Annotated in this window: 57 protein-coding genes (2 of these 57 cut by a window edge); 38 read left to right on the forward strand and 19 right to left on the reverse strand. The window is 69.4% G+C overall.

What is annotated here, in order from left to right; all coding sequences use genetic code 11:
• Window positions 1–51, reverse strand: partial view of a hypothetical protein gene (locus ACFU5V_RS26040; protein ID WP_378433966.1) — the 5' portion only. 699 nt of this gene lie to the left of the window's left edge; the window shows 51 of its 750 coding nt (coding positions 1–51); it begins with the start codon at window positions 49–51; its stop codon lies off the left edge, out of view.
• Between the two features lie 114 nt (window positions 52–165).
• On the opposite strand from ACFU5V_RS26040, the gene holA reads away from it, so the two are divergent.
• Window positions 166–1,143: a DNA polymerase III subunit delta gene (holA, locus tag ACFU5V_RS26045; protein WP_012688239.1), complete on the forward strand. Its 978-nt coding sequence runs from the start codon at window positions 166–168 to the stop codon at window positions 1,141–1,143.
• An 84-nt stretch (window positions 1,144–1,227) separates the two neighbouring features.
• On the opposite strand, the gene rpsT is transcribed toward holA, so the two are convergent.
• Window positions 1,228–1,488, reverse strand: coding sequence for a 30S ribosomal protein S20 (rpsT, locus tag ACFU5V_RS26050; RefSeq protein WP_012688238.1), 261 nt, complete (start codon window positions 1,486–1,488; stop codon window positions 1,228–1,230).
• Window positions 1,489–1,793: 305 nt separating this feature from the next.
• Here rpsT and ACFU5V_RS26055 point away from each other — a divergent pair, with 305 nt between their 5' ends.
• From ACFU5V_RS26055 to ACFU5V_RS26075, 5 genes are all read left to right on the forward strand, one after another.
• A complete protein-coding gene (locus ACFU5V_RS26055) occupies window positions 1,794–3,434 on the forward strand; it encodes a circularly permuted type 2 ATP-grasp protein (protein WP_378433965.1) in 1,641 nt (546 codons plus the stop codon).
• Window positions 3,434–4,405, forward strand: a complete 972-nt coding sequence (locus tag ACFU5V_RS26060; RefSeq protein ID WP_072946595.1) for an alpha-E domain-containing protein — start codon at window positions 3,434–3,436, stop codon at window positions 4,403–4,405. Before ACFU5V_RS26055 ends, ACFU5V_RS26060 begins: the two co-directional genes overlap by 1 nt.
• Window positions 4,406–4,413: 8 nt before the next feature.
• Window positions 4,414–5,244: a transglutaminase family protein gene (locus tag ACFU5V_RS26065; protein ID WP_072946596.1), complete on the forward strand. Its 831-nt coding sequence runs from the start codon at window positions 4,414–4,416 to the stop codon at window positions 5,242–5,244.
• Window positions 5,245–5,308: 64 nt separating this feature from the next.
• Window positions 5,309–6,082 (forward strand): aquaporin, encoded by a 774-nt coding sequence (locus ACFU5V_RS26070; RefSeq protein WP_378433964.1) that lies wholly within the window; start codon window positions 5,309–5,311, stop codon window positions 6,080–6,082.
• A 50-nt stretch (window positions 6,083–6,132) separates the two neighbouring features.
• Entirely contained in the window at window positions 6,133–6,975 is an 843-nt protein-coding gene (locus ACFU5V_RS26075) for an SGNH/GDSL hydrolase family protein (RefSeq protein ID WP_378702926.1), read from the forward strand.
• A gap of 5 nt (window positions 6,976–6,980) precedes the next feature.
• Here ACFU5V_RS26075 and ACFU5V_RS26080 read toward each other — a convergent pair whose 3' ends face one another.
• Window positions 6,981–7,544 carry a type II toxin-antitoxin system PemK/MazF family toxin gene (locus ACFU5V_RS26080; protein ID WP_378433963.1) on the reverse strand — a complete coding sequence of 188 codons (564 nt, stop codon included), beginning with the start codon at window positions 7,542–7,544 and terminating at the stop codon, window positions 6,981–6,983.
• A 65-nt stretch (window positions 7,545–7,609) separates the two neighbouring features.
• On the opposite strand from ACFU5V_RS26080, the gene lepA reads away from it, so the two are divergent.
• Window positions 7,610–9,502, forward strand: coding sequence for a translation elongation factor 4 (gene lepA / locus ACFU5V_RS26085; RefSeq protein WP_378433962.1), 1,893 nt, complete (start codon window positions 7,610–7,612; stop codon window positions 9,500–9,502).
• A gap of 50 nt (window positions 9,503–9,552) precedes the next feature.
• On the forward strand, window positions 9,553–10,491 hold the full coding sequence (locus tag ACFU5V_RS26090; RefSeq protein WP_378702927.1) for an NAD(P)H-dependent flavin oxidoreductase: 939 nt from the start codon (window positions 9,553–9,555) through the stop codon (window positions 10,489–10,491).
• 56 nt (window positions 10,492–10,547) lie between these two features.
• Here ACFU5V_RS26090 and ACFU5V_RS26095 read toward each other — a convergent pair whose 3' ends face one another.
• The gene (locus ACFU5V_RS26095; protein ID WP_124391294.1) at window positions 10,548–12,503 is read right to left on the reverse strand and encodes a glycoside hydrolase family 15 protein; all 1,956 of its coding nucleotides are present in this window, start codon (window positions 12,501–12,503) and stop codon (window positions 10,548–10,550) included.
• Window positions 12,504–12,595: 92 nt separating this feature from the next.
• Between ACFU5V_RS26095 and ACFU5V_RS26100 the strand changes: the two genes are divergently transcribed.
• The 8 genes from ACFU5V_RS26100 (at window position 12,596) to ACFU5V_RS26135 (ending at window position 19,893) form a co-directional block, all read left to right on the forward strand.
• Window positions 12,596–12,787, forward strand: a complete 192-nt coding sequence (locus ACFU5V_RS26100; RefSeq protein WP_005261263.1) for a hypothetical protein — start codon at window positions 12,596–12,598, stop codon at window positions 12,785–12,787.
• A gap of 86 nt (window positions 12,788–12,873) precedes the next feature.
• Window positions 12,874–13,002 (forward strand): Ms4533A family Cys-rich leader peptide, encoded by a 129-nt coding sequence (locus tag ACFU5V_RS26105; protein WP_369426194.1) that lies wholly within the window; start codon window positions 12,874–12,876, stop codon window positions 13,000–13,002.
• Between the two features lie 181 nt (window positions 13,003–13,183).
• On the forward strand, window positions 13,184–14,215 hold the full coding sequence (locus ACFU5V_RS26110; protein ID WP_378433960.1) for a sulfate ABC transporter substrate-binding protein: 1,032 nt from the start codon (window positions 13,184–13,186) through the stop codon (window positions 14,213–14,215).
• A 7-nt stretch (window positions 14,216–14,222) separates the two neighbouring features.
• The gene (cysT, locus tag ACFU5V_RS26115) at window positions 14,223–15,104 is read left to right on the forward strand and encodes a sulfate ABC transporter permease subunit CysT (protein ID WP_378702928.1); all 882 of its coding nucleotides are present in this window, start codon (window positions 14,223–14,225) and stop codon (window positions 15,102–15,104) included.
• A complete protein-coding gene (gene cysW, locus ACFU5V_RS26120; protein ID WP_206012716.1) occupies window positions 15,101–15,907 on the forward strand; it encodes a sulfate ABC transporter permease subunit CysW in 807 nt (268 codons plus the stop codon). The genes cysT and cysW overlap by 4 nt, the downstream gene beginning before the upstream one ends.
• Complete coding sequence (locus tag ACFU5V_RS26125) at window positions 15,904–16,917, forward strand: sulfate/molybdate ABC transporter ATP-binding protein (RefSeq protein ID WP_276138488.1); 1,014 nt, start codon at window positions 15,904–15,906, stop codon at window positions 16,915–16,917. Before cysW ends, ACFU5V_RS26125 begins: the two co-directional genes overlap by 4 nt.
• A gap of 25 nt (window positions 16,918–16,942) precedes the next feature.
• Complete coding sequence (locus ACFU5V_RS26130; protein WP_378702929.1) at window positions 16,943–18,322, forward strand: sulfatase; 1,380 nt, start codon at window positions 16,943–16,945, stop codon at window positions 18,320–18,322.
• An 80-nt stretch (window positions 18,323–18,402) separates the two neighbouring features.
• Window positions 18,403–19,893, forward strand: coding sequence for a UDP-N-acetylmuramoyl-L-alanyl-D-glutamate--2,6-diaminopimelate ligase (locus ACFU5V_RS26135; protein WP_378702930.1), 1,491 nt, complete (start codon window positions 18,403–18,405; stop codon window positions 19,891–19,893).
• Here the strand turns inward: ACFU5V_RS26135 and cysC are convergent.
• The 4 genes from cysC to ACFU5V_RS26155 form a co-directional block, all read right to left on the reverse strand.
• Window positions 19,890–21,773: an adenylyl-sulfate kinase gene (gene cysC, locus ACFU5V_RS26140; protein WP_378702931.1), complete on the reverse strand. Its 1,884-nt coding sequence runs from the start codon at window positions 21,771–21,773 to the stop codon at window positions 19,890–19,892. The genes ACFU5V_RS26135 and cysC overlap by 4 nt on opposite strands.
• Entirely contained in the window at window positions 21,773–22,750 is a 978-nt protein-coding gene (cysD, locus tag ACFU5V_RS26145; protein WP_378432793.1) for a sulfate adenylyltransferase subunit CysD, read from the reverse strand. The genes cysC and cysD (ACFU5V_RS26145) overlap by 1 nt, the downstream gene beginning before the upstream one ends.
• A complete protein-coding gene (locus tag ACFU5V_RS26150; RefSeq protein ID WP_378432792.1) occupies window positions 22,699–23,502 on the reverse strand; it encodes a Stf0 family sulfotransferase in 804 nt (267 codons plus the stop codon). The genes cysD (ACFU5V_RS26145) and ACFU5V_RS26150 overlap by 52 nt, the downstream gene beginning before the upstream one ends.
• Window positions 23,503–23,732: 230 nt before the next feature.
• The gene (locus ACFU5V_RS26155; RefSeq protein ID WP_378702932.1) at window positions 23,733–24,593 is read right to left on the reverse strand and encodes a universal stress protein; all 861 of its coding nucleotides are present in this window, start codon (window positions 24,591–24,593) and stop codon (window positions 23,733–23,735) included.
• Between the two features lie 156 nt (window positions 24,594–24,749).
• Here ACFU5V_RS26155 and ACFU5V_RS26160 point away from each other — a divergent pair, with 156 nt between their 5' ends.
• From ACFU5V_RS26160 to ACFU5V_RS26190, 7 genes are all read left to right on the forward strand, one after another.
• Window positions 24,750–25,157: a DUF1801 domain-containing protein gene (locus ACFU5V_RS26160; RefSeq protein ID WP_378702933.1), complete on the forward strand. Its 408-nt coding sequence runs from the start codon at window positions 24,750–24,752 to the stop codon at window positions 25,155–25,157.
• 72 nt (window positions 25,158–25,229) lie between these two features.
• Window positions 25,230–25,736: a sigma-70 family RNA polymerase sigma factor gene (locus tag ACFU5V_RS26165; protein ID WP_378432787.1), complete on the forward strand. Its 507-nt coding sequence runs from the start codon at window positions 25,230–25,232 to the stop codon at window positions 25,734–25,736.
• Window positions 25,733–26,491: an anti-sigma factor family protein gene (locus ACFU5V_RS26170; RefSeq protein ID WP_378702934.1), complete on the forward strand. Its 759-nt coding sequence runs from the start codon at window positions 25,733–25,735 to the stop codon at window positions 26,489–26,491. The genes ACFU5V_RS26165 and ACFU5V_RS26170 overlap by 4 nt, the downstream gene beginning before the upstream one ends.
• Window positions 26,492–26,677: 186 nt before the next feature.
• A complete protein-coding gene (locus ACFU5V_RS26175) occupies window positions 26,678–28,390 on the forward strand; it encodes a thiamine pyrophosphate-binding protein (RefSeq protein WP_378702935.1) in 1,713 nt (570 codons plus the stop codon).
• On the forward strand, window positions 28,387–29,046 hold the full coding sequence (locus ACFU5V_RS26180) for an SRPBCC family protein (protein ID WP_378702936.1): 660 nt from the start codon (window positions 28,387–28,389) through the stop codon (window positions 29,044–29,046). The genes ACFU5V_RS26175 and ACFU5V_RS26180 overlap by 4 nt, the downstream gene beginning before the upstream one ends.
• A gap of 3 nt (window positions 29,047–29,049) precedes the next feature.
• Complete coding sequence (locus ACFU5V_RS26185; RefSeq protein ID WP_378702937.1) at window positions 29,050–30,072, forward strand: 3-oxoacyl-ACP synthase III family protein; 1,023 nt, start codon at window positions 29,050–29,052, stop codon at window positions 30,070–30,072.
• Window position 30,073: 1 nt separating this feature from the next.
• Window positions 30,074–31,123: an aminotransferase class I/II-fold pyridoxal phosphate-dependent enzyme gene (locus ACFU5V_RS26190; protein WP_378432780.1), complete on the forward strand. Its 1,050-nt coding sequence runs from the start codon at window positions 30,074–30,076 to the stop codon at window positions 31,121–31,123.
• Here ACFU5V_RS26190 and ACFU5V_RS26195 read toward each other — a convergent pair.
• From ACFU5V_RS26195 to ACFU5V_RS26220, 6 genes are all read right to left on the reverse strand, one after another.
• Complete coding sequence (locus ACFU5V_RS26195) at window positions 31,059–31,814, reverse strand: sirohydrochlorin chelatase (protein ID WP_378432779.1); 756 nt, start codon at window positions 31,812–31,814, stop codon at window positions 31,059–31,061. The two genes, ACFU5V_RS26190 and ACFU5V_RS26195, sit on opposite strands and share 65 nt — an antisense overlap.
• A gap of 4 nt (window positions 31,815–31,818) precedes the next feature.
• Complete coding sequence (locus ACFU5V_RS26200) at window positions 31,819–33,105, reverse strand: sulfate adenylyltransferase subunit 1 (protein ID WP_378432777.1); 1,287 nt, start codon at window positions 33,103–33,105, stop codon at window positions 31,819–31,821.
• 2 nt (window positions 33,106–33,107) lie between these two features.
• Window positions 33,108–34,061 (reverse strand): sulfate adenylyltransferase subunit CysD, encoded by a 954-nt coding sequence (cysD, locus tag ACFU5V_RS26205; RefSeq protein WP_378432776.1) that lies wholly within the window; start codon window positions 34,059–34,061, stop codon window positions 33,108–33,110.
• Entirely contained in the window at window positions 34,058–34,798 is a 741-nt protein-coding gene (locus ACFU5V_RS26210; protein ID WP_378432773.1) for a phosphoadenylyl-sulfate reductase, read from the reverse strand. Before ACFU5V_RS26210 ends, cysD (ACFU5V_RS26205) begins: the two co-directional genes overlap by 4 nt.
• Entirely contained in the window at window positions 34,762–36,483 is a 1,722-nt protein-coding gene (locus tag ACFU5V_RS26215) for a nitrite/sulfite reductase (protein ID WP_276138473.1), read from the reverse strand. The genes ACFU5V_RS26210 and ACFU5V_RS26215 overlap by 37 nt, the downstream gene beginning before the upstream one ends.
• A gap of 119 nt (window positions 36,484–36,602) precedes the next feature.
• Entirely contained in the window at window positions 36,603–36,704 is a 102-nt protein-coding gene (locus ACFU5V_RS26220) for an Ms4527A family Cys-rich leader peptide (RefSeq protein WP_371851578.1), read from the reverse strand.
• 129 nt (window positions 36,705–36,833) lie between these two features.
• Between ACFU5V_RS26220 and hemW the strand changes: the two genes are divergently transcribed.
• Complete coding sequence (hemW, locus tag ACFU5V_RS26225; RefSeq protein WP_378432771.1) at window positions 36,834–38,042, forward strand: radical SAM family heme chaperone HemW; 1,209 nt, start codon at window positions 36,834–36,836, stop codon at window positions 38,040–38,042.
• Between the two features lie 15 nt (window positions 38,043–38,057).
• Here the strand turns inward: hemW and ACFU5V_RS26230 are convergent, their stop codons facing one another.
• On the reverse strand, window positions 38,058–38,375 hold the full coding sequence (locus ACFU5V_RS26230) for a type II toxin-antitoxin system VapB family antitoxin (RefSeq protein WP_005261240.1): 318 nt from the start codon (window positions 38,373–38,375) through the stop codon (window positions 38,058–38,060).
• Between the two features lie 209 nt (window positions 38,376–38,584).
• Between ACFU5V_RS26230 and hrcA the strand changes: the two genes are divergently transcribed.
• The 4 genes from hrcA to ACFU5V_RS26250 all read left to right on the forward strand — a co-directional run bounded on the left by hrcA (window position 38,585) and on the right by ACFU5V_RS26250 (window position 42,399).
• Entirely contained in the window at window positions 38,585–39,628 is a 1,044-nt protein-coding gene (gene hrcA, locus ACFU5V_RS26235) for a heat-inducible transcriptional repressor HrcA (RefSeq protein WP_012688203.1), read from the forward strand.
• 87 nt (window positions 39,629–39,715) lie between these two features.
• Window positions 39,716–40,867 (forward strand): molecular chaperone DnaJ, encoded by a 1,152-nt coding sequence (gene dnaJ, locus ACFU5V_RS26240; RefSeq protein ID WP_378432770.1) that lies wholly within the window; start codon window positions 39,716–39,718, stop codon window positions 40,865–40,867.
• A 2-nt stretch (window positions 40,868–40,869) separates the two neighbouring features.
• Window positions 40,870–41,631 (forward strand): 16S rRNA (uracil(1498)-N(3))-methyltransferase, encoded by a 762-nt coding sequence (locus ACFU5V_RS26245; protein ID WP_378432768.1) that lies wholly within the window; start codon window positions 40,870–40,872, stop codon window positions 41,629–41,631.
• A 6-nt stretch (window positions 41,632–41,637) separates the two neighbouring features.
• Window positions 41,638–42,399 (forward strand): alpha/beta hydrolase family protein, encoded by a 762-nt coding sequence (locus ACFU5V_RS26250; protein ID WP_378432767.1) that lies wholly within the window; start codon window positions 41,638–41,640, stop codon window positions 42,397–42,399.
• Here ACFU5V_RS26250 and ACFU5V_RS26255 read toward each other — a convergent pair.
• Entirely contained in the window at window positions 42,373–43,998 is a 1,626-nt protein-coding gene (locus ACFU5V_RS26255; RefSeq protein WP_378702938.1) for an MFS transporter, read from the reverse strand. The two genes, ACFU5V_RS26250 and ACFU5V_RS26255, sit on opposite strands and share 27 nt — an antisense overlap.
• A 135-nt stretch (window positions 43,999–44,133) precedes the next feature.
• Between ACFU5V_RS26255 and ACFU5V_RS26260 the strand changes: the two genes are divergently transcribed.
• From ACFU5V_RS26260 to era, 6 genes are all read left to right on the forward strand, one after another.
• A complete protein-coding gene (locus ACFU5V_RS26260) occupies window positions 44,134–44,799 on the forward strand; it encodes a TetR/AcrR family transcriptional regulator (RefSeq protein ID WP_378702939.1) in 666 nt (221 codons plus the stop codon).
• A gap of 108 nt (window positions 44,800–44,907) precedes the next feature.
• Window positions 44,908–45,981 carry a PhoH family protein gene (locus ACFU5V_RS26265; protein WP_012688199.1) on the forward strand — a complete coding sequence of 358 codons (1,074 nt, stop codon included), beginning with the start codon at window positions 44,908–44,910 and terminating at the stop codon, window positions 45,979–45,981.
• A gap of 36 nt (window positions 45,982–46,017) precedes the next feature.
• The gene (ybeY, locus tag ACFU5V_RS26270) at window positions 46,018–46,560 is read left to right on the forward strand and encodes an rRNA maturation RNase YbeY (protein ID WP_072946632.1); all 543 of its coding nucleotides are present in this window, start codon (window positions 46,018–46,020) and stop codon (window positions 46,558–46,560) included.
• A gap of 21 nt (window positions 46,561–46,581) precedes the next feature.
• A complete protein-coding gene (locus tag ACFU5V_RS26275) occupies window positions 46,582–47,901 on the forward strand; it encodes a hemolysin family protein (RefSeq protein WP_378432759.1) in 1,320 nt (439 codons plus the stop codon).
• Window positions 47,894–48,226 carry a cytidine deaminase gene (locus tag ACFU5V_RS26280; protein WP_378432757.1) on the forward strand — a complete coding sequence of 111 codons (333 nt, stop codon included), beginning with the start codon at window positions 47,894–47,896 and terminating at the stop codon, window positions 48,224–48,226. Before ACFU5V_RS26275 ends, ACFU5V_RS26280 begins: the two co-directional genes overlap by 8 nt.
• Entirely contained in the window at window positions 48,219–49,136 is a 918-nt protein-coding gene (era, locus tag ACFU5V_RS26285) for a GTPase Era (RefSeq protein ID WP_378432756.1), read from the forward strand. The genes ACFU5V_RS26280 and era overlap by 8 nt, the downstream gene beginning before the upstream one ends.
• Window positions 49,137–49,179: 43 nt before the next feature.
• Here era and ACFU5V_RS26290 read toward each other — a convergent pair whose 3' ends face one another.
• Genes ACFU5V_RS26290 through ACFU5V_RS26300 form a run of 3 tightly spaced genes read right to left on the reverse strand, consistent with a single transcriptional unit; the run spans window position 49,180 to window position 52,748 of the window.
• The gene (locus ACFU5V_RS26290) at window positions 49,180–49,752 is read right to left on the reverse strand and encodes a TetR/AcrR family transcriptional regulator (RefSeq protein ID WP_378702940.1); all 573 of its coding nucleotides are present in this window, start codon (window positions 49,750–49,752) and stop codon (window positions 49,180–49,182) included.
• A gap of 2 nt (window positions 49,753–49,754) precedes the next feature.
• Entirely contained in the window at window positions 49,755–51,200 is a 1,446-nt protein-coding gene (locus ACFU5V_RS26295) for an amidase (protein WP_378702941.1), read from the reverse strand.
• A gap of 39 nt (window positions 51,201–51,239) precedes the next feature.
• Window positions 51,240–52,748: a PLP-dependent aminotransferase family protein gene (locus ACFU5V_RS26300; protein ID WP_378702942.1), complete on the reverse strand. Its 1,509-nt coding sequence runs from the start codon at window positions 52,746–52,748 to the stop codon at window positions 51,240–51,242.
• A gap of 18 nt (window positions 52,749–52,766) precedes the next feature.
• Between ACFU5V_RS26300 and ACFU5V_RS26305 the strand changes: the two genes are divergently transcribed.
• The 4 genes from ACFU5V_RS26305 to kdpB all read left to right on the forward strand — a co-directional run.
• A complete protein-coding gene (locus tag ACFU5V_RS26305; RefSeq protein WP_378702943.1) occupies window positions 52,767–53,396 on the forward strand; it encodes a pyridoxamine 5'-phosphate oxidase family protein in 630 nt (209 codons plus the stop codon).
• Between the two features lie 241 nt (window positions 53,397–53,637).
• Window positions 53,638–53,736 carry a K(+)-transporting ATPase subunit F gene (kdpF, locus tag ACFU5V_RS26310; protein ID WP_095865194.1) on the forward strand — a complete coding sequence of 33 codons (99 nt, stop codon included), beginning with the start codon at window positions 53,638–53,640 and terminating at the stop codon, window positions 53,734–53,736.
• Window positions 53,736–55,451, forward strand: coding sequence for a potassium-transporting ATPase subunit KdpA (kdpA, locus tag ACFU5V_RS26315; protein WP_378702944.1), 1,716 nt, complete (start codon window positions 53,736–53,738; stop codon window positions 55,449–55,451). Before kdpF ends, kdpA begins: the two co-directional genes overlap by 1 nt.
• A protein-coding gene (gene kdpB / locus ACFU5V_RS26320) for a potassium-transporting ATPase subunit KdpB (protein ID WP_378702945.1) crosses the window boundary here: on the forward strand, window positions 55,448–56,242 show its 5' portion. It continues 1,365 nt past the right edge of the window; the window shows 795 of its 2,160 coding nt (coding positions 1–795); the start codon lies at window positions 55,448–55,450; its stop codon lies off the right edge, out of view. The genes kdpA and kdpB overlap by 4 nt, the downstream gene beginning before the upstream one ends.

Genomic DNA, 56,242 nt, shown 5'->3' on the forward strand with positions numbered 1-56,242 from the left:
GTGCGCGAAGCCGTCGCGGGTGACGCCGTCCACCTCGGATTCCGCGGTCATATCACGAGTGTCCACCGCCGACGCGGTCGTTGCGTGCTGATCGCCGGTGTTCGCCTGCCCGTCCCGCCTCGGGGTGTCCGTGAACGTGTCCGCCCCACGTGGCACGATCTTCGCGTGAGCACTCCAACTCAGCTCGAACAGCTCCATCTCGTCCTCGGTGACGAGGAATTCCTCGTCGAACGCGCGGTGGCGCAGGTCGTCGGTCAGGTCCGCGCGAGCGCGAACGTGGCCGCCGGCGCCGAACTCCCCGTCAACCGGCTGCGGGCGGGCGACGCCGGGGCGGCCGAACTCGCCGAACTGCTCAGCCCGTCCCTGTTCGCCGAAGACCGCGTGGTGGTGCTCGAGGCCGCGGCGGAGGCGGGCAAGGACGCGGTGGCACTGGTCCTCGACGCCGCAGGCGACCCGCCTCCGGGCGTCGTCCTGGTGGTCCTGCACTCGGGCGGTGGGCGTGCGAAGGCGATGACCGGCGCGCTGGAGAAGCTCGGGGCCGTGGTGCACCCGTGCGCCAAACTGAAGTCCGGCGAGCTCATCGGGTTCATCCGCGGCGAGTTCCGCACCCTCGGGGTCCGGGTGTCGCCGGATGTCGTGCAGAGCGTGTTCGAGGGGGTCGGCTCGAATCTGCGGGAACTGGCCGCCGCGTGCTCGCAGCTCACGGCGGACACCGGCGGCAAGATCGACGTCGCCGCCGTGCAGCGGTACTACTCGGGTAAGGCCGAGGTGAGCGGATTCGACGTCGCAGACAAGGCCGTCGCCGGCGACACCGCGGGCGCGATCGAGGCGCTGCGCTGGGCGATGCTGCGGGGCGTGCCCCATGTGCTGCTCGCGGACGCACTGGCCGACGCGGTGCACTCGATCGCCCGGGTCGCTCCGGCCGGGCGGGGCGACCCGTTCCGGATGGCGTCGGAACTAGGCATGCCGCCCTGGAAGATCAAGAAGGCGCAGGCCCTCGCGAAGGGATGGACCCCGACGTCGGTCGGGGAGGCGCTGCGGATCGTCGCCGCCCTGAACGCCGACGTCAAGGGCGCGGCGGCCGACGCGGACTACGCCGTCGAGAGCGCCGTGGGACGCGTCTCCCGGCTACGCCAGATCTGACGGCGACACGACGACGGAGACACGACAACAGCCGCTCGGTCTGAGGACCGAGCGGCTGTTGGAGAGCCTACGACGGAAGAACCGTCAGATCTTGTTGACAGCCTGCGCGAGAGCAGACTTCTTGTTGGCAGCCTGGTTGGCGTGGATGACGCCCTTGCTGGCTGCCTTGTCGAGCTTGCGGCTGGTGGCGACGAGGAGCTCGTTGGCCTTGTCCTTGTCACCGGCCGCCGCAGCCTCGCGGAACGAGCGGATCGCCGTGCGCAGCGAGGACTTCACCGACTGGTTACGGAGTCGGGCCGCCTCGTTGGTACGGATCCGCTTCACCTGGGACTTGATGTTGGCCACGCGTAAAATCCTGTCGTCTTAAGCTGGTTACGGTCGAGAAAGCTCTGGGCGCACACATATGCACCGACAGGCGAGATTACCAGTGATCGGTGTCCGATCTCAAACCGGTGCCGGACGCGCCGACGAATCCTGCGGCTGTGCTGCTGAACGGGTGTGCATGTAGCAGCATGTCTGGGATGACGCCCCCAGCATCGAAGTCGTCAACAATAACGAAGTCGTCGGCAACCTCGAAAGCCCCCGGCCGAAAATCGGGGGGCAGCACGCAGGCGGGTGGGAAGGCTGCGGGAACCACGCCGCGGACACGGGTGACCGCCCGGCCGCGCAAGCCCGCGGAACCCGCGCACGTCTTCGACGGATACACCGACATCGGGCGCTACGGACTGGCGTTCGACGAGATGTTCGACCGCGACGGCACCGTCCGCCCGCCCTACAAGGGCGTCTTCAAGGCGCTCGAGCCCGCGGACAGGGCCGACCTCGCCGCCCGATCCGACGCCCTGGGCAGGGCGTTCATCGACCAGGGCGTGACGTTCTCGCTGTCCGGTCAGGAACGGCCCTTCCCGCTCGACCTGGTGCCCCGGGTCATCGCGGCGGCGGAGTGGACGCGTCTCGAGAAGGGCATCAAGCAGCGGGTGCAGGCGCTCGAGATGTTCCTCGACGACGTGTACGGGGAGCAGCGCATCCTGCGAGACCACGTGCTGCCGAAAAGGTTGGTCACCTCGTGCGAGCACTTCCACCGGGAAGCGTCGGGGATCGTCCCGCCGAACGGGGTGCGGATCCACGTCGCCGGCATCGACCTCGTCCGCGACGAGAACGGGGTGTTCCGCGTGCTCGAGGACAACCTGCGTTCGCCGTCGGGAGTGTCCTACGTCATGGAGAACCGCCGCACGATGGCGCGGGTGTTCCCCGACCTGTTCATGTCGCACCGCGTGCGGTCCGTCGGGGACTACGCCTCGCACCTGCTGCGGGCGCTGCGAGCGTCCGCCGCCCTCAACGAGGCCGACCCGACCGTCGTCGTCCTGACCCCGGGTGTCGCGAACTCGGCGTACTTCGAGCATTCGCTGCTCGCGCGCCAGATGGGCGTCGAACTCGTCGAGGGTCGCGACCTGTTCTGCCGCGACAACATGGTCTACATGCGCACGACCGAGGGCGAACGGCAGGTCGACGTCATCTACCGCCGCATCGACGACGACTACCTCGACCCGATGCACTTCCGGCCGGACTCGGTGCTCGGGGTGGCCGGTGTGCTGAACGCGGCCCGCGCGGGCAACGTCGTCATCTCGAGTGCCGTCGGGAACGGCGTCGGCGACGACAAACTCGTCTACACGTACGTGCCGCAGATCATCGACTACTACCTCGGGGAGAAGCCGCTGCTCGCGAACGTCGACACGTTCCGCTGCTGGCTCGACGAGGAACGCGAGGAGGTGCTGGACCGGGTCGGCGAACTGGTGATCAAACCGGTGGAGGGTTCCGGTGGCTACGGCATCGTCTTCGGCCCCGACGCGTCACCGAAGGAGCTGAACACGATCACGAGGAAGATCAAGGCCGACCCCCGCGGCTGGATCGCGCAGCCCGTCGTCCAGCTGTCCACGGTGCCGACGAAGGTCGGGGACGAACTGGTTCCGCGGCACGTCGATCTGCGCCCCTTCGCCGTGAACGACGGCGACGACGTCTGGGTGCTGCCGGGCGGTCTGACCCGGGTGGCCCTGCCGGAGGGATCGCTCGTCGTGAACTCCAGCCAGGGCGGCGGCAGCAAGGACACCTGGGTGCTCGCGAGCAGGAGCTCCGACGAGGAACGCGAACTCGCGGGCGAGGAGCTGGTGGCCGCACCGGCGCAGTCCGCCGAGGCGGAGCAGGGACCCGAACTCAGCACGACCCAACTCCAGCAGCAACAACAGCAACAGCAACAACAGGGCCGCCAACGACAGGGCCGGGGAGGTGATCGCTGATGCTGGCCAGGAACGCCGAATCGTTGTACTGGATCGGCCGGTACGTCGAGCGGGCCGACGACATGGCCCGCATTCTCGACGTCGCCGTGCATCAACTCCTCGACGACGCGTCGGTGGACCCGGACCGCACGTCCCGGTTGCTGCTGCGGGTGCTCGGCATCGAGGCACCCGACACCGAACTCGACGTCCGGTCGGTGACCGAACTGGTGGCGTTCAGCCGCAACCAGGTGGGCTCGATCATCGACTCCCTCGCGAGCGCCCGGGAGAACGCGCGCGGTGCCCGCGAGGTCACGTCCAGCGAGATGTGGGAGTGCCTCAACACCACGTACAACGGCCTCGCCGAACGGGAGCGGGCGTCCAAGCGTCTCGGCCCGCACGAGTTCTTCCGGTACGTGGAGGAACGAGCGGCGATGTTCGCGGGCCTGGCCGACTCGACCATGAGCCGCGACGACGGGTACCGCTTCCTGCTGCTCGGCCGCTCGATCGAACGTGTCGACATGCTCGCGCGGATGCTGCTGTCCCGCGCCGGCGACCGCCCGTCCTCGCCCGCGTGGGTGACGGTGCTGCGCTCCGCCGGTGCCCACGACACCTACCTGCGCACGTACCGCGGCGCGCTGGACGCCAACCGGGTGGTCGAGTTCATCCTGCTGGACCGGCTGTTCCCGCGGTCGGTGTTCCACGCCATCCGGCAGGCGGAGCTGTGCCTCGCCGAACTCGACCACCAGCCCGACAGCCGCGTCGGGCCCCGGGCCGAGGCGCAGCGCCTGCTCGGCCGGGCCCGGAGCGAACTCGAGTTCCTGCCGCCCGGAGTGCTCCTCGAGGATCTCCAGGATCGGCTCGCGGGATTGCAGGAGACCTGCCGCGAGCTCGGAGAAGCGATCGCACTGCAGTATTTTCACGCCGCGCCGTGGGTGGCGTGGACCGATGCACGGGCCGTCGGCGGCGAATCCGTCGTGGAGGGAGAGCTGTGAGCTGGCGAATGAGAGTGGTGCACACCACCGGATATGCCTACGACGCACCGGTGACGTCCTCGTACAACGAGGCGCGGCTCACCCCTCGCGGTGACAGCAGGCAGACGGTGATCCTGAATCGGGTGGAGACGACGCCGGCGACCCGGTCGTACCGCTACACCGACTACTGGGGCACCGCCGTCACCGCGTTCGATCTCCATGCGCCGCACAAGGAACTGGAGGTCACCGGACTGTCCGTCGTCGAGACCGAGCCGTTCTGGGAGCCGGAGGAGAAGGCGGACTGGGACGAACTGGCGAGCCCGCCGCTCACCGACCGGTTCAACGAGCAGCTGAGCAACACCACGTTCGTGCCGCGCAGTCGCAAGCTCGACACCATCGCGCGGGATCTGCGCAAGGGGCGCACCCCCGACGAAGCCGTTGTGGCGGCGGCGGACTGGGTGCACCGGGAGATGGATTACGTCCCGGGCACGACGGGCGTCCACACCTCCGCGGTCGACGCGTGGGCCGAACGGCAGGGCGTGTGCCAGGACTACGCGCACCTGACTCTGGTTCTGTTGCGCAGCATGGGAATTCCGAGCCGCTACGTGTCCGGCTATCTGCACCCGAAACCCGACGCGGCGGTGGACGAGACGGTGGCGGGGGAGAGCCACGCGTGGGTGGAGGCGTGGACCGGCGCGTGGTGGGGATACGACCCGACCAACGCCGTGGCGGTGAACGAACAGCATGTGTCCGTGGGTATCGGACGGGACTACGCGGACGTTCCGCCGCTCAAGGGCATCTTCTCCGGTGGCCGGGCAACCGACCTCGAAGTCGTCGTGGAGATCACCCGCCTGGCGTAAAGTGCCACCCAGATCTATCTGTGGAAAGCAGGACTAACGATCCATTTCGACGAAGGTGGGTTCAATGTCTCCAACCGCACAGGAATACGTAGAAGTCGAACCGATCTCGGATCTCAAGAAATACGTAGCAGAGGCGGTCGGTACGTTCGTCCTGGTCTTCGCGGCGGTGGGGACGGCGGTCTTCGCCGGCGCCAAGGTCGGGAACCTCGGTGTGGCACTGGCATTCGGACTGACCCTGCTCTTCCTCGTCTACGCCATCGGGCCGATCTCGGGCTGCCACGTCAACCCTGCCGTCACGGTGGGGCACCTCGCCCTCGGCCGGTTGTCCGTCGCGAAGGCGGGTCTGTACGTCGTCGCGCAGGTCATCGGTGGTCTCGTCGCCGGTGTGGTGGTCTACGCGATCGCGCAGAGCCTGCCGTCGTACAACCGCGCCGACGACGGTCTCGGCGCCAACGGCTGGGGCGCCCACAGTCCGTCCGCCATCAAGGGACCGCTCGGCGGAGTCATCGAGAACGGGTACGGCATCGGCGCCGCGATGATCGTCGAGGTCCTCCTCACCGCGCTGCTCGTGTTCGTCGTCCTCGCGTCCACCGACCAGATCTCCGACGTCCCCCTCGCCGGCGTGTCGATCGGCTTCACGCTCGCCGTGATCCACCTCGTGTCGATCCCGATCGACAACACGTCCGTCAACCCGGCCCGCAGCCTCGCCGTGGCGCCCTACCAGAACGGTGCGCTCGCGCAGGTGTGGTTGTTCATCGTGTTCCCGTTGATCGGTGGCGCGGTGGGTGCGCTGGTCTACCGTTCGCTGTTCGGCCGGTACGACCGACTGCAGAGCTGAGCACCGACCGGTCCGGGCCGGGTGCCCGGGGCCTGCGGGCCGGAATTCTCGTGTGCGCGGTCGTCGCGCTCACCGGAACGGTCCCCGCGACCGCGACCGCCGAGGACGCGCTCCGGCCGGGACCGTCGTATGTCGCCCTCGGCGACTCCCGCGGGTCCGGACCGCTCATCGAATTCTCGGAGCACCGCGACCTGTGCCTGCGATCGCCGGACCTGAACTACCCGGCGAAGCTGGCGCGGCTGATCGGCGCCGCCACTCTCACCAACGTCACGTGCTCCGCCGCCACACCTGCCCACGTGATCAGCACCGCGCAATTCGTGGGGACGCGCTTCGTCCCGCCACAGATCGATGCGCTGCGGGCGGACACCGACGTCGTGACGCTCAGCATCGGGGGCGGCGGTTCCAACCACCTGCCCGTGTCGGTGCGCTGCGGCGCCCTCGTTCCCGGCGCCGACGCCGACTGCCGCGACGACCCGCGGGCGGAGCAGCTCACGGTCGAGGGGATCGCGAGGATGGCGCCGCAGGTCGATGCCGTGGTGGCCGCGATCGTGGCGAAGGCACCGCACGCCGAGGTCTACCTGATCGGGCACGGCGGGTCCGTCGGCCGACGCGGCTGCTGGCCGAACCTGCCTGTGTCCGACGCGGACGCGGTCTGGCTCGAGCGGTACTTCGAACGGTTCAATCAGATCTACGTCGACGCCGCCGCCCGGTACGAAGTGCACTACATCGACATCGCGAAGGCCGCCGTGGACGGCGGACACGACGCGTGCGCGCCGACGGGGCAGCGGTGGTTCGAGGGCCTCGCGCCGCAGTCACCCGCCGAACCGGCGCATCCCAACGCACTCGCGATGACCGCGATCGCCCAGATGATCTCCGAAGACCTGGGTCGGTGACGGCGTCACTGCCAGCTGAAGTCCCTGCGCAGACGCTGCGCGACGATCTCGAACTTGTCCCGGTCCATGACGGCGCCCTCGCGGCGGATCCCCGCCTCCGGAACGTCCAGCACCCGGTCCAGCCGGATCCAGCTCGGGCGGCCCTCCGCGTCCCACGATCCCGAGCCGACCGCGATCCAGTCCCGGTCGCCGTCGTGCTTGCTCTGCGAGGACAGCATCAATCCCAGCAGGGTGTCGCCGTCGCGCCCGACGACGAGCACCGGCCGGTCCTTGCCCTGACTCGCGTCCTCCTCGTACGCCACCCACGTCCAGACGATCTCGCCCGGATCCGCGCGACCGTCCAGGTCGGGGGAGTACTCCACCTTCCGTGCCCGATGGGCGGTGGGGGCGGAGCCGGCGGTGACGGGACGGCCCGGCGCCGGCTTCGGTGCGGCGGCCGTCGACCCGGTCAGGACACCGGCCGCGCGGTCCAGCGCGCCGGACTTCTGCAGCTGCGCCAGCAGCTGCGGTCCCTTGTCCCGTGCAAGTCGGCCCAACGTCTTCCCGATGCTGCTCCACGTGCTCGCCATGGCCGCCGAGCTTAGTGCGTGTATGCCGCAGCAGCCGCAACGCGGTGGCTTGGATATCCTGACAGGTGACAGTGGCCCGGAACCGGGCCGGTGCCGGTCCAGGTAAGGGGTCCCCCATCAGCAGCTTCGCCGACAAGACGTTCACGGATCCTGCCCGGATCCGGAATTTCTGCATCATCGCGCACATCGATCACGGCAAGTCGACGCTGGCCGACCGCATGCTCCAGCTCACCGGTGTGGTCGAGGAGCGGCAGATGCGTGCCCAGTACCTCGACCGCATGGACATCGAGCGTGAGCGCGGCATCACGATCAAGGCGCAGAACGTCCGGCTCCCGTGGAAGGTGGGCGACGAGGAGTTCGTCATCCACCTCATCGACACCCCCGGGCACGTCGACTTCACGTACGAGGTCTCCCGCGCGCTCGAGGCGTGCGAGGGCGCGATCCTGCTGGTGGATGCCGCGCAGGGCATCGAGGCGCAGACCCTCGCCAACCTGTACCTGGCGATGGAGAAGGACCTCACCATCATCCCGGTGCTCAACAAGATCGACCTGCCCGCCGCCGATCCCGACCGGTACGCCGAGGAGATCGCGCACATCACCGGGTGTGAACCGGGTGATGTGCTGCGCGTGTCCGGCAAGACCGGCATGGGCGTGAAGGAACTGCTCGACGAGGTGGTGCGGCAGGTCCCCGCGCCCGTCGGCGACCCCGACGGTCCGGCGCGCGCCATGATCTTCGACTCGGTGTACGACGCGTACCGCGGTGTCGTCACGTACGTCCGCGTCGTCGACGGCCGGATCTCGCCGCGCGAGAAGATCACCATGATGTCGACGGGCGCCACGCACGATCTCATCGAGGTCGGCATCATCTCGCCCGAACCGAAGGCCAGCATCGGTCTCGGTGTCGGCGAGGTGGGTTACCTCATCACCGGTGTGAAGGACGTCCGGCAGTCGCGTGTCGGCGACACGGTCACCGCCGCCCGCGGCGGTGCGACGGAACCCCTCGTCGGGTACCGCGACCCCAAGCCGATGGTCTACTCCGGCCTCTACCCGCTCGACGGTTCGGACTACCCGGTGCTGCGCGACGCCCTCGACAAGTTGCGTCTCAACGACGCCGCCCTGGCCTACGAGCCCGAGACGTCGGTGGCGCTCGGGTTCGGGTTCCGGTGCGGCTTCCTCGGACTGCTGCACATGGAGATCACCCGCGACCGCCTCGAGCGCGAGTTCGGGCTCGAACTGATCTCGACGTCGCCGAACGTGGTGTACCGGGTGGTGATGGAGGACGGTGCCGAGCACGTCGTCACCAACCCGTCGTACTGGCCGGAGGGCAAGATCCGCGAGGTGTACGAGCCGATGGTGAAGTGCACGGTCATCGCGCCGAGCGAATTCATCGGCGCGATCATGGAGCTGTGCCAGAACCGGCGCGGGGAACTCGGCGGCATGGACTACCTGTCCGAGACCCGGGTCGAGCTGCGCTACGAGATGCCCATGGGCGAGATCATGTTCGACTTCTTCGACGCCCTGAAGTCGCGCACCAAGGGTTACGCCAGCCTCGATTACGAGGAGGCCGGCGAGCAGCAGGCGGATCTGGTGAAGGTGGACATCCTGCTGCAGGGTGAGGCCGTCGACGCGTTCTCGTCGATCGTGCACCGTTCCGCGGCCGGCGCGTACGGCGGGCGGATGACGTCGAAGCTGCGGGAGCTGATTCCCCGCCAGCAGTTCGAGGTGCCGATCCAGGCGGCCATCGGCTCGAAGATCATCTCGCGTGAGAACATCCGCGCCATCCGCAAGGACGTGCTGGCCAAGTGCTACGGCGGCGACATCAGCCGGAAGCGCAAGCTGCTCGAGAAGCAGAAGGAAGGCAAGAAGCGGATGAAGACCATCGGCCGGGTCGAGGTTCCGCAGGAGGCCTTCGTGGCGGCGTTGTCGTCCGAGTCCGTCGGGGACAAGCCGAAGAAGTAGGCGCCCGATCCTGTTGTCCGTCGACGTCTGATCGAAAGTAGGTGCGGCACGTGGCCCTCGGAACCTGGCTGACCCGGACACTGGGAATCGAGGTGCCGATCTTCGGCGCCCCGATGGGCGGACGGGCCGGTGGGACCCTCGTCGGCGAGGTGTCGAAGGCGGGCGGGCTCGGACTGCTCGGCGCGGCCCGCTACGCCACCCCGGAGTGGGTGGCGAAGGAGACGGCGGTCGCGCGGGGCATCGGCGGCGACGCGTTCGGAATCGGATTGATGACCTGGGCGCTCGACGACGACGACGCTCTCCTCGGCGCCGCTCTGGCGGAGAATCCGCGGGTCGTGTCGCTGTCGTTCGGGGACCCCGCCCCGTACGTGGAGCGGATCCACGCCACGGGGGCGCTGGTGGTGTCCCAGGTGAACACGATCGACGACCTGCGGGTCGTGGAGGCGGCGGGCGTCGACTTCGTGATCGCCCAGGGCGGCGAGGCGGGCGGCCACACCGGCAGGATCGGAACGCTGCCGCTGTTGCAGGAGGTCCTGGAGGCCACGACGCTGCCGGTGCTCGCCGCGGGCGGTATCGCGACCGGTCGGGGTCTCGCGGCGGTGCTCGCCGCGGGCGCGGAGGGCGCGATGATCGGGACCGCGTTGCTGGCCAGCCCGGAGACCATCGGGCCGGAGTACGCCCGCGGCAAGCTGATCGCGGCGGGCAGCGCCGACACGGTGTACACGTCGGTGTTCGACCAGGCGCGCAGCCAGCCGTGGCCGGCCCGGTGGGGTGGGCGGGCGCTGAGCAACGCCTTCACGTCGCGCTGGCACGGCGCGGAGGCGCCAGGCGCCGACCTCGCCGCCGCCTACGATCCGGCGGACCCGGACCTCGGCGTCGTGTACGCCGGGGAAGCGGCGGGTCTCGTCACGGCGGAGCGGCCGGCGGGGGCCGTGGTGCGGCAGATCGCGGCCGACGCGGAGCGGTTGCTGCATCGCTTCGCGGAGTAACCCGCAGCGCCCGAACCACCGAGGGTGCGAAGGCCAGCCTTCGCTGTCGCGCCTGATCAGACCGTGTTGTGGGCGGGCTGGAATCCGCCCGCCGCGGCCTCTTCGGCGCGAATGACGTGGACCACCGCGTTGATCAGCGCCAGATGGGTGAACGCCTGCGGGAAGTTGCCGAGGTGCCGCCCCGAGTCGGGATCGATCTCCTCCGCGTACAGCTTGAGGGGGCTGGCGAATCCGAGGAGCCGGTCGCACAGGCGTTTCGCGCGGTCGAGTTCACCGATCTCGACGAGCGCGGACACGAGCCAGAACGAGCAGATCGTGAACGTGCCCTCCTTGCCGCTCAGCCCGTCGTCCGTGGTCTCCACCCGGTAACGCAGCACCAATCCGCCCTCGGTCAACTCGTCCGCGATGGCGAGCACGGTCGCGCGGATCCGCGGATCGTCGGCCGGCAGGAACCGGAGCAGCGGTGCGAGCAGCAGCGACGCGTCGAGGCTGTCGCTGCCGTACCGCTGCGTCAGGACGCCGCGTGCGTCGACGCCGTGTTCGAGGATGTCGTCCTTGATCTCGTCGGCCAATTCGGACCACTGCTGCGCGTAACTCGTCTCGCCCTGCTGGTCGGCGAGTTTCGCGCCGCGGTCGAGGGCCACCCAGCACATGATCTTCGACGACGTGAAGTGCTGGGGCTCGCCGCGGACCTCCCAGATCCCGCGGTCGGGGAGGCGCCAATGCTTGACCGCCTCCTCGACCTGGCGTTTGAGCATCGGCCACAGGGTTTCCGGTACCCGCTCACGGGATTTCACGTGCAGGTACACCGAATCGAGGATCGTTCCCCAGATGTCGTGCTGGACCTGGTCGTAGGCGCCGTTTCCGATCCGCACCGGTCGCGCGCCGTCGTAACCGGAAAGGTGGTGCAACTCCGACTCCTCCAGCGTCTGCTCCCCGCCGACGCCGTACATCACCTGCAGCGGATGGTGGTTGCCGTCCTCGGCGCTCGACACGTCGTAGATGAACGAGAAGAAGTCGTTGGCCTCGCGGTCGAGTCCGAGGCTGTACAGGCCCCACAGCGCGAACGTCGAATCCCGCACCCATGCGTAGCGGTAATCCCAATTTCGTTCGCCGCCCGGGGTTTCCGGGAGCGATGTGGTCGACGCCGCGAGCAGGGCGCCGGTGGGGGCGTACGTCAACCCCTTCAGTGCGAGAGCGCTGCGCTGCAGGTAGCCCCGCCACTTGTGGTCGGGAAAGCGGCCGATGGTGATCCACTCGCGCCAGCACTTCGCCGTCTGCCACATCTTGTCGGCCGCCTCGTCGAACGTCTGCGGCGCCGGCATGTGCGCCCACGACAGGGCGACGAACACATTGTCGCCTTCGACCATCCGGGTCCGGGCCCTGGCCTCCCGTCCCTCGAGTCCGATCTTCATGTTCGTCGTCAGCCGCAGTGTCGGGTGGTCGCCCGGGCGGCTCGACTTACACGTGGCGGTGGCCTCCTCGTAGACCTTGCCCGTGTACTCCCAATGCGCCGCGCCGCGGTGGTAGTCGAACGCGGGCTCGCAGCTCATCTCCAGTTCGACGGTCCCGTTGACGCACTTCACCGTCCGCAGCAGGATGTGTTCGGCGTCCCAGTCGGTGGGGGTGCGGCGGTGCGAGCGCGAGCGCTGCTCGACGTTGTGCCACGGGCCGAGCACGAGGGCGTCGCGCACGATCAGCCAGCCCGTCTCGGTCTGCCACGTCGTCTCGACGATCAGTCCGCCCGGCAGGTAGCGGCGGGCGGCGGGCACGTTCTGCCCGTACGGCCCGATGCGGAAGTGGCCGGCGCTGCGGTCGAGGACGGCGCCGAAGATGCTGGGGGAGTCGGGCCGGGGAATGCACATCCACTCGACCGAGCCGTTGCGGGCGATCAGGCAGGTGGACTCGCAGTCCGACAGGAACGCGTAGTCGTCGATCGGCGGGAACGAATGGTGGTGATGATGCGGGGCCGCATGCAGCCGCCCGTGGGAGTGCGCGTCGCTGGACACCATGTGATCATCATCGACCGCCGCCGCCCGGCCGTCCACCTGTCTGCCGTCCACCTGTCTGCCGGTCACGAGACGGTCGACGATAGGCTGGCCCGGTGGACCGGATGGCGAGTTGGTGGGACGGCTTCGAGCTGTGGATCGCCGGACTCCCGTTCGTTCCGCAGGTCGCCCTCGTGCTGCTGGTGATGGTGCCGGTGTGCCGGGGACTGGCGTGGCTGCTCGATCGTGGGCTGGCCGCAGTCTTCGTCCTGCTCAGGCGGGACGTCTCGAAGGTGGAGGAACCCTGATGCCGCGCTCACGCGTCACACTCGCGCTGCTCGCGCTGATCGTCCTCGTCGTCGTCGCCTGGCTGCTCACCCGGTAAACCTGTTCGATGTGGGACGTCGGTTCAGGCTCTGCTACATTTCACGGCGTGTCTGAAGCCGCTGTACACCAGGTCCGCCATGAATTGGCGTTGATCGCTGTCGGCATGCTCGCAGTCGCCGACATCGACTGTTGTTGATTTCTCCTCGCACACAGACCTGCGCCCGGGTGGCACCGCGCACGCCCGACCCCCCTCGCGGTGCCGATCGTCGTTCGCATTCCCGATCCACTCGGTCGATCCCTGCGTTCTCCCCTCTCGCGCACCACCTCCCTTGTTTCGCACCACCACTCTGTGACAGATCCCCAGGAAGGTTTCTCCCATGAAACGCCGTTCTCGTAGTCTTCTCACGGCCCTCGTGACGCTCGGAGCTGTTGCGCTGACCGCGTGCAGCGGCGGCGCCAGCGACACCGCCGGCGGCGACTCCGCCGGTGCCGACGGCAGCGCGGGCACCATCAACCTGTACGCATACGCCGTGCCGAAGCCGGGCTTCGACAAGCTGATCCCCGCGTTCAACGCCACCGACGAGGGCAAGGGCGTGGCGTTCCAGCCGTCCTACGGCGCCTCCGGTGACCAGTCCCGCAAGGTGAAGGACGGCGCCGAGGCCGACTTCGTCAACTTCTCCGTCGAACCCGACATCACCCGCCTCGTCGACGCCGGCCTGGTGGACAAGAGCTGGAACCAGGACGCCTACAACGGGATTCCGTTCGGTTCCGTCGTGACCATCGTGGTGCGTGAGGGCAACCCGAAGAACATCCGCGACTGGGACGACCTGCTGCGCCCCGACGTCGAGGTCGTGACCCCCAACCCGTTCAGCTCCGGATCCGCGAAGTGGAACCTGCTCGCGCCGTACGCGGCGAAGAGCAACGGCGGCCAGGACCCGGCGGCCGGACTCGACTACATCACCGCGCTGGTGAACGACCACGTGAAGATTCAGCCGAAGTCGGGCCGCGAGGCGTCGGAGGCGTTCCTGCAGGGCACCGGCGACGTGCTGCTCAGCTACGAGAACGAGGCCCTGTTCATCGAGGGCAACGGTGACCCCGTCGAGCACGTGACCCCGCCGACCACGTTCAAGATCGAGAACCCGGTCGCGGTGCTGTCGAACAGCAAGAACCTGGAGAAGGCCAACGCGTTCAAGGACTTCCTGTACACCACCGAGGGTCAGAAGCTGTGGGCCGAGGCCGGATTCCGTCCGGTCGATCCGGCGGTCGCGACGGAGTTCGCCGACAAGTTCCCGGCGCCGGCCAAGCTGTGGACCATCGCCGATCTCGGCGGCTGGGCCAAGGTCGACTCCGAGGTGTTCGCCAAGGACACCGGGTCCATCGCAGTGATCTACGACAACGCAACCAAGTAAGACCGACGTGAGCGACACAACGACGACGGCGGGCGGACGCGGCATCACGGTGCCGCCTCCGCCCGTTCCGCCTACGCGCAAGAAGGTCGCCCGGGTCACCGGTGCCGTGGGACCGCTCGGCATCGGCATCGCAACCCTGTGGCTCAGTGTCATCGTGGTCCTGCCGCTCGCCGCACTCACCGTCGCGTCGTTCGGCGACGGGATCGGCGGCTTCGTGGACGCGATCACCTCGCCCGTGGCGGTGGCGTCCCTGCGCGTCACCGTGATGGTGTCGGTGGTGGTGGCCGTGATCAACGTGATCATGGGCACGCTCATCGCATGGGTTCTCGTGCGCGACGAATTCCCCGGCAAGCGCGCCGTCAACGCGCTGATCGACCTGCCGTTCGCGCTGCCGACCATCGTGGCCAGCATCGTCCTGTTGTCGTTGTACGGCCCGGAGAGCCCGATCGGCGTGCACCTCAACGCCACGCAGCCCGGCCTGATCGTGGCGCTGGCGTTCGTGACGCTGCCGTTCGTCGTCCGCTCGGTGCAGCCGGTGCTGATCGAGGTGGACAAGGAAGTCGAGGAGGCCGCGGCCTCCCTCGGCGCCGACAACGTGACGATCTTCCGCAAGGTGGTGCTGCCGACCCTGACTCCGGCGATCATCAGCGGCGCGGGGCTCGCGTTCGCCCGCGCGATCGGCGAGTACGGCTCCGTCGTCCTGATCGGCGGAAACATTCCCCGGGAGACTCAGGTCGCTTCCCAGTACATTCAACAGCAGATCGAAATCGACAGGCCGGCCGCCGCGGCGGCCGTGTCGGTGGCCCTCCTGGCCATCGCGTTCGTGACGCTGTTCGCCCTCCGGGTCTTCGCCAGCCGGGGGCAGCGTCGTGAGGAGCAGGCGGAATGAAGCTCTCTGGGTCCACCCGGATCACCCTGCGCACGGTCGCGCTGCTCTACCTGTTCGGCCTGCTGGTGGTGCCCATCGTCATCATCCTGTTCCGCACGTTCGAGAACGGGATCGGCGCCTTCGTCGATTCGATCAGCACACCCGCCGCGATCTCCGCGCTGAATCTGTCCCTGCTGATCGTGGCCATCGTCGTCCCGGTGAACGTGGTGTTCGGGATCGTCACGGCCCTCGCGCTGGTGCGGGGCCGGTTTCCGGGCCGCGGTCTGGTGCAGGCGGTGGTCGACCTCCCGTTCGCCGTCTCACCCATCGTGGTCGGGGTGTCGCTGATTCTGCTGTGGGGCGCCAACGGCTGGTTCGGCGGGCTCGAATCGCTGGGGTTCAAGGTGATCTTCGGGCTACCCGGGATGGTCATCGCCACCCTGTTCGTGACGTTGCCGTTCGTCGTGCGGGAAGTGGAGCCCGTCCTGCACGAGATCGGCGAGGAACAGGAACAGGCCGCCGCGACGCTCGGCGCGAGCCGCTGGCAGACGTTCTGGCTGATCACCCTGCCCGCCATCCGCTGGGGTCTGACCTACGGCGTCGTCCTGACCGTCGCCCGTTCGCTGGGCGAATTCGGTGCCGTGATCATGGTGTCCTCCGGTTTCCCCGGGGTGTCCCAGACCCTGACCCTGCTCGTGCACTCGCGCTACATCGACGACCACAACACGTTCGGTGCGTACTCCGCAGCCACCCTGCTGATGGGCATCGCGCTGATCACCCTGCTTCTGATGACTCTGCTCGACCGCAAGAGGAGCACCACATGATTACCGTGACCGGCGCCCGGAAGAACTACGGGTCCTTTGCTGCTCTCGACGACGTCTCCATCGACATCCCCTCGGGTTCGCTGACCGCGCTCCTCGGGCCCAGCGGGTCGGGCAAGTCGACGCTGCTCCGCTCCATCGCCGGACTCGAAGCCCTCGACTCCGGCACCGTCGTGATCGGCGGGAACGACGTCACCGACATCTCCCCGCAGAAGCGGGACATCGGTTTCGTGTTCCAGCACTACGCGGCGTTCAAGCACATGACGGTGCGCGACAACGTCGCGTTCGGTCTGAAGATCCGCAAGCGGCCGAAGCCGGAGATCGACAAGAAGGTCAACGAGCTGCTCGAGATCGTCGGCCTCGACGGCTTCCAGCACCGCTACCCGGCGCAGCTGTCCGGCGGTCAGCGCCAGCGGATGGCGCTCGCGCGGGCACTGGCGGTGGACCCGAAGGTGCTGCTCCTCGACGAGCCGTTCGGTGCGCTCGACGCGAAGGTCCGCACGGACCTGCGCACCTGGCTGCGCCGGCTGCACGACGAGGTGCACGTGACGACGGTGCTGGTCACCCACGACCAGGAGGAGGCGCTCGACGTCGCCGACCGGATCGCGGTCCTCAACAAGGGCCGGATCGAGCAGATCGGGGAGCCGGAGGACCTCTACGACCGTCCCCGCAACGACTTCGTGATGTCGTTCCTCGGGTCCGTGGCCAAACTCAACGGGCAGTTGGTCCGGCCGCACGACATCCGCCTCGGCCGCGACCCCGACCTGGCCCTCGCGCAGCAGGCGGGGACGGCCGAATCGCTCGGGGTCACACGGGCCACGGTGGAGCGCGTGGTGCACCTCGGGTTCGAGGTGCGGGTGGATCTGCGCAACGAGGCCACCGGCGAACCTTTCTCCGCCCAGGTGACCCGCGGCGACAGTGCAGCACTCGGCCTGCGGGAGGGCGAGACCGTCTACGCGCGGGCGACGCGGGTACCCGAACTCCCGGAGGCCGAAGTTCCGGTCTCCCTGTAACTCCCCGCCGATGTAGGAGGCGACTGTGGCGACCCCGGTGAATCCCGTCCGTGACAACGTTCTGATCGTGCACTGGCACGATCTGGGCCGTCACCTCGGGTGTTACGGCGCGTCCGGGGTGCGCAGCCCGAACCTCGACCGGCTCGCCGCGGAGGGTGTGCTGCTGACCGACGCGCATGCGGCGGCGCCCCTGTGCTCGCCCTCGCGCGGCGCCCTGTTCTCGGGCCGGTACCCGCACAGCAACGGACTGATCGGGCTCGCGCACCACGGCTGGCAGTACCACGACGACGTCCGCACGCTGCCGTCCCTGCTGGCGGAGGCGGGGTGGTACACGGCCCTGTTCGGGATGCAGCACGAGACCGCGTATCCCAAGCGGCTCGGCTTCCACGAGTACGACGTGTCGAACTCGTTCTGCGAGTACGTCACCGATCGGGCGTCGCGATGGCTGGCGCGGTTCCCTCCGCACCCGTTCCTGCTGACCGCAGGCTTCTTCGAGACGCACCGCCCGTACCCGGTCGACAGGTATGCACCCGCCGATCCCGAGGGTTTCGACGTGCCCCCGTATCTGCCCGACCGTCCGGAGGTCCGTGAGGACCTGGCCGGATTCCACGGGTCGATCGAGGTGGCCGACGCCGCGGTCGGGAGGCTGCTGCAGACCCTCGCGGACGAGGGGCTGGACGACAGCACGTGGGTCGTGTTCCTCACCGACCACGGCGAGGCGTTCCCCGGTGCGAAATCGACGCTGTATGCGCCGGGCACCGGTATCGCGACGATCATCCGCCCACCGCGGAGGCTGCGGGCGGCCCCACACGTCTACGACGACCTGTTCAGCGGGGTGGATCTGGTTCCCACCCTCCTCGACCTGCTGGGTGTCCCGGTCCCCGCGGCCGTGGAGGGCGTCTCCCACGCCGCGCAGTTGCTGGGCCGGTCGGAGTCGCCCGCGCGCGACGTCCTGTTCACCGAGAAGACGTTCCACGACAGCTTCGACCCGATCCGCGCGGTACGCAGCAAGCGGTTCAGTTACATCGAGAACTACGCGCCACGGCCCAGGCTCGACCTGCCCCTCGACATCGAGAACAGCCTGTCCGGTGCGGCGCTGGGCACCGAGCATCTCCTGCCGCGTCCGAGCCGGGAACTCTACGACCTGGCCGCCGACCCCGATGAGCGCGACAATCTCGCCGACACCGAGGACTTCGCCGAGACGCAGGCCGAGTTGGCACTCGAACTCGCGACGTGGCGACGGACCACGGGCGACTCGATTCCGAGCGAGGAGGAGGGAACGGCGTACGCGCGGAAGGCGATGGAGGAGTATCTCGCCACGCTCGGCCGGGTGCCGGACGTGCGTTCGGCCTACAGCGAGGAACGCGGAATCCTGGACGAGCCCCGGAGTGGCGTGGAGACGTAGCGGCGTCGAGAGGCAGGCGCCGCGGGTCGATGATCGCGGTTCCGTCGCCGCGACCTGCACACCGGTGGTGCACTGGGAGGGTGAGCGTCGACTGCCCGCGGTTCACACGGCCGAGGCCGCTGCACGAGGTGCTGGGCCGCCTCGGCCGGCCGGCGACCCTGTGCGGCACGGGCGGCACCGCGGTGACGGGGATCAACCAGGATTCGCGTCTCGTCCGGGCCGGGGACGTGTACGCGGCGCTGCCGGGCCGGCACCGTCACGGGATCGAGTTCGTGGCCGAAGCCGCGGCGCGCGGCGCGGTCGCGATGCTCAGCGACCGGAAGTCGGACGTCCTGCCGACGATCGTGGTGGATGATCCGCGCCGGGTCCTCGGTCCGCTGGCGTCGTGGGTGTACGGCGATCCGTCCCGTGCGCTCGACGTCTACGGGGTGACCGGGACGAACGGGAAGACGAGCACCGTGTACCTCCTGGACGCGGGACTGCGCGCGGCCGGGGCCGCCGCCGGAATGATGACGGGGATCACGGTCCGCGGGCCCGGAGGATCCCGGGCCGCGACCCGGACGACACCCGAGGCGTGCGAACTCCAGCAGACGCTCGCCGCATTCGCCGAACAGCGGATCGGGGCGGTCGCGATGGAGGTGTCGAGCCACGGTCTCGCCCTGCACCGGATCGACGGGACCTCCTTCCGGGTGGGGGTGTTCACCAATCTCGCCCGCGACCATCTGGACTTCCACCCCGACATGGACGCGTACTTCGCGGCGAAGGCCAGACTGTTCGACTCCCGGCACTGCGCGGCGGCCGCCATCGGCATCGACGACGAATTCGGGAGCCGCCTCGCCGCCACCGTCACCGTGCCCCGGCTGACGTTCTCGTCGAGGACGACGGCGGCCGACATCCACGCGTCGGGTGTGCGCGCGGACGAGGGCGGCACGTCGTTCACGCTGCACGGCGCCGGCGACCGGAGGTCGGTGCGGCTGCGGTTGCTCGGCGTGCACCAGGTGGACAACGCGCTCGCCGCGATCTCCGCCCTCCTCGCACGGGGCGTCGACCCGGACGCGGCGATCACCGGGATCGAGAACCTCGACACCGTCCCGGGACGACTGGAGTCGGTGGACGCGGGGCAGCCCTTCCTCGCCTTCGTCGACTACATGCACAACACTGCCGGGCAGCGCCGGCTGTTTCCCTACCTCCGTTCGCTGACCGGCGGCCGGGTCATCGCCGTCGTCGGGGCGACGGGTGAGCGCGACCCCGGCAAGCGCGCCCCGCTCGGCGCGACGGCGGCCCGTTTCGCCGACACCGTCGTCGTCACCGACGAGAGCCCGTACTCCGAGGACGCGCAGCGCCTGCGGGAGGACGTGGCGCGCGGAGCGCGCAGCGGCGGCACTGCGCACGTGCTGGTCGTCCCCGACCGCGCGGAGGCGATCGCGGCGGCGGTCAAGATCGCCGCGCCGGGCGACGTCGTGGTGGTCGCCGGCCGCGGGCACGACCGGGTCCAGGCGTACGGTTCCCGCCTGCGCGTGTTCGACGACCGGACAGCGCTGCACGAGGCACTGGTCCGCTCGCTGAGCTAGGTCTGCAGCCCCTCGTGCCGGGCGAGTTCGGTGAGAATCCGGGCGACGAGGTCGTCGAGGTCGGCGCCGGTGGTGTCGAAGGCGAGGTCCGGGTTCTCGGGCGCCTCGTACGGTGCGTCGATCCCGGTGAGGCCGCGGAGTTCGCCCGCCCGCGCCCGGGCGTAGAGGCCCTTGGGGTCGCGTCGCTCGCACTCGGCGACCGGGGTGCTGACGTGGATTTCGAGGAACGGCAGGTCCGCGGCCTCGTTCAGGGCGCGGGCGATCGCGCGGTCCGATCGGAGCGGCGACACCATCGAGGCGATGGCGACCACTCCGGCGTCGGCGAACAACCGGGTGAGATGACCGACGCGGCGGATGTTCTCGGCCCGGTCACCGGGGGAGAATCCCAGATCGTCCGAAATGCCGTGCCGGACGTTGTCGCCGTCGAGCAGGTAGGCGGTCCGGCCGGCGTCGACGAGCGTCCGTTCGAGCGCGACCGCGACGGTCGACTTTCCGGACGCCGGCAGCCCGGTGAGCCAGACGGTGGCGCCCCGCTGCCCGGTCGCGGACCAGCGTCGATCCCGTTTCAGCGACGACGGGTGCCACTTGATGTCGTGCCGGGTCTGCTCCCCAGGAACCACTTCCCTTGTGTCGCTGACGGTTCCGGCGCCGACGGTGTCGTTGCTCTGTTCGTCGATGAGGATGAACGCGCCCGCGTCGCGGTTGGTGGCGTAGGGGTCGGCGAGCACCACGGTGCTCGTCCGGAGCGTGATCCTGCCGATGTCGTTGAGGGCGAGTTCGCTGGGGGAGTCGTGTTCTTCGAGGGTTTCCGGGTCGAGCCGGGTGTGCAACTCCTGCACCGTGGCGCGCACGGTGCGGCTGGTGTGCTTGAGGGCCACCCGGTCGCCCGCCCGCAGCGGGGTTTCGCTCAGCCAGCAGACGGTCGCGTCGATCTCGCGGGCCGGGACCGGTGCGGTGGCCTCGGTGGCCGCGCTCACGACGAGGTCGCCGCGGGCGACGTCGACGTCGTCGGCGAGTTCGAACGACACCGACAGCGGCGCGACCGCGACGGCCCGCTGCGGATCGAGGGTGTCGAGGGCGGTGACCGTGCTGCGGGAACCAGCCGGCAGCACCAGCACCTCGTCCCCGACGGACAGGGTGCCCGCCGACAGCCGGCCGGTGTAGCGGCGCCGCTGGTGGTCCGTGGGACGTGCGACCCACTGGATGGGCAGTCGCAGTTCGGACGCGACGGCCGACGGCGCGGCGAGTTCCACCCCTTCGAGGTACTCGAGGAGCGTGGGTCCGTCGTACCAGGGTGTCGAATCCGACCGCGTGACCACGTTGTCACCCCGGGTGGCGGACACCGGGACCACCGTGAGGTCGCGGCCGCCGAGGCGCTGCGCGAGCAGACCGAGTTCGGATTCGACTTCCTTGAACCGGGTCTCGTCGAAGTCGACGAGATCGATCTTGTTGACCACGGCGACCAGGTGCGGGACACCGAGGAGGTCGGCGATCCGGGCGTGGCGCCGGGTCTGCCGGAGCACCCCGGTGCGGGCGTCCACCAGCAGCACGGCCACGTGGGTGTTCGACGCCCCGGTGAACATGTTGCGCGTGTACCGTTCGTGCCCCGGTGTGTCGGCGAGGACGAAACTCCGGGTAGGCGTGGAGAAGAAGCGGTAGGCGACGTCGATGGTGATGCCCTGCTCGCGTTCGGCACGCAGCCCGTCGGAGAGGGCGGCCAGATCCGCCTCACCGTCGGCGTTCGTCACCGCCTCGAGATGGTCGGTGGGCAGACTTCCGGTGTCGTGGAGGAGGCGGCCGATGAGGGTGCTCTTCCCGTCGTCGACGCTGCCCGCGGTGGCGAGTCGCAGCAGTTGGCGAGGCCGGCCGGTGGTGGTCATCAGAAGTACCCCTCGCGCTTGCGGTCTTCCATCGCGGCGACGGAAGTCCTGTCGTCGGCCCGGGTTTCCCCGCGTTCGGAGACCGTGGCCGCGGCGATCTCCTCGATCACGCCGGCGACGTCGCCGGCCTCCGAACGCACCGCCCCGGTGATGGTCAGGTCTCCGACGGTGCGGTACCGCACCCGGAGTCGTTGTACCAGTTCGCTTTCGGTGGGCAGCGTGTACTCGGACAGCCCGAGCAGGATGCCGTCGCGTTCGAACACCTGCCGCTCGTGGGCGAAGTAGATCGACGGCAGCGCCAGCTTCTCGAGTTCGATGTAGCGCCAGATGTCGAGTTCGGTCCAGTTGCTGAGCGGGAACACCCGGACCTGCTCGCCGCGGCGGATCCGCCCGTTGTACAGCGACCACGGCTCGGGTCGCTGCGAACGCGGATCCCACTGCCCGAACTCGTCGCGGAAGCTGAGCACCCGCTCCTTCGCCCGGGCCCGTTCCTCGTCGCGGCGCGCGCCGCCGAACGCGGCGTCGAAGCGGTGCTCCTCCAGGGCGTCGAGCAGGGTCCGGGTCTGCAGCCGGTTCCGCGACGTCCCGGGACCGCCCGTCTCGGTGACGCGGCCCTTGTCGATCGACTCCTGCACCGACGCGACGATCAGCCGGTGACCGTCCTCCGCGAGCCGGCGGTCGCGGAACTCGATCACCTCGGGGAAGTTGTGCCCGGTGTCGACGTGCAGGACGGGAAACGGCAACGGGGACGGCCGGAACGCCTTCTCCGCCAGCCGCAGCAGCACGATCGAATCCTTGCCCGCCGAGAACAGCAGCACCGGTCGCTCGAGTTCCGCGACCACCTCGCGGATGATGTGCACGGCCTCCGCCTCCAGCGCACGGAGTTCGTCGACGTGTGCGTCCGTGTCGGTGGACGGTGCGGCGGTCACAGCGGAAGTCCGTTCGCGGCGGCCTCGGACCGGTACCGCTCGACCCATTCCTTGGAGCGGCCGTCGCTCTGCCGTTTCAGCGGCGGCGGGGGCGCGAGGTCGGCGTCGAGACCGAGTTCGACGAGCACCTTCGCCGCCGTCGCCTGCGGGGCCGCGACGAGATCGTCGAAGCTGACGTCGATGTGGTCGAGCCCCTCGGTCTCGAACCAGGTGCGCCACTGCACATCCTGACCGCGGAGGATGCGGACGAGGTGGGCGATGCCGTCCGCGTGGTACTCGGCGCCGTCGTGTGGGGCGGGCGGGGTGGCGTCGTCGCGCCACACCTGGGTCTGCACCGCCCGCCACATCGACACCGCCTGTGCGACGACGTCGCGCCGGAAGACGTGGATGAAGACCAGGTCGCGGCCCAGGATGTCGCCGAGGGCGGACCTCAGGTCGTCGCCCGACCGGTCCGGAAGTCCGGCGGCGCGGTCGAGGACGAGCGGCACCTGGTTCCACATCAGCTTGCCGCCCCACACGCCGTTGGGGGTGCGCCCGACGCTGAGCAGTTGATCGCGCCACTGCTCCGCGGTGCGAGTGTCGGCGGTTCCAGGTTCCAGCGGGGCGAGCAGGGAGAGCACCGTCTCGTCGGTAACCGACTCGAACCACTGCCGTGGCTGCGGTGACCGGCTGGTGGACGGCAGGTACTGGAAGAACTCCTCCGGGTTGCCTGCCACGGTCGTGGCGCGAAGAGATTCGACGAGCAAGGTGCTGCCGCTGCGCTGCGACGCGCAGACGAGATATGAGCGTGGCTCCGACATGCCGGAAACTATAAAGGCGAAATTCGGTGCCGCAATCGGGGCGAAATCGAATTTGCGTGATGGAAACACTTGCATTTCCGCTGCCGATGATCAGGTGAAGATCAGGGCGCGCGGCCGTGTGGAAAGTGCCAGTTCAGGGCCGTTTCCGGGCAGTCGCACGTGGCGCGCTCGTTGTCGGCGACATTGTGGCGCGACGGGCGAATATGAATCACGCTGATCGAAACCGATGGTCAGCCTTTTCGGCAGATGAGGACCGGGCACCGGGCGTGGTGGATGAGGCTCTGGCTCGTCGAACCCACGATCGACGCGGTGAACGGATTTCGCCCGTGGCTGCCGACGGCGATCAATTGCGCGCCGAAGGTGTACTCGAGGAGCACCTTCATCGGCCCACCGCGTTCGAGGCAGCGGGTTACCTCGACATCGGGATACTTCTCGCGCCACCCGGCGAGGCTCTCGGCGAGCCACGCCTCCTCGTGCTGCACCAGATCGGACCAGTCGGTGAAGCGACGCTCCTCCGAATACCACGCCCCGAGGGTCGAGTGCTCGGCCCACGTGTGGACCGCGACGAGGGGAGCGCCGAAGAACGCCGCGAACTCGAACGCATGGGCCACCGCCATGTCGCTCAGTTCGCTGCCGTCCACACCGACCACGACGGGACGCGTCTCGCTGACCTCGTGGCCCTGGATGCCGCGCCAGACGACGACGGGGCACTCGGCTCGATTCGACACCCGGACCACGTCGGAACCGGCGACCACGGATTTCATCTCACTCGTGGCCGCGGGCCCGAGAACCAGCATCCGGGCCGTCTTGGACAGTTCCACCAGCGCGTGCGCGGGCGGGCCGGGGTGGGTACTGCGCTCCACTTCCAGGTCGTGCTGCCCGTCCAGGACGATGCGTTCGGCGGCGTCGAGGAACTCGTCGCCTTCTGGGTGACCGTCCGCGGAATTCGGATGCTTGGGTAACACGTGGACGAGGCGCAGCGGCTCCTCGAAGCGCCGAGCGGCGGACGCAGCCCACGCCGCCGCCTCCAGTGCGCCGTCCGATCCGTCGATGCCTGCCACGATGCCGCGTCGAATCCGTGCTGTGCTCATGGGGGTGCTCCTCACCTCCTTTCCAGTTTGATCCAGGACGGCGGCGACGCGCCAGAGGTAAATCGGCGGGCGGCCGATCCCGGTGCGATCGATGTGGTCCGCGGGGATACTCGGGTGACCGGCGAGCGAAGACGAACCGAAGGGGCGACGGACCACATGGCGAAGCGGACGAGCGGCTCGGACGGGGGACGAGGAGACTCTCCCTCGCAGCTGATAGATGCGCGCATCGAGGAGCTGGGGGACTGGCGGGGTGAGTTGCTCGCCCGGATCCGGGCGCTTGTCACGCAGGCCGACCCCGACGTGGTCGAGGAGTGGAAGTGGCGAGGGGTCCCGGTGTGGTCGCACGCCGGAATGATCTGCACGGGTGAGACGTACAAGAACGCCGTGAAGGTGACGTTCGCGAAGGGCGCGTCGCTGGACGACCCCGCAGGTTTGTTCAACTCCAGCCTGGAGGGCAACACCCGGCGCGCCATCGACTTCCACGAGGGCGACACGGTCGACGAGAAGGCGTTCCAGGCGTTCGTGCACGCTGCCGTGGCACTGAACACCTCCCGACGCGCGTAATCGCTCCGTTTCCGTGGTGCGGTGAACCGGAGGCGCGGGTGAACCGTGTGTACTGCTGGGAGGTGGTGACCGATGCCGGATGCCCAGACGGAGCTCATGCACGCCCTGTACGAGGAACATGCCCCCGCCGTGTGGCGGTATGCGCTCCGGCTGACCGGCGACCGCGCCCGCGCCGAGGACATCGTGCAGGAGGTATTGCTGCGCGCCTGGAAGCACCCGAGCGTGCTCGACCAGTCGGAGTCCTCGGCGCGGGCGTGGTTGTTCACGGTTGCCAGGAACCTCGTATTCGACGAGCACCGCAGCGCCCGTTCCCAGCGTGAGATCGGGATGAGTTCGACACCGGAACGGGCGGCCCCGGACGGTTCGGACGGCGCACTCGACGCCTGGATGATGGGGGATGCGCTGGCCCGGCTCAGCGCCGATCATCGTGCGGTCCTCGTGCTCGGCTACTACCGGGGGATGTCGACCCACCAGATCGCCGGCGAACTCGGAATACCGGAGGGAACGGTGAAATCCCGCATGCACTACGGATTGCGGGCCCTTCGATTGGCTCTGCAGGAAATGGGGGTGACCCGATGACGCTCGACGACTTCGAGTCGCACGACGATCCCTACGTCCGCTGGGACGCCTCCTACGTGCTCGGTGCCATGTCGGCCGCCGATCGGCGGGAGTACGAGGCCCACCTCGCTCACTGCGCACAGTGCTCGCGGGCCGTGTCCGAATTGGCGGGCATGCCCGGTCTGCTCGCACTGATCACGCCGGAAGAAGCGTTCGGCACACTGTCCGGGAACGGTGCGCCCGAAGACGAGGAGCTGCCCGCACCGCGGGTGCTGACCGGGCTGGCAGAGACGGTGCAGCGGCGCAGACGCCACCGGCGGGCGGCGACGGCCCTCGCCGCAGCGGCCGCCGTGATCGCCGTCGTCGTTCCCGTCGGGGTGCTGGCGACCCAGGACCGGACACCGGCCGCCCCGGCGACGGCCCTGCCCGTCCCGGACCGGGCGAACACCACCGAGGCGGTGTTCGCCCCGGTGGTTCCGACGACGATCACCGCGAGCGCGTCCGTCGTGTCGACGTCCTGGGGCACGGTGATCTTCGTCGAGTGCTCCTACGAGGACACATGGCCCGGCGACGGACGCTACGGCGCCGGCGCCGAAGGGTACGCGCTGACCGTGACCGATCGCTCCGGAGTGGTCACCACCGTGGCCACCTGGACCGGGGACGCCGGGCAGACGGTGCGGCCCACGGCCACCACCAGCCTGCCCGTCGACGCGATCGCGAGCATCGACGTGCGATCCGACGACGACCATCAGGTATTGCTGACCACGACGTTGTGAACGGGCCGCAGGGAGCCGGCCCGGTTTCCGTACTCCCTGCAGGCAGGGCCGCCGTGTCTCGCTCGTCACGACCGTTTCCGCAAAAATGTTCTGCCACCGGTGAACCCGGCCGGCACGTGGTTCGTGTGTATATCCAGTGGGTGATCACAGTTCGCCTCATCCGATCCACGACACGGGGGTCTGCCGATGAATCTCACGCATCACGAGCCACGGAAAACCGGTCGGAGCATGCGCGTCGCCGACCACATCGTCGCGGTACTGGCCGCGGAGGGGGTCGAGCACGTCTTCGGTGTCGGAGGCGCGAACATCGAGGACCTGTACGACGCGCTGCACCGCTCCCCGGACGTCGAGGGTGTCGTCGCCAAACACGAGTTCTCGGCGACGACCATGGCCGACGGATACGCCAGGACCTCGAACCGGACAGGTGTGGTCGCCGCGACGTCGGGCGGTGGCGCGCTCAACGTGATCGCCGGACTCGGTGAGGCGTTCGCGTCCCGGGTGCCCCTGCTGGCGTTGATCGGGCAACCGCCGACGTCGCTCGAAGGGTCGGGCGCGTTCCAGGACACGAGCGGGCTGGCGGGGTCGATCGATGCGTCCCGGTTGTTCGGCGAGGTGTCGCTGTACTGTGCGCGCGTCGAATCACCGCTCGACCTCGACCGCCAGCTCTCCGAGGCGCTCGCCGCGGCGCGTCGCGGCGGACCGGCAGTGCTGCTGCTGCCGAAGGACATTCAGCATGCGACCGGCGAGTTCCCGGAACCGCACCGAACGGTCCCGGCCGCACCGCGTACTGCCACCACGGACGTCACGCGACTCGCCGAGGCACTGCGCGACGACTACGGCCGCATCACCGTCATCGCAGGCGACGAGGTCGCGCGGGCAGGCGCGCGAGCGGAACTCGCGGAACTCGCGCACGTGCTCGGGGCGAGGGTGGCCGTCACACCCGACGCGAAGGACGTGCTCGACCCCGCGGCGCCGGGACGACTCGGGATCACCGGTGCGATGGGGAACCCGGATGTGATCGACGCACTGCAGGAGTGCGACCTCTGCCTGCTCGTCGGCACCCGGCTGCCGGTGATGGCACGGGGAGGGCTCGACACCGCGCTGGAGAAGACACTGGTGTACAGCGTCGGGTCGGCGACGCCGTATGTGCAGGCGCGGCACGTGCCGACCCGGGATCTGCGGGCGACGCTGCGCGCACTCGTCGCCGACATCGGACCGGCAGCCTCACCGGTACCCGTCGCGCACTGCGCTCCGACTCCGATCGACGTACCTCGATCGGGCACGTCGGGCCTGCACTACACGGACGCCGTGACGGCGCTCGCCGCGGCGCTGCCCGGCGGCTCCGACGTGTTCGCCGACGCCGGGAACACGGGCGCCGCTGTGGTGCATCACCTTCCGGTCGCGAGTGGAGGCCGGTTCGTGGTGGCCCTGGGCATGGGCGGGATGGGCTACACCTTCGGCGCCGCGATCGGTTCCGCGTTCTCGCGGGGCCGCCGCACGTTCGTGATCGCCGGCGACGGCGCGTTCTACGCGCACGGACTCGAGATTCACACGGCCGTCGAGTACGACGTGCCGGTCACGTTCGTCGTGTTCAACAACAACGCGCACGCGATGTGCCTCACCCGCGAACAGGTGTATTACGAGGGCACCTACACCTACAGCCGGTTCCGTCCCGCCCGCATCGCGGCCGGAGTCGGCGCACTGCTCCCCGGACTGCCGTGCCACACGGCCGACACCGACGCCGCCCTTGCCGACACGCTGCGGTCCACGACGGAGTCGACGGGACCCGCTGTCATCGAGGTCGTCTGCGACGCCGACGAACTACCGCCGTTCCTGCCGTTCCTGACCGCACGCGGCACCGCCGAGAGAATCGAACCCCGAGAAGGAGCACGCCGATGACCGCCCACGAGATCGCACCGCTGCCCGACCTTCCCGCCGACCTGCCCGGCCTCGTCCGTATCGAGACCTCCGACCGTCACGCGACGACGCCGGTCATCATGGACATGTTGAGGTCGGTGTACCCGCACGATCAGGTGTTCGGAAAGTACTGCACCGTCCAGGAATACATCGACTGCCCGCCGGACGAGGTGTTCGGCTACCTCTCGCACACCCGGAGCCTCGAGGAGTGGACGTACAGTCTGCGCGGGTTCACCCCGGCGGGAGAACCCGGGCTGTGGCTCGCGTACGACCGGCTGGGTGACACGACCGAGATCTACACGCGCACCGTGGCACACCCCGCCGCGATGACCGTCGACTATCACTGCGCCTGGGACCAGGGGAAACACCTGTGGATGGTGTACCTCATGCGGGTGGTGGACGCGCGCACGGTCCTCGACGTCGACGGATCCGTCGTGCTGTGGACCAACTGCCACCACCCGTTCTACGACGAGAATCCCTACCCCGAGACGGCTCCCGCGGACCGGGTTCCGTGGGTGGGCGACTTCTGGGAGATGTTTTCTGCCGGACACCAGCTCGAGATGAGCAATCTCAAGGCGATCTGCGAATACCGGTGGGCGAACGACCTGCCCGTGACCCCGACCTGGATGAGTGAGTGAGACATGGACACCGTCAGCCTGATCGACATCGCCGGCTACCTGCCCGAGAACCGGGTGGGAGCAGACTATTTCGCCCAATTCGCCGACTCCGACCGGCTCGCCGAGAACATCATGTTCCGGGCGCCGAAATTCCGCCACCACATCGCGAGCGACGAGAACGCCGTCGACATGGCCGAACGCGCGGTCGCCCCGCTGATCGAACGGAACGGCTCCGAACTCGTCTCCAACGTGGATATCCTCATCACCCACACCCAGCTGCCGGATGTCCCGGTCCTGGGCACCGGCGGAGAACTCGCGCGCCGGCTGGGGATCACCCCGGACTGGGTGGTGGACCTCCACAACGGGGGCTGTGCATCATTCGTGTACATGATCACGCTGGCGCGGCAGATCATGCAGACCGGTGACGCCTCGACCGCCCTGATCGTGTCGGTGCAGAACAGTGCCGGTCAGATCTTCACGCAGTCGGACGTGCGCGTGCTGGCGCAGTCGGCGGTGCCGGGTGACGGCGCGGGCGCGTGCCTGCTGGTCAAATCGGAGGCCGCGCCGGTGCTCGGACTCGAATGCCGGACCTACCCCGAGTTCGCCGGGGACATGACGGCCGCCGTCGATCCGCCGCGCAAATACTGGGAGGCGGGAACCGGCCAATTGCACATCGGGTTCACCGAAACGAAGATCGCGAAGGTCTTCGCCCGCGGGAACCGCCTCGTTCCCGAGGTGGCGCTCGCGGTGTGCAATCAGATCGGCATCACCCCGGACGAGATCGACACCCTGGTCACCAACCAGCCCAACCGGCTGTTCCTCCGCAACTGGCGGGACGCACTCGAGCTTCCGGCGGAACGGCACCCCGACACGTTCGACGAATGTGGGAACCTGTTCGGCGCCGCGATTCCCGTCACCCTCGACCGCGAGAACCGGGCGGGCCGGATCCCCAACGGTTCCCTGGTGATGATGTCCGCCTTCGCGCACGCGGGTGACTTCGCCGGCGCCGGGGCCATCCGGTGGGGTGCCGCCCCGGCGGGGGTATGAGATGACGGCGCCGACCCTCGCCGGGCCCGACGTGAGATTCGATCTGGCGCTGAGCGAGAACCCCTTCGCCCCGTTGCCCTCCGTGCTCGCCGCGCTCGACGGTGTGATGCGGCAGGCGCATCGGTATCCGGAGTTCCTGCCCGACCGGCTGGTCGGCGTCATCGCGGAACACGAGGGGCTCGAACCCGATCAGGTGGTGGTGGGCGAGGGTGCCACCGGCGTCGCCCTGCAGATCATGCGCTCCGTCGCCGGGCCGGGGGAGCGGATCGTGTTCACCGCCCCGACATTCGACGGGTACCCGATCCTCGCGCGGATCGCGGCACTGGGCGCGGTCCCGGTACCCATACTCCCGGACGGCGGGCAGGATCTGGCGGCGATGGCCGCCGCGCTCGACGACCGCACCCGGCTCGTCGTCGTGTGCCGCCCGCACAATCCCACCGGAACCCTCGTCGATGGCGCCGAACTGGCAGATTTCCTCCGCCGGGTGCCGCAGCGGGTGGTCGTCGTTCTCGACGAGGCGTATGTGGAGTTCGTCGACCGCCGACTGCTCCTGGACGCGCACCGCATCGTCGCCGAACACCCGAATGTCGTGTTTCTGCGCACGTTCTCCAAGGCGTACGGTCTGGCCGGGTTGCGGATCGGATTCGGCTTCGCGAATGCGGCTCTCGCACGGAGGATTCGAACGCTGCAACTGCCGTTCGGGATGGGCAGCGGCGCCGTTCCCGCGGTCACGGCGTCGTACGCCGCCGAGCACGAACTTCGGACCCGGGTGTCCGCCATCGTCGCCGAGCGCGAGGAACTGTGGCGCACGTTGCGGGCGGCGGGAATGCCGGTCCCGCGCAGTCACGCCAACTTCCTGTACGTCCCCGGATCGGGCGTCGGTGACGCACTCGCCCGCGCCGGGATCCACGCGCGCACGTATCCCAACGGTGACGTGCGGATCTCGGTCGGGAACCCGGAGGCCGGGCGTGCGGTGGTCGACGCGCTCAGGCCGACAGGGCGCGGTACCGCTGCAGTTCCGCGTGCGTCTGCGAGTAGCGGTCGAGCATGACGTCAAGCAGCCGGGTGTGTGGTCCGATGGTGGCCGCGTAGGTGATGCCGGGCCCGCAGGATTCCGCGGCGCGGCTCAACCGGTCCGTGAGCAGTCCCGGCGCGAGGAACCACGGTGCGATCACGATGCGTTCGGCGCCGTTTCGCCGCAGCTTCGAAATCGCTTGCTGCACCGTGGGTTCCGCCGCGGTGGCGAAGCACGCGACCGCGCCCGACCATCGGGTGCCCGCGACGACCGCCCCGGCCAGTGCGCGCGTGCGGTCGTTGGCAGCCGGGTCGGAGGAGCCGACCGCGGCGAGGACTATCCCGAGTCCGGGTTCGCCGGTCGCACCGACGGCCTCACCGATCCGGTCCCGGACGGCCTCGACGAGCCGGGCGTCGTGCCCGAGAACGTCGGCCTGGCGGACGTGCAGGTGGGGATGGCGGAGGCGGGCGGCGTCCAGCAGAGCGGGAAGGTCGACGCGGGCGTGGAACGCGCTGCCCAGCAGCATCGGCACCACGACGGCGGAGGAATGCCCCTCGGCGGCGACCGCGTCGATCACCTGGTCCACGGACGGCGCGTTGAGGTCGAGGAAGCACAACCGGACGTCGAGGTCCGGGCGCCGCTCCCGTAGCGCCGACACGGCAGCCGCCACCACCCGCGCACTGCGGGGATCGCGACTGCCGTGGGCGACAGCGATCAGCGGAGTCATCGCACTAGACGCGCTCGCCGAGCTCCACCGCTGCGATGGCGTCCCCGACGAGGCCGGCCGCGAGCGTGTTACCGCCGGCCGGATCGATCAGCAGGAAGCTGCCGGTGTGGCGGTTCACGGTGTAGTCGTCCGCGACGATCGGCTCGGCGACCCGCACCGAGATCTTGCCGATCTCGTTGAGCTCCAAAGACTCCGGGGCGGCCTCCGACGTGAGCTCCTGCTCGTTGAAACGCTCGACGAGCGTGCCCACGATGGCCTGCGTGGTGCGGGTGCCGTGCTTGAGCAGCAGGCGGGCGCCGGGACGCAGCGGCTTCTCGGCCAGCCAGCAGACGGTCGCGTCGAACTCGCCGAGCGGCTCCGGTGCGTCGGCGGGGGAGGCGATGACGTCGCCGCGGGAGACGTCCACGTCGTCGGCGAGCACGAGAGTGACGCTGCGGCCGGCATGGGCGCTGTCGAGTTCGCCGTCTGCCGTGTCGATGCGGGTGACCGTGGTGCGGACACCCGACGGCAGGATCACGACCTCGTCGCCCGGGGTCACCTCGCCCGCGGCGACCTGTCCGGCGTACCCGCGGTAGTCGGGGAACTCGGCGGTCCGCGGACGGATCACGTACTGGACGGGGAACCGGAGACCGACCCGGTGGGGTTCGGCGTCGACCGGCACCGACTCGAGGTGCTCGATGAGGGTGGGGCCGTCGTAGTACGGGGTGTTCTCCGACCGCACCGCGACGTTGTCGCCGTGCAGGGCCGACACCGGGATCTCGACGACGTCCTCGGATGCCCAGCCGAGCGAACTGGTCAGCGAGTTGAACTCCGCCGAGATGGTCGCGAACACGCTGGCCGGGTCCTCGACGAGGTCGATCTTGTTGACGGCCAGCACCAGCTTGGGGACGCCGAGCAGCGCCAGAACCGCGGCGTGCTTCCGCGTCTGCGAGATGACACCCTTGCGCGCGTCGACCAGCAGGATCACCAGCTGCGCGGTGGATGCACCCGACACCGTGTTCCGGGTGTACTGCACGTGCCCGGGAGTGTCGGCGAGCACGAACGAGCGTCGGGGCGTCGCGAAGTACCGGTACGCCACGTCGATCGTGATGCCCTGCTCACGCTCCGCGCGCAGGCCGTCGACCAGCAGCGACAGGTCGGGGGTGGACAGTCCCTTGTCCACCGACGCCCGGGTGACTGCGTCGATCTGGTCGGCGAGAACCGATTTCGTGTCGTACAGCAGACGGCCGACGAGGGTCGACTTGCCGTCGTCCACACTGCCGGCGGTGGCAAGCCTCAGAAGATCACTCATGATCAGAAATAGCCCTCTCGCTTGCGGTCTTCCATGGCCGCTTCGGAAACTCGGTCGTCGCCACGGGTTGCGCCGCGCTCGGTCAGCCGGGACGCCGCGACCTCGGCGAGGATCGCCTCGTTGTCGCCCGCCTCGGAAAGAACTGCGCCCGTGGTGGACCCGTCGCCGACGGTGCGGTACCGCACCGACAGCGTCTGCAGGTCCTCACCCTCGGACGGCCCGCCCCACACGCCGGGCGTCATCCACATGCCGTCGCGCTGGTACACCTCGCGCTGGTGCGCGTAGTAGATGCTGGCCAGCTCGACGTTGTCGCGGGCGATGTACCGCCAGATGTCGAGTTCGGTGAAGTTGCTGAGCGGGAAGACACGGACCTGCTCGCCGGGGGAGTGCTTGCCGTTGTACAGGTTCCACAGTTCGGGGCGCTGCTTCTTCGGGTCCCACTGGCCGAAACTGTTGCGCAGCGAGAAGATGCGTTCCTTCGCCCGGGCCCGCTCCTCGTCGCGGCGAGCGCCACCGAACACCGCGTCGAAACGGTTCTCGGAGATCGCGTCGAGCAGGGGAACGGTCTGCAGCGGGTTCCGGATCCCGTCGGGACGCTCGGTGAGCCGGCCGTCGGCCAGGTAGTCCTCGACCTTCGCCACGTGCAGGCGCAGGTTGTACTTCGCGACGACGTGATCGCGGAAGTCGAGGACCTCCTGCAGGTTGTGACCCGTGTCGACGTGCAGCAACGCGAACGGCAGCGGCGCAGGCCAGAACGCCTTGATCGCCAGGTGCAGCAGCACCGTGGAGTCCTTGCCGCCGGAGAACAGGATCACGGGGCGTTCGAACTCGCCCGCGACCTCACGGAAGATGTGGATCGCTTCCGACTCCAGCGCATCGAGCGTGTCGAACTGCGACCCGTCCAACTGCGGCCGGGCGGCGGCTTCGGCGAGGGAAGTGGAGATGTCGATGGTCATGAGGCGTGCAACCCGCATTCTGTCTTGGCCTGACCGGCCCAGCGACCGCTGCGCGGATCGCTGCCGGGGGCTGGCTTGCTGGTGCACGGAGCGCACCCGATGGACGGATAGCCCTCGTCGACGAGAGGATTCACCAGAATCGAGTGCTCGTCGATGTAGGACTGCATGTCTTCGTCGGACCACGCGGCGATCGGATTGATCTTCACCAGACCGAACGCGTCGTCGAACGAGATCAGGGGGGCGTTGGCGCGGGTGGGGGCCTCGACCCGGCGGATGCCGGTGACCCACGCCTTGTAGCCGGCGAGCGTCTTCTTCAGCGGGGCGACCTTCCGCAGTGCGCAGCACCGGTTGGGTTCGCGGGCGAACAGATCCTTGCCCTCCGCCGCATCCTGCTCGGCGACACTGGCCTCGGCCCGCGCGTTGATCACGTTGACGCCGTACACCTGCTCGACGGCGTCACGGGTGCCGATGGTCTCCGCGAAGTGGTAGCCGGTGTCGAGGAACAGCACGTCCACGCCGGGATGAACCTGGGCGGCGAGGTGAACCAGGACACCGTCCTGCATATTCGACGCGACGATGTAGTCACTGCCGAACGTGTCTTCCGTCCACTGCAACAATTCCCGAGCGGATGCGCCTTCCAGACTTGCCGCCCCCTGCGTGGCAAGGAGCCGGAGGTCGTCCTGTGTGGCTGTCGCGAGATTCAACGCAAGTCTCCTTCGTCTGCGCGCACGACCCATTCCGCGAAGCGTTCACCCTCGTTGCGGTGCTTCACGAAGTGCCGGACGACGCGATCGATGTAGTCACCGAGTTCGGCGCTGGTGACCTTGTGCTGGCGAAGCTTCCGGCCGAACGCCGAATCGAATCCGAGGCTGCCGCCGAGGTGGACCTGGAAGCCTTCCACCTGGTTGCCTTCGCCGTCGTCGACGAGCATTCCCTTGAACCCGATGTCCGCGACCTGCGAGCGGGCGCAGGAGTTGGGGCAGCCGTTGATGTTGATCGTGATCGGCACGTCGAGCTGCGCGTTGATGTCGGCGAGCCGCTGCTCGAGCTCGGGAACGAGCACCTGCGAGCGCTTCCGGGTCTCCGCGAACGACAGCTTGCAGAACTCGATGCCCGAGCACGCCATCAGGTTCTTGCGCCAGTGCGACGGACGTGCGGGCAGACCCACCTCGTCCAGGTCGGCAATCAGCTGCTCGAGCTTGTCGTCGGCGACGTCGAGGATGATCAGCTTCTGGTACGGCGTGAAACGGATCTTGTCGCTGCCCGCACGCTCGGCGGCGTCCGCGACCTTGGCCAGGATGGTGCCGGACACGCGACCCGCGATGGGGGCGACACCGACGGCGTTGAGACCGTTGCGGGTCTTCTGCACACCGACGTGGTCGATCGGGCGGGTGGGCTTCTCCGGCGCGGGGCCGTCGATGAGCTTGCGCTTCAGGTACTCGGTCTCGAGGACCTCGCGGAACCGCTCGATGCCCCAGTCCTTCACCAGGAACTTCAGGCGCGCCTTGTTCCGCAGCCGGCGGTAGCCGTAGTCGCGGAAGATCGACACGACGGCTTCCCACACGTCGGGAACCTCGTCGAGCGGCACCCAGACGCCGACGCGCTGCGCGAGCATCGGGTTGGTGGACAGGCCGCCGCCGACCCACAGGTCGAGGCCGGGACCGTGCTCGGGGTGGTTGACACCGACGAACGCGACGTCATTGATCTCGTGCACCACGTCCTGCTGGCCGGAGATCGCGGTCTTGAACTTGCGCGGCAGGTTGGAGTACTCGGGCTTGCCGATGTACCGGCGGACGATCTCGTCGATCGCGGGAGTCGGGTCGAGGACCTCGGACAGCGACTCGCCTGCCAGCGGTGAACCGAGGACGACGCGGGGGCAGTCGCCGCACGCCTCCGTGGTCTTGAGGCCGACGCCCTCGAGACGCTTCCAGATCTCCGGGACGTTCTCGACCTCGATCCAGTGGTACTGGACGTTCTCGCGGTCCGAGAGGTCGGCGGTGTCGCGGGCGAACTCGGTGGAGATCCCGGCGATGGTGCGCAACTGCTCGACGTTCAGGGCGCCGGCGTCGCAGCGGACCCGCATCATGAAATACCGGGCTTCGAGCAGGTCGATGTTCTCGTCACCGGTGAACGTGCCGTCGTAGCCCTGCTCGCGCTGGGTGTACAGACCCCACCAGCGCATGCGGCCGCGCAGGTCGCCCTTGTCGATGCTGTCGAAGCCCTGCTTCGAGTAGATGTTCTCGATGCGGGCCCGGACGTTGAGCGGGTTGTCGTCCTTCTTGGCCTGCTCGTTGGCATTGAGGGGCTCGCGGTAGCCGAGGGCCCACTGGCCTTCGGCACGTCGCCGGGCCGGCTTCGCCGTGCGCGTGCGCGCGGGTGCTGCCTGGGCGGCAGCGGGGGAGGCGTCGGTGGTCGACGTCATGGAGCACTCCTGAATCTCACGATGCACCGGCTGAGGCCGAGGAGGAGGGCTGATCCTCGCTCGGGCATTCGAATCCGGCCGGAAGTCGAGAAGAAAGATGAACGGGCTGACAGGCTGAATTACTGCGCGAGACAGGGCAGACAACAACAGCTGCAGACACGCTTGAGATCGACGTGACGACGCGCCACAAGTCGCACTCCGGGTCCGGTCATGTCGACCATTGTGCCACGTCAGATCGCTCACGCAGAGCCGGGCACCGATTTCCACCATTTTTGCGGGAAATATCACGACGAGGGCCCGCGGACAGTCGGGTGGGGACCGCGGGTCGAGAAGCCTGGGAGACTGGAACCGTGAACGGAACGAGTACTTCCACGGTCGGTCGCGACGAGGCGGCGGCATTCGCTCTGCCCGAGAGCGCCCTGGGCGGTGTGGGGAGCCGCCCGTTCGGGATCTACGTGCACGTGCCTTTCTGTGCCACACGCTGCGGATACTGCGATTTCAACACGTACACGGCGGGTGAGCTGGGGACGTCGGCGTCGCCGCAGTCGTGGATGGAGGGGTTGCGCCGCGAACTCGACCTGGCGGCGCAGATGACGGGCGGCCCGGCCGTCGACACGGTCTTCGTCGGCGGCGGCACGCCGTCCCTGCTCGGCGGTGACGGCCTGGCGGACGTCCTCGGTGCGGTCCGCTCGAGTTTCGGGCTCGCGGACGGCGCCGAGGTGACCACCGAGTCGAACCCGGAGTCCACGTCGCCGGAGTTCTTCGAACGGTTGGTCGCGGGCGGATTCACGCGGATCTCGCTGGGCATGCAGTCGGCGGCGCAGCACGTGCTGAAGGTCCTCGACCGCACCCACACGCCGGGACGGGCGGTGGCGGCGGCGCTGGAGGCGCGGGCCGCCGGGTTCGGGCACGTCAATCTCGACCTCATCTACGGGACGCCGGGTGAGCGCGACGAGGACCTCGACCTGTCGCTGGACGCGGTGCTCTCCGCGGGGGTGGACCACGTGTCCGCGTATGCGCTGATCGTCGAGGACGGCACCGCCCTGGCGCGGAAGGTGCGCCGCGGGGAACTTCCCGCCCCCGACGACGACGTGCTCGCGTCGCGGTACGAGCGGATCGACGCCCGGCTCGCCGAGGCGGGCCTGACCTGGTACGAGGTGTCGAACTGGGCGCGCGAGGACGCGGCCTGCCTGCACAACCTGGGCTATTGGGACGGCGGCGACTGGTGGGGCGCCGGGCCGGGCGCGCACAGCCACGTCGGCGGTGTGCGCTGGTGGAACGTCAAGCATCCGGCGCGCTACGCGGACCAGCTGGCGGCGGGAAGCCTGCCGGTCGGGGGCAGCGAGCAGCTGACGGAGGAGGACGTCCACGTCGAGCGGGTGATGCTGACGGCGCGGCTGCGCACCGGGCTTCCCGTCGCGGAACTGGATCCTGCGGAGCGGCGCGCGGCCGAAGCGGTGGTGGCCGACGGACTGCTGGTGCATGCAGGGGAGCACTTGGTGCTGACCGACCGTGGGCGGCTCCTCGCCGACGCCGTGGTCCGGACGGTCCTGCGCTGACGTGCAGCGGCCGGCTCAGGCCGTGACGATGCCGGGCATCTCGTCGTAGTCGAACACGCGGGCGTGCAGCACGACGCGGTTCCGCAGCGCCGAGCGCACCGCCCGGTGCAATCCGTCCTCGAGGTAGAGCACCCCGTGCCACTGCACCGCGTGCGGGAACAGGTCGCCGTAGAACGTCGAGTCCTCCGACAGCAGCCGGTCGAGTTCGAGAACCTTGGTCGTGGTGACGATCTCGTCGAGCCGCACCTGCCGCGGCGGGATCTTGGACCAGTCGCGCAGCGACAACCCGTGGTCCGGGTACGGCTTGCCGTCCATGACACCTTTGAAAATCATCGCCTCGTCATCCGCCCGTGGTGGTTGCCTCTGCTCGTCTCCGCTCCCCACAGTAAGGCCTGAACCGGTATCGGCGACGCGACGATTAGACTGGACCGAGCCGAGACGCACGTGCATCTGCGCGTAGCTCAGGGGATGCGACGGCCGACCCGAACGAAGGTTCGGTGACGTCGCTGCTCGTGACGATCGAGAACTGGAGGTGGACGGCGATGTCGAGTACGGACGACAGACGGTTCGAGGTTCTCCGCGCCATCGTCGCCGACTACGTCTCGACCCAGGAGCCGGTGGGATCGAAGGCACTGGTCGAGCGGCACAATCTGGGTGTTTCCAGCGCGACGGTGCGCAACGACATGGCGTTCCTCGAGAGCGAGGGCTACATCGCCCAGCCGCACACGAGTTCGGGCCGCGTCCCCACCGACAAGGGGTACCGGCAGTTCGTCGACCGCATCGCCGACGTGAAGCCGCTGTCGACGGCGGAGCGCCGCGCGATCCTCGATTTCCTCGAGTCCGGGGTGGACCTGGACGACGTCCTCCGGCGCGGTGTGCGCCTGCTCGCGCAACTCACACGCCAGGTCGCGGTTGTGCAATATCCCACACTCTCGGCGTCGTCGGTCCGGCACCTCGAGGTGGTCGCGCTGACCCCCGCCCGTCTGCTGCTGGTGCTCATCACCGATTCGGGCCGAGTGGATCAGCGCATCGTCGAACTCGGCGACGTCCTCGACGACGAGGACCTGGCGCGGCTGCGCGGACTGCTCGGCGGCGCCCTGGACGGCAAACGGCTCGCGGCCGCGTCCATCGCCGTGTCGGAGCTGGCCGACGAGGCACCCGAGGATCTGCGCGACGCCGTGGTGCGTTCGGCCACCGTGCTGGTGGAAACGCTCGTCGAGCATCCCGAGGAGCGACTGGTCCTGGGCGGCACCGCGAACCTGACCCGCAACGCGGCCGATTTCACGGGAATCAGCGGATTCCCCGGTTCGCTGCGCGCGGTGCTCGAGGCGCTCGAGGAGCAGGTGGTGGTGCTCAAGCTGCTGGCCGCCACCCAGGACGCGGGCACGGTGACGGTGCGGATCGGCGAGGAGACCCAGGTGGAGCAGATGCGCGGCACCTCCGTCATCTCGACCGGCTACGGTGCGGCGGGCACCGTGCTCGGCGGAATGGGCGTGCTGGGACCCACCCGGATGGACTATCCGGGAACAATCGCGTCGGTGGCAGCCGTTGCGAGATACATCGGCCAGGTGCTCGCCGAGCGGTGACGGCCTGCCGGGCGACAGCGCCGCGCGAAGACAGCGCGCACGGACCAGTGGCGAGATAACGAAGTAGAGAAGGACGAGAGACTCAACGTGGCACGGGATTACTACGCAACGCTCGGCGTCGATCAGAAGGCGACCGATCAGGAGCTCAAGCGCGCGTACCGCAAGCTTGCGAGGGAACTGCATCCCGACGTGAACCCCGACGAGGCGGCGCAGGCCCGGTTCCGGGACATCTCGACGGCCTACGAGGTGCTGTCGGATCCGGAGAAGCGCCGCATCGTCGACCTCGGCGGCGACCCCCTCTCCTCGGGCGGCGGCGGGGGCGGTGCCGGCTTCGGCGGCGGTTTCGGTGGCGGCCTCGGCGACGTGTTCGAAGCGTTCTTCGGCGGCGGAGGCGGTGCGGGCCGCGGACCGCGCGGCCGCGTCCAGCCGGGCGCCGACTCGTTGCTGCGCACCAAGCTGACGTTGGCGGAGTGCGCGACCGGCGTCAGCAAGCACGTCACCGTCGAGACGGCGATCCTGTGCGACAGCTGCACCGGTTCGGGCACCAACGGCGATTCCACGCCGGTGCGCTGTGAGACGTGTGGCGGCGCGGGCGAGGTCCAGTCCGTGCAGCGTTCGTTCCTCGGTCAGGTCATGACGTCCCGGCCGTGCCCCACCTGCCGCGGCGCGGGCGAGACGATTCCCGACCCGTGCCACAAGTGCGGCGGTGACGGCCGGGTGCGCGCCCGCCGCGACATCACGGTGAAGGTGCCCGCCGGTGTCGCGGGCGGCATGCGGATCCGGCTCGCCGCGCAGGGCGAGGTCGGCCCCGGCGGCGGACCCGCAGGCGACCTGTACGTCGAGGTGGTCGAGCAGGCGCACGAGGTGTTCGTGCGCGACGGCGAAGACCTGCACTGCACGATCCGGGTTCCGATGATCGACGCCGCCCTCGGCACGACGGTGACGATCGACACGATCATCGACGGGCCGAAGGAGATCACCATCGAGCCGGGCACCCAGCCGGGGTCGGTGACGGTCCTGCGCGGGCACGGCATGCCGAAGCTGCGGTCCGGTATCCGCGGCGACGTGCACGCGCACCTCGAGGTCGTGGTGCCGTCGCGCCTCGACCACAAGGAGACGAAGCTGCTCCGCGAACTCAAGGACCTGCGCGACCGCGACGTCGCCGAGGTCGTCTCCACCCAGTCCCAGCACAGCGGCGGATTGTTCTCGCGCCTGCGTGAAGCGTTCAGCGGTCGCTGACCGTGGCGGCGACGGTCTTCTTCCTCGACCCGCTGCCCGAGGTGGGGAGCACCGCCGTCCTGGACGGCCCGGAGGGCAGGCATGCCGCGACGGTGCGCCGGATCGGTGTCGGGGAGCGGATCGTGCTGGCCGACGGCCGGGGTGGTCTCGCCGACACCGAGGTGACGGCGGCCGGGAAGGACCGGCTCGAACTCACCGTTCACGAGCGCCGTCAGGTGACGGCGCCGTCGCCGAGTGTGACCGTGGTGCAGGCGCTTCCGAAGGCGGAGCGGTCCGAACTGGCGGTCGAACTGGCCACCGAGGCCGGGGTCGACGCGATCGTGCCGTGGCAGTCGTCGCGGTGCGTGGCGCGGTGGGAGGGCCCGAAGGTCGCGAAGGGTGTCGCCCGCTGGCGTAGCGCGGCTCTGGCCGCCGCCAAGCAGTCCCGGCGGGCGATCGTCCCCGAGGTGTCGGACCTGCACCGCACTGCCGGAATACTCGCCGTCGTCCGCGAGGTGGCCGGCCGCGGCGGAGTCGTCGCCGTGCTGCACGAGGCGGCGGCGCAGGGCCTCGCCGAGCTTCCGCTGCGTTCGGCCGCCGAGATCGTGCTCGTCGTCGGTCCCGAGGGCGGCATCTCCGAGGAGGAGATCACCGCGCTGACCGAGGCGGGCGCCGTGCCGGTGCTGCTCGGCCCGCACGTCCTGCGGACCTCGACCGCCGCCGCCGTCGCGCTGGGCGCCATCGGCGTCCTCACCGACCGCTGGGGCGCGGCCCCGCTAGCCTGACTGTCCGTGGACCGCATTCGCATCGCCTACGGAACCGAACCGCAGCAGTTCGGGCACTTCTATCCGCCCGAGGAACCGGTATCGACCCCGGTGCCGGTGGTGATGGTGGTCCACGGCGGTTTCTGGAGCGGGAAATACCACCTGAACCTTGGCACGAGTTTCGCGGTCGACCTCGCGCGGCACGGCGTCGCCGTGTGGAACATCGAATACCGCAGGCTCGGCGCGGGCGGCCGGTGGGACGAGATGTCCGCCGACGTTCACGCCGCGCTCGACGCGATCGCCGGTCCGGTCGCCGAGCGGTCGCCCGTCCCGTTCGACCTGTCGAAGGTCCGGGTCGTCGGTCACTCGGCCGGCGGGCAACTCGCGGTGTGGCTGGCCGGTCAGCGGCAGACGGCGGTCCGGCCGCAGAAGGTCGTGTCCCAGGCAGGCGCCCTCGACCTCGCCTCCGCGGGGGAACGCGGCAGGCGGATCGGGTACATCGAGGATCTCCTCGGGGTGCCGTTCGACGAGGACCCGGACCGGTACCGCGCCGCCTCCCCGCTGCACCGCATCCCCACCGGGGTGCCGGTGGTGTGCATCCACGGCACGGAGGATGCGCAGGTCCCGGCGAAGGTGAGCGTCCGGTACGGCGAGGCGGCGCGGGCAGCGGGCGATCCGATCGCGCTGCACGTCGTCGAGGGGGAAGATCACTACGCGTTCCTGAACCCCGGGACCGAGTGCTGGAAGATCTCGCGGGACGCCCTACTGTCCGACGACGGCGAGTTCTGAACTGCGGTCACCGGATTCGGGTGTGACCGTGCGTCCGGGCAGGACGAGCGCCACGACCAGCGCGCCGATGCCCAGTGCGAGTCCACCGATCAGTCCGGCCTGGGAGACGGCACTCGCGTACGCCGTTCCCGCGGCGTCGAGAAGCGCCTGTGACTGCGACGCGAACAGCGGGTCGGCGCCCAGTTCCGCGGCCACCACGGAGGCCCCGCCGATCGAGTCTCCCGCGACGTCCACCGCCCGGGCGGCCTGCGCGGCCTGCTCCCCGGACAGCTGATCGACGGGCAGCGTTCCGAGGAAACCGGCGATGCCGTCCTTGTACGCCGACGCGAGGACCGAGCCGAGGATCGCGATCCCGAGCGATCCGCCGAGTTCGATCGCGGTGTCGTCGATGCCGCCCGCGGCGCCGAGGTCGCTCTCGGGGAAGTTGCCCATGACGGCGTCCGTGGCGGGCGACACGCTCAGGCCGATTCCGGCGCCGAGCAGGATCAGCGGGGCGAGGAAGTCGAGGTAGCCCGCACCGCCGTCCACGGTGGTCGTCAGCAGCACACCCGCGGCGGCGATCACCATGCCGGCGACGACGGTGATCCGGGTACCGAGCCTCGGGTGCACCCGGCCACTGAGCAGCGAGCCGACCGATACCGCGGCGGCGAGCGGCAGCAGGTGGACGCCGGTGGCGAGAGGGCTGAGCCCCAGCACGAACTGGAATTCCTGCGACACGAAATAGATCGTCCCGAACGCCGCGAGGAACAGCAGCAGCACGGCGAGAGTGGACCCACCCACCTCGCGCCTGCCCAGCATGCGGACGTCGAGCAGCGGCTGCGGATGGCGTAACTCCCACGCGACGAACAGTCCGAGACCCACGGCCGCGGTGACCGCCGCGCCGACCGCGCCTGCGCCCCAACCGAAGTGGAATCCGTCGATGATCGCGTACACGAGCGACCCGATGGTCACCACGGACAGCAGCCCACCCAGCCAGTCGATCGGACCCCGGCCGTCGGCCTTCGACGGCGGCACGAGCATCAGTGCCGCGACCGTCGCGACCGCGGCGATCGGCACGTTCACGAGGAAGGTGGCGTTCCACGAGTGGCTCGCCAGCAGCCAGCCGGCGAGCAGCGGCCCGAGGGCGATGGCGAGACCAGACGTCGCGGCCCAGGCGGCGATGGCCCCGGCCCGTTCGGCGCGCGGGAACGTGGCCACGAGGAGAGACAGTGTGGCGGGCATGATGATCGCCGCTCCGACGCCCATCACCACGCGTGCGGCGACGACGGCCGTGGTGGTGTCGGCGAGGCTGCCGACGACGGCTCCGGCGCCGAACACGAGCAGTCCCGCGAGCAGTGCGCCGCGCCGGCTGTACTTGTCGCCGATCACGCCGAACAGGAGCATCAGCGCGGCGTAGGGAACGGTGTAGCCGTCGATCACCCACTGCAGGTCGGAGCTGGTCAGGGCGAGGTCGCGGGTCATGTCGGGGGCCGCGACGATCAGGGCGGTGTTGGCCATCACGACGATCAGCAGACTCAGGCAGAGCACGCCGAGCGCGGCCCAGCGCCGGGGGTACGGCCCGTCCATCCGGGAGACCGGTGTGTTCATCACGATGCTCATGTCGACGCTCCTCGGGTTGCGCTCGATCGGACCCGCGCAATTGATTTGCACAGTGATGTGTAAGTTAGCTACTTGCACACTGGTGTGCAAGTACGATTGACGGGGATCACACCAACCAGCGAGGGGGTTCCGCCCGTGTCGGTTCCGACCAAGTCGCCCGGTGACCCCGGGAAGACCCGCCGAAGTCACGCGCGCGCCAACCGGGCGCGGATCCTCGACGCCGCAGTCGCCGCGTTCGTCGCCGACCCGGACGCGAGCATGGACGACGTCGCGCGCACCGCCGGAGTGGTGCGCCGCACCGTCTACGCGCACTTCCCCAGCCGCGAGGCGCTCGTCGAGGGCATCGCCGACGAGGCGTCCGCCGCCCTCGTGGCCGCCATGGGGGACGAGGCGCGGCAGCCGGAGCGTCCCGACCTCGCGGTCGCGGTGATGGCGCTGCGGACGTGGCCGATCGGCGACCGATTCCGCATGCTGCTGTCGTTCGCTCGCCGCGAACTCGGCGAGCAGCGTATCCACGACCTCCTCGGGGTGGTCCGCGACCGGGACGTGCGGGTGATCGAGCGCGGCCAGAAGTCGGGTGTGTTCGCGTCCTACCTGCCGTCGACGGTGCTGGTGGCCCTCGCGGAAGCGATGACGATCACCCTGCTGGACCAGGCGAATTCCGGCGAAGTGCAGGATTCGGGCGAGTCGTTCGCCGTCGCGTATCTCGCGGTGCTCGGGCTGACGCCGGCCGAGGGCGCCCGCGTCGTGGACGAGGCGCGGCGGTGGCTGCGTGAGAATCCGGACGTCCCGGATCGGTGACGGCGTCGCGTAATCGAGTGGGCGCTGTGACCTGCGAGCGATAGACTTCCCTCATCGCGACGACCGTCGTGACCGACCAGGAACCGGGAAGAAGGCCATATCCCTCACGTGAGCGAACAAGACCAGAACGGCGAGACGTTCGGCGCCACGCGTCCGGCGGAACGCACCGTGCGTTCGAGTATCGATCTCCCACCCGAAACGGTCCCGCCTCTCCTCGGTTCTTCCGACGAGAATCTGCGCGCTCTCGAACGGGTCCTGGACGCAGACATCCATGTACGCGGTAACGCCGTCACGTTGACGGGACGGCCGGGCGACGTCGCGCTCGCCGAGCGGGTCATCGCCGAACTGGGCGCCATCGTCGGTCGCGGGCAGCCGCTGACCCCCGACGCGGTGCGCCGCACGGTCGGCATGCTCACGCAGGGTCTCAGCGAATCGCCTGCCGAGGTCCTCACCCTCGACATCCTGTCGCGTCGCGGCAAGACGATCCGGCCGAAGACGCTGAACCAGAAGCGGTACGTCGACGCGATCGACGCCAACACCATCGTGTTCGGCATCGGGCCCGCGGGCACCGGCAAGACGTACCTCGCCATGGCGAAGGCGGTGCAGGCGCTGCAGACCAAGCAGGTGTCGCGGATCATCCTCACCCGCCCCGCGGTCGAGGCGGGGGAGCGGCTCGGGTTCCTGCCGGGCACGCTGCACGAGAAGATCGATCCGTACCTGCGGCCGCTGCACGACGCCCTGCACGACATGATGGACCCCGAGGCCATCCCGAAGCTGATGCAGTCGGGTGTCATCGAGGTGGCGCCGCTCGCGTACATGCGCGGCCGCACGCTCAACGACGCGTTCATCATCCTCGACGAGGCGCAGAACACCACCGCCGAGCAGATGAAGATGTTCCTCACCCGCCTCGGCTTCGGTTCCAAGGTCGTCGTCACCGGCGACGTCACGCAGGTGGACCTTCCGGGCGGCGCCCGGTCCGGGCTCCGCGCGGCCACCGAGATCCTCGGTGACATCGACGACATCTACTTCGCCGAACTCAACAGCAGCGACGTGGTCCGGCACCGGCTGGTGTCCGACATCGTCGACGCGTACGAGCGTTTCGAGGCGGACCGGGACGGCAAGGTCGAGCTCGGGAACCGCGCACAGCGGAGAGCGGCGCACTCGCGTTCTCCACGACGGTAGGGTGAGTGTCGCCGGAACCAGGAGGAAGCGACACACATGAGCATCGAAGTCTCGAACGAATCGGGCATGGACGTCTCCGAAGAGGAGCTGATCAGCGTTGCCCGCTTCGTGATCGCGAGGATGGACGTGCACCCCGCGGCCGAGTTGTCGATGGTCCTCGTGGACTCGGCCACCATGGCCGACCTCCACATGCGGTGGATGGACCTGCCCGGTCCCACCGACGTGATGTCGTTCCCGATGGACGAGCTCGAGCCCGGCGGCCGCCCGGATTCACCCGAGCCGGGACCGTCGATGCTCGGCGACATCGTGCTGTGCCCGTCGTTCGCCGCGGACCAGGCCGACAAGGCCGGTCATCCGCTCGCCCACGAACTCGCTCTGCTCACCGTGCACGGTGTGCTGCACCTCCTCGGCTACGACCACGCCGAACCGGAGGAGGAGAAGGAGATGTTCGGCCTGCAGAACCAGTTGCTCGACGACTGGTACGAGGATCTGCGCCGGGCCGAACGCGACGCCGCGCTCGCTGCCCGGGACCAGAAGCTGCTCGGCAAGGCCGGGTTCTTCGACGCCCCGGATCAGTAACCGCCACGTGAAGGGTCTTCTGTGAGTAGCGCCATCGCGCTGATCGTCCTCGCGATCGTCCTCGTCCCTCTCGGTGGTGTCTTCGCCGCCGTCGATTCCGCACTCAACACGATCTCGTCCGCGCGCATCGAGGAGATGGCGAAGGAGGATCGCCCCGGCGCCACCCGGGTGCTCCGCATCCTGTCGGATCGTCCCCGGTACGTGAATCTCATGGTGCTGCTGCGCATCCTGTGTGAGATCACGGCGACGGTGGTGCTCGTCGGAGGCCTGTCCGATCTCCTCGAACCCGTGTGGGCGCTGACGTTCACCGCCGTCATCATGGTGCTCGTCGACTACGTGGTGATCGGGGTCGGCCCGCGGACGCTCGGCCGCCAGCACGCCTACACGATCGCGCTGATCACGTCGTTCCCGCTGCAGGTCATCGGAACCCTGCTCGGCCCGATCAGCCGCCTGCTCATCCTGATCGGCAACGCGATCACCCCGGGCAAGGGATTCCGCAACGGCCCCTTCGCCTCCGAGATCGAACTGCGCGAACTCGTCGACATGGCGCAGGAACGCGGTGTGGTGGCCGACGAGGAACGCAGGATGATCCAGTCCGTCTTCGAACTCGGCGACACCTCCGCCCGCGAGGTGATGGTGCCCCGCACCGAGATGGTGTGGATCGAGAGCGACAAGAGCGCCGGGCAGGCGACGTCGCTGGCCGTCCGCAGCGGACATTCGCGGATCCCGGTGATCGGGGAGAACGTCGACGACGTCCTCGGGGTGGTCTACCTCAAGGACCTCGTGCAGCAGACGTATCACTCGCGTGACGGCGGACGCAGCGTCCTCGTCGGCGACGTGATGCGGCCCGCCGTGTTCGTGCCCGATTCCAAACCGCTCGACAGCCTGCTCGCCGAGATGCAGCGCGACCGCAACCACATGGCCGTGCTGGTCGACGAATACGGCGGCATCGCAGGCCTGGTCACCATCGAGGACGTCATCGAGGAGATCGTCGGGGAGATCGCCGACGAATACGACCAGGACGAGACCCCGCCGGTCGAGGACCTCGGCGACGGCATGTACCGGGTGTCCGCGCGGCTGCCGATCGAGGATCTCGGTGAACTGTTCGGCATCGAGGTGGAGAACGACGAGGTCGAAACCGTCGGTGGGCTCATCGGATACGAACTCGGCAGGGTGCCGCTCCCGGGATCGGAGGTCGTCTCGCACGGTCTCGTCCTGCGCGGTGAGGGTTCGCCCGACGTGCGCGGGCGGGTGCGGATCAGCACGGTCTTCGTGCAACGCGCACCGATCGACGAGGATGACGACGTCAATGGCCGTGAACGGGAGGGCGACGATGACTGAACTGGACGCCGAGGACGCGAAACTGGTCGTGCTCGCGCGAGGCGCGTTCGGCCGCACCGGAAGTGGCCAGGGCGCCGCCGTCCGCGATCTCGACGGCCGCACCTACTCGGCCGGCGCGGTCGCGTTGACGGCGCTGTCGCTGACCGCGCTGCAGGCGGCCGTCGCGGCGGCGGTGTCGAGTGGTGCCGAGGGTTTCGAGGCGGCAGCCGTGATCGGCGGGAACCCGGACGACCCGGGCATCGCCGCGCTACACGAAGTCAGTGCGCAGGCGGCCGTCGTCTTCGCGCGAACCGATGGATCCGTGATCGAGGAGCACCATGAGTAAATCCGAATTCCGTTCCGGATTCGTCTGTTTCGTCGGACGGCCCAACACGGGCAAGTCCACACTGACCAACGCGCTGGTGGGCAGCAAGATCGCGATCACGTCCTCGCGGCCGCAGACCACCCGGCACACCATCCGCGGCATCGTGCACCGCGACCACGCGCAGCTGATCCTCGTCGACACCCCGGGGCTGCACCGTCCCCGGACGCTCCTCGGCCAGCGCCTCAACGACCTCGTGCGCGACACGTACTCCGAGGTCGACGTGATCTGCCTGTGCATCCCGGCGGACGAGAAGATCGGCCCCGGCGACCGGTGGATCGTGCAGCAGGTCCGGCAGATCGCGCCGAAGACCACGCTCGTCGGCGTCGTCACGAAGATCGACAAGGTCAGCAAGGACATGGTCGGGCAGCAGTTGCTGGCGGTCTCGAAGCTCCTCGGGCCGGAGACGGACGTCGTGCCGGTGTCCGCCGCGTCCGGTGAGCAGGTGGAGGTGCTGGTCGACGTCCTCGCGTCGAAGATGGAGGAGGGGCCGGCGTTCTACCCGGACGGCGAACTCACCGACGAACCCGAAGAGACGCTGATGGCCGAACTCATCCGCGAGGCCGCTCTCGAGGGGCTCGGTGACGAACTGCCACACTCGCTGGCCGTGGTCATCGAGGAGATCATCCCCCGCGAGGGACGCACCGAGAAGCAGGGCGAACTGCTCGACGTGCACGCGCTGCTGTACGTCGAGCGGCCATCGCAGAAGGGCATCGTGATCGGCAAGGGCGGCGCCCGCCTTCGCGAGGTGGGGACCAAGGCGCGGCTGCAGATCGAGAAACTGCTCGGCACCAAGATCTTCCTCGAACTGCACGTCAAGGTCGCCAAGGACTGGCAGCGAGACCCGAAACAGCTCGGCAGGCTGGGGTTCTAGGCGGCTCCGCCGCCCGTGCGTGGTTAACGAGTCCAGGGACTCGTCAACCACTCACGGGGCCGGCGGCCCGCAGGAGAAGCAGCACCGACGCCGCGAAGTCGTGCTCCCCGTCGCTGCCGGTGGCAAGTCTGCGCAGCTGCAGACCGGCGATCGTCGCCACGACCGTGGGGGCGACGGACTCCGCATCGGGGACGCCGAGGGCGGTGAGGATCGTCACCGTCAATTCGTCGTACGCGGCGAAACATTCGGCGGCGGCCTGACGGAGTTCGTGATCGCGGCCCGCCTGGATGTACAGCTCGAACGGGGCGATCCGCTCCGCGGAGAACGCCAGATCCTTCGCGACCTTCTCGGTCAGTGCGGCGACGGCCTCGAAGCTGAGCCCCTTGTCGCGGTACCCCTCCGCCAGCTCCGACAGCCGCTGCGTCTCCTCCGTCACGAACCCCGACAGCGCGGCGCGCAGCAGGTCCGTCTGCGTGGGGAAGTGGTACGTGATGGAGCCGAGCGACACCCCGGCCTGCGCCGCGATCCGCCGATTGGTCACGCCGGGAATGCCTTCCGTGCCGACGATGTGCAGCGCCGCCGCGAGGATGCGGTCACGGACGTCCGTCGACGCCATGGTCACCACCACTTCCCGGGACGGTACAGGTCCCACCGGAGCACCGACTCGAGCTGGGCCGCAACGGAAACCAGGAGCGGCTCCGCGTCGTCGTGCCCCATCAGCTGGGCGCCGATCGGCAGGTTTCCGGACGTGAACCCGGCCGGGACGTTCACGCTCGGCCAGCCCAGCACGTTCCACGGCCACGCGTACGGGCAGACCGCGGTGATCGCCTTGTCAGTGGCCCACGAACCGATGCCGTCGATGCCGTCGACCCTCGGCGGGGGAGTGGCGGTGGTGGGGGCGAGGACGAGGTCGTACTCGTCGAAGATCGCACCGACACGTCGCCGCATTCTCGGTTCGGCCGCCCGGGCGGCGCGCAGCGGTGCCCCGCGCAGCAGCCGCCCGGTCCGGGCGTTGCCCTTCGTGCGCGGGTCGACGAGGGACGGGTCGGGGACCTTCCGCATCCAGTCGTCGATGCCGACCATCGACCGGGGGAGGAAGCCGAGCCCGAACATGATCCCGTAGTCGGGGTCGTCCACCACGACGCGGTGCCCGAGCCCGCGCAGTGCCTCGGCGATCCGCGCGACGCCCCGGCGCACCTCGGGGTGCAGCGTCGCGGGGGTGGCGGTGAACGGGATCCGCAGGGACAGCGCGATGCGCAGCGGACCGGGGTCGCGGCCGACGGCGTCGCTGACGGTGACCGGCGGCGGTGTGTGGAGGTCGCCCTCGTGCGGTCCCGCCGCGACGTCGAGGAGCAGGGCCGCGTCGGCGACCGTCCGGGCCAGCGGGCCGTTGACGGTGAGACCGTAGAACGCCTCGGCGGCAGGCCAGGTGGAGATGCGACCGCGTTGCGGTTTGATGCCGACGAGGTTGGTCCACGCCGCGGGGATGCGGATGGAACCGGCACCGTCGGAGCCGATCGCGGCGGACACGAGGCCGGCGGACACGGCCGCCGCGGCGCCCCCGGACGACCCGCCCGGGGTGTGATCGCGGTTCCACGGATTGCGGGTGTGACCGAACGCGGGTCCGCCGGTCAGCGGCCACTGCCCCAGTTCGGGACTGTTGGTCTTGCCGACAACGACGGCACCGGCGGCGCGCAGTCGGCGCACCATCTCGGAGTCCCGCGCCGCGGGCGGGAAGTCGCCCGGGCAGCCGAACGCGGTGGGCTCCCCGGCGACGTCGACGTCGTCCTTGACGGCGATCGGGACTCCGAGGAGCGGGAGGCGTTCACCGGCGGCGATCCGGCGGTCGGCCTCGGCGGCCTCGGCGAGGGCCTTGTTCCGGCGGACCACCTTGAACGCGTTGAGCGTCGGCTGGCTGGCATCGATGCGGTCGAGGGCGGCGCGGGTGGCCGCGACCGATGTGGTGTCGCCGGAGGCCAGGGCTTCCGCCTGTTCGACGAGTCCCGGTGACCGATCGCCTTCCTCGTCGCGGCGCTGTTCACTGCCCAGTTGTCCCGTGCTCATCTCGCCCCTCCCCGTAACTGTTCGTTCGAACGAACAGTATCAGTGGAGGTGCCGGCGGACTACCCTTCCGATCGCCTCGGCGGCCCCGCGAGCCTGCGATTCGGGCAGGCGTGCGTACCCGCAGACCAGCCCGCGCGGACCGGCGTCGGTGGTGCGGTAGTCGGCGAGACTTGGCACCGTCACCCCGTGGTCCTGCAGTTCCGCGGCGAGGGCGACGTCGTCGACCGAGCGCGGCAGTGTCAGGACGACGTGGAGACCGGCCTCGATGCCGGCGACCCCGACCCCGTCCGTGCCCACCACGGACAGCTGCTGCTGCAGCGCGGCGACGAACGCCGACCGGCGGGCCGCATACGTGCGGGAGGCGCGGGCGAGGTGCCGCGACAACGCACCCGAGTCGAGGAAATGCGCCAGCGCGAGGGCCGTGATCGCACAGCAGGCCTCGCCGGTCGTGTCCAGCGCCCGGACGATCCCCGGCCGCAGCGCCGCAGGGGCGATCACCCACGCCACCCGGACCGCGGGAGTGAGGATCTTCGACGCCGTGCCCACGTACGCCACGCAGTCGGACCCGCGGTCGATGCTGCGCAGGGCGGGCAACGCCGACACGTCGTAGCGGAACTCGCCGTCGTAGTCGTCCTCGATGATCAGCGTCCCGGATGCCGCGGCGTCGGCGACGAGCCGGGCCCTGCGGCCCACCGGCATCCGGGCGCCCATCGGATACTGGTGGGCCGGCGTGCAGTAGGCTGCCGCGTCGGCGCCGCGCAGCAGTGCGGGATCGAGGCCGTCGTCGTCCACTGGCACGCAGCGTGTCCGCGCGCCCGCGGCCTCGAGAACCAGGCGGGCCCGGCTGTAGCCGGGTTCCTCGAACACCACGTCGCGGCCGCTCAGCCCGGCCGCGGCGACGAGAGTCCGGAGCGCGGAGCCCACTCCCGGAACGATCACCAGTTCGTCGGGCCGCGCCGCGATGCCCCGGGTGCGGCGCAGATGCCCCGCGAGGGAGCGCCGCAACTCCGGGTGCCCGTCGGGGCCGGGAACGTCGGACGTCACCGGGGCGGCCGCGGCCGACCGCCACGCCCGGCGCCAGTCGGTGGTCGAGATCAGGCCGGGGTCGGGGTGGCCCGGGGTGAGGTCCCACCGCGCCTCGGGTGTCGCGGCAGCGGCCTGCGGCGCCCGTTCCGACGTGCGCGTGATCGTGTGCGAGGCGACGTGGGCGCGGGCCGCCACGTCGGCGCCCGGCGCGATCCGGGTGCCCGAACCGGCGCGCGCGTGCGCGTATCCGGACGAGCAGAGTTCGTCGTACGCGTCGACCACCGACGCCCGCGCGACCGTCAGGTGGCCCGCGAGCGCCCGCGTGGAGGGCAGTGGGTCGCCGGGCCGCATGCGGCCGCCCCGGATCTCGTCGAGGATCGACTCCGCGATGCGGTGGCGAAGCGGTGCGTCGGTGTCGGGGAGCCGCAATGTCAGGTGCAGTTCGGGGCTGATCCGGGGCATGGACCCCACAATACTGGTCTGTCGATATTCGCAATTGTGGATCTGGAAGCTGATCCACATCGGGGCGAGGATGGTCTCGTGGACAAGATCAGGAGATACCCCGACCGTGCCCGAACCCAACGTGCGCAACTCGACGCCGTCCTCGACGCCGCGCCGATGGGCACGCTCGCCACCGTCGTCGACGGCCTGCCCTGGGCCGTGCCGATGCTCTACGCCCGCGACGGCGACAGGATCCTGCTGCACGGTTCCACCGGGGCCGGAGCGCTGCGGCAGGTCGCGGCGGGCGCCCCCGCCGTGCTGTGCGTCGCGATGCTCGACGGAATCGTCGTGGCGGACACGCTGTTCGACTCGTCCGCGAACTACCGTTCCGCGGTGGTCCGCGGCAACCTCGTGACACTGGACGAGGACGAATCCGCCGGCGCCCTCGACGCGCTGTCGGACGTCCTGATCCCCGGTCGCAGCCGAGAGGTCCGGGGGCACCGGCGCAAGGAACTCGCCGCGACGCTGGCCCTCGCCCTCCCGATCACGCCGGGGCAGTGGACCGTCAAGGTGCGGGACGCGCCGCCGGGCGAACCCGCGGAGGCGAGCAGTGCGTGGGCCGGCGTCGTCCCGGTGCGGTCGGTCGCAGGTGCCCCCGTCCCGGCGCCGTGGGTGGCCACCGGCACACCGGTGCCCGCGTCGGTGTCGCGGCTGACCCGGACGGCGTAAGGAAAGCGTCAAGAGCCCTGGACGCCCCGTAAGCGCTTCGTCAGCGAGGCCTCTGTCGCCCGGATCCGGCGCGATGCTGGCATGACGCCCCGCAACCGTGGGGTGTCATGCCTGCGCTGAACCGCAGGATCAGTACGAAGAGGGATCCTCACATGGCCGACGTGGCCTACGTTGCGCTCGTCCTCGGCGGGTTCGCCTGCTGCGCGCTCGTTCTCCGTGCCCTGCAGACCGGACGCGTGAAATGACCGGCGCCGGAATACTCGCCGTCGTCCTCGTCGCGATCGCGGCGGCGCTCGTCGTGTACTTGCTGGTCGCGCTCATCGACCCGGAGCGGTTCTGATGACGCCCGCCCTCGCGGCCGGCCTGCAGATCGCGTTCGTGATCGCGGTCCTCGCGGTGCTGTACGTGCCGGTCGGCGACTACATGGCCCGCGTCTACGAATCCCGCCGACACCTGCGCGTCGAGTCCGTGCTCTATCGCCTGTGCCGCATCAACCCCCACACGGAGCAGACCTGGTCCGGCTACGCGGGCAGCGTGCTGGGCTTCTCGATGGCCGGCGTGCTCTTCCTGTATGTCCTGCAACGCATTCAGGGTGTGCTGCCGCTGTCCGGCGACCTGTCCGGGGTCAGCCCCGCGGTCGCGTTCAACACGGCCGTGTCGTTCGTGACCAACACCAACTGGCAGTCCTACGCCCCCGAGACCACGATGAGCAACCTGACCCAGCCGGTCGGGCTCGCCGTGCAGAACTTCGTGTCGGCGGCGGTCGGCATAGCCGTCGCGGTCGCACTGATCCGCGGGTTCGTCCGCGTGGCCCGGGGCGGTGAGATCGGCAACTTCTGGGTGGACCTCACCCGCGGCAGCCTGCGCATTCTGCTGCCGTTCTCCTTCGTGATCGCGTTGATTCTGTTGAGCCAGGGCGTGATCCAATCTTTCCGCACGGGCTTCGAATCCACCGGACTGGACGGCAACACCGTCACCAACGCACTCGCGCCCGTCGCCTCGCAGGAGGCGATCAAGGAACTCGGCACCAACGGCGGCGGCATCCTCGCCGCCAACTCGGCTCACCCGTTCGAGAATCCGACCCCGGTCAGCAACATCGTCGAAATCCTCGCGATCCTGCTGATCCCGGTCTCGCTCACCCGCACGTTCGGCACCATGGTCGGCGACCCTCACGACCGAGCGAGCAAGGTGTCCGGGCACCGCCAGGGTCTGACACTGCTCGCCGTGATGGGCATTCTGTGGGGTGCGCTCCTCGCCGTCACGCTCGCCGCCGAATCGGGACGACGCGGCGTCGCTGCCACCGCGGCCGGGGCGATGATGGAAGGCAAGGAAGTCCGCTTCGGAATCCCCGGCACCGCGCTGTTCGCCGTGAGTACCACCGGAACATCCACGGGCGCGGTGAATTCCGCCCACGACAGCCTGTCGCCGCTCGGTGGCGGGGCCGTGTTGCTGAACATGCTGCTCGGGGAGATCGCGCCCGGCGGTGTGGGCACCGGCCTCTACGGAATCCTCGTCCTCGCCCTCATCGCCGTCTTCGTCGGCGGACTCCTCGTCGGCCGCACACCGGAGTACCTGGGCAAGAAACTGCGGCAACGGGAGATCACCCTCGCCGCACTGACCGTGCTGGTGATGCCGGCGCTGGTCCTGATCGGGACCGGCATCACCGTGATCCTGTCCTCGACCACCGGTTACCAGGGCAACAGCGGCGCCCCCGGCAGTCCCGGATCGATCCACGGATTCTCGGAAGTGCTGTACGCGTTCGCGTCGGCGTCGAACAACAACGGCAGCGCGTTCGGCGGGCTGACGGTCACGAGCGACTGGTTCCAGACCGCGCTCGGCGTGTGCATGCTGTTCGGCCGGTTCCTGCCGATCATCTTCGTCCTCGCGCTCGCCGGATCCCTGGCGTCGCAGAAGAAGACGGCCGCGGGCGCCGGAACCCTGCCGACGGCGGGCCCGATGTTCACCGGGCTCCTCACCGGCACCGTCGCGCTCGTCGCGGCGTTGACATTCTTCCCGGCCCTCGCGCTGGGACCGATCGCGGAGGCTCTGCAGTGAGTGTGAACGTGACCAGTCGTCCGGCGACCGAGCCGACGACGACGGAGGGCGGCCACGACCCGGCGCCCGTCAAGGCCGGGATCTTCAGCCCCGCCCAGCTGGTGACGGCGCTACCCGGCGCGCTCCGCAAACTCGACCCGCGGCACCTCGCCCGCAACCCGGTGATGTTCGTGGTGTTCGCCGGTTCCGTCGTCACCACCGTCATGGCCGTCGCCGACCCGTCGGTGTTCTCCTGGGCGGTCACCGCGTGGCTGTGGTTCACCGTGCTGTTCGCGAACCTCGCCCAGTCGGTCGCGGAGGGGCGGGGCAAGGCGCAGGCGGCGAGCCTGCGGAAGGTGAAGCAGGACACGGTCGCCCACCGAATCACGGCGAGCGGCGCCCTGGAAGCGGTCCCGGGAACCGACCTCGTCGTCGGCGACCGCGTGGTCGTCGTCGCCGGTGAGGTCATCCCGGGCGACGGCGACGTCGTCGAGGGCATCGCGACCGTGGACGAGTCGGCCATCACCGGCGAGTCCGCGCCCGTCGTGCGAGAATCCGGCGGCGACCGGTGCGCCGTCACCGGCGGAACCACCGTACTGTCCGACCGGATCGTCGTCCGCGTCACCGCGGCCCCCGGGCAGTCCTTCGTGGACCGGATGATCGCCCTCGTGGAGGGGGCGGCGCGGCAGAAGACGCCGAACGAGATCGCGCTGAACATCCTGCTGGCGTCGCTGACGATCATCTTCCTGCTGGCCGTCGTCGCCATCGGCCCGATGGGACTGTACGCGGGGCAGGAACAGGATCCGATCAAA

This window comes from Rhodococcus sp. NPDC057529 (assembly GCF_042802055.1).
Taxonomy (GTDB): Bacteria; Actinomycetota; Actinomycetes; order Mycobacteriales; family Mycobacteriaceae; genus Rhodococcus_F.

Coding starts and splice junctions, on each gene's coding strand:
- cysW (WP_206012716.1), top strand. CDS start 15,101: ATGAAGCTCTCTGGGTCCACCCGGATCACCCTGCGCACGGTCGCGCTG.
- era (WP_378432756.1), top strand. CDS start 48,219: ATGAGTAAATCCGAATTCCGTTCCGGATTCGTCTGTTTCGTCGGACGG.
- ACFU5V_RS26290 (WP_378702940.1), bottom strand. CDS start 49,752: ATGGCGTCGACGGACGTCCGTGACCGCATCCTCGCGGCGGCGCTGCAC.
- ACFU5V_RS26200 (WP_378432777.1), bottom strand. CDS start 33,105: ATGAGTGATCTTCTGAGGCTTGCCACCGCCGGCAGTGTGGACGACGGC.
- ACFU5V_RS26220 (WP_371851578.1), bottom strand. CDS start 36,704: ATGGTCGACATGACCGGACCCGGAGTGCGACTTGTGGCGCGTCGTCAC.
- kdpA (WP_378702944.1), top strand. CDS start 53,736: ATGACGCCCGCCCTCGCGGCCGGCCTGCAGATCGCGTTCGTGATCGCG.
- ACFU5V_RS26190 (WP_378432780.1), top strand. CDS start 30,074: ATGACGGCGCCGACCCTCGCCGGGCCCGACGTGAGATTCGATCTGGCG.
- ACFU5V_RS26065 (WP_072946596.1), top strand. CDS start 4,414: ATGAGAGTGGTGCACACCACCGGATATGCCTACGACGCACCGGTGACG.
- ACFU5V_RS26110 (WP_378433960.1), top strand. CDS start 13,184: ATGAAACGCCGTTCTCGTAGTCTTCTCACGGCCCTCGTGACGCTCGGA.
- ACFU5V_RS26155 (WP_378702932.1), bottom strand. CDS start 24,593: ATGAGCACAGCACGGATTCGACGCGGCATCGTGGCAGGCATCGACGGA.
- ACFU5V_RS26230 (WP_005261240.1), bottom strand. CDS start 38,375: ATGATTTTCAAAGGTGTCATGGACGGCAAGCCGTACCCGGACCACGGG.
- ACFU5V_RS26160 (WP_378702933.1), top strand. CDS start 24,750: ATGGCGAAGCGGACGAGCGGCTCGGACGGGGGACGAGGAGACTCTCCC.
- ybeY (WP_072946632.1), top strand. CDS start 46,018: ATGAGCATCGAAGTCTCGAACGAATCGGGCATGGACGTCTCCGAAGAG.
- ACFU5V_RS26070 (WP_378433964.1), top strand. CDS start 5,309: ATGTCTCCAACCGCACAGGAATACGTAGAAGTCGAACCGATCTCGGAT.
- ACFU5V_RS26280 (WP_378432757.1), top strand. CDS start 47,894: ATGACTGAACTGGACGCCGAGGACGCGAAACTGGTCGTGCTCGCGCGA.
- hrcA (WP_012688203.1), top strand. CDS start 38,585: ATGTCGAGTACGGACGACAGACGGTTCGAGGTTCTCCGCGCCATCGTC.
- ACFU5V_RS26170 (WP_378702934.1), top strand. CDS start 25,733: ATGACGCTCGACGACTTCGAGTCGCACGACGATCCCTACGTCCGCTGG.
- ACFU5V_RS26095 (WP_124391294.1), bottom strand. CDS start 12,503: ATGGTGTCCAGCGACGCGCACTCCCACGGGCGGCTGCATGCGGCCCCG.
- cysC (WP_378702931.1), bottom strand. CDS start 21,773: ATGACCACCACCGGCCGGCCTCGCCAACTGCTGCGACTCGCCACCGCG.
- ACFU5V_RS26210 (WP_378432773.1), bottom strand. CDS start 34,798: ATGGGTCGTGCGCGCAGACGAAGGAGACTTGCGTTGAATCTCGCGACA.
- ACFU5V_RS26195 (WP_378432779.1), bottom strand. CDS start 31,814: ATGACTCCGCTGATCGCTGTCGCCCACGGCAGTCGCGATCCCCGCAGT.
- ACFU5V_RS26185 (WP_378702937.1), top strand. CDS start 29,050: ATGGACACCGTCAGCCTGATCGACATCGCCGGCTACCTGCCCGAGAAC.
- ACFU5V_RS26060 (WP_072946595.1), top strand. CDS start 3,434: ATGCTGGCCAGGAACGCCGAATCGTTGTACTGGATCGGCCGGTACGTC.
- ACFU5V_RS26255 (WP_378702938.1), bottom strand. CDS start 43,998: ATGAGCATCGTGATGAACACACCGGTCTCCCGGATGGACGGGCCGTAC.
- ACFU5V_RS26175 (WP_378702935.1), top strand. CDS start 26,678: ATGAATCTCACGCATCACGAGCCACGGAAAACCGGTCGGAGCATGCGC.
- ACFU5V_RS26125 (WP_276138488.1), top strand. CDS start 15,904: ATGATTACCGTGACCGGCGCCCGGAAGAACTACGGGTCCTTTGCTGCT.
- cysD (WP_378432793.1), bottom strand. CDS start 22,750: ATGGGTCGAGCGGTACCGGTCCGAGGCCGCCGCGAACGGACTTCCGCT.
- ACFU5V_RS26165 (WP_378432787.1), top strand. CDS start 25,230: ATGCCGGATGCCCAGACGGAGCTCATGCACGCCCTGTACGAGGAACAT.
- kdpF (WP_095865194.1), top strand. CDS start 53,638: ATGACCGGCGCCGGAATACTCGCCGTCGTCCTCGTCGCGATCGCGGCG.
- ACFU5V_RS26080 (WP_378433963.1), bottom strand. CDS start 7,544: ATGGCGAGCACGTGGAGCAGCATCGGGAAGACGTTGGGCCGACTTGCA.
- ACFU5V_RS26215 (WP_276138473.1), bottom strand. CDS start 36,483: ATGACGTCGACCACCGACGCCTCCCCCGCTGCCGCCCAGGCAGCACCC.
- ACFU5V_RS26295 (WP_378702941.1), bottom strand. CDS start 51,200: ATGAGCACGGGACAACTGGGCAGTGAACAGCGCCGCGACGAGGAAGGC.
- ACFU5V_RS26150 (WP_378432792.1), bottom strand. CDS start 23,502: ATGTCGGAGCCACGCTCATATCTCGTCTGCGCGTCGCAGCGCAGCGGC.
- ACFU5V_RS26180 (WP_378702936.1), top strand. CDS start 28,387: ATGACCGCCCACGAGATCGCACCGCTGCCCGACCTTCCCGCCGACCTG.
- ACFU5V_RS26300 (WP_378702942.1), bottom strand. CDS start 52,748: ATGTGGATCAGCTTCCAGATCCACAATTGCGAATATCGACAGACCAGT.
- ACFU5V_RS26105 (WP_369426194.1), top strand. CDS start 12,874: ATGTGGGACGTCGGTTCAGGCTCTGCTACATTTCACGGCGTGTCTGAA.
- cysD (WP_378432776.1), bottom strand. CDS start 34,061: ATGACCATCGACATCTCCACTTCCCTCGCCGAAGCCGCCGCCCGGCCG.